At 43.4% G+C, this 51,267-nt stretch carries 40 protein-coding genes and 4 pseudogenes (1 of these 44 only partly in view); 28 read left to right on the top strand and 16 right to left on the bottom strand.

All coding sequences use genetic code 11. From position 1 onward, the window contains the following. A protein-coding gene (locus CSQ79_RS20660; RefSeq protein WP_099703022.1) for a heavy metal translocating P-type ATPase crosses the window boundary here: on the top strand, nt 1-552 show its end. Its footprint begins 1,530 nt before the window's first position; the window shows 552 of its 2,082 coding nt (coding positions 1,531-2,082); its start codon lies beyond the left edge, outside the window; it ends in the stop codon at nt 550-552. Nucleotides 553-611: 59 nt separating this feature from the next. On the opposite strand, the gene CSQ79_RS20665 is transcribed toward CSQ79_RS20660, so the two are convergent. The 13 genes from CSQ79_RS20665 to CSQ79_RS20725 all read right to left on the bottom strand — a co-directional run bounded on the left by CSQ79_RS20665 (nt 612) and on the right by CSQ79_RS20725 (nt 18,209). After that, a complete protein-coding gene (locus CSQ79_RS20665; protein WP_099703023.1) occupies nt 612-2,231 on the bottom strand; it encodes a TolC family protein in 1,620 nt (539 codons plus the stop codon). A 40-nt stretch (nt 2,232-2,271) separates the two neighbouring features. Further along, nucleotides 2,272-2,529, bottom strand: a complete 258-nt coding sequence (locus CSQ79_RS20670) for a DUF1830 domain-containing protein (protein ID WP_015328558.1) — start codon at nt 2,527-2,529, stop codon at nt 2,272-2,274. Between the two features lie 38 nt (nt 2,530-2,567). Beyond that, complete coding sequence (gene rppB / locus CSQ79_RS20675; protein WP_099703024.1) at nt 2,568-3,905, bottom strand: two-component system sensor histidine kinase RppB; 1,338 nt, start codon at nt 3,903-3,905, stop codon at nt 2,568-2,570. Continuing rightward, the gene (gene rppA, locus CSQ79_RS20680; RefSeq protein WP_099703025.1) at nt 3,892-4,596 is read right to left on the bottom strand and encodes a two-component system response regulator RppA; all 705 of its coding nucleotides are present in this window, start codon (nt 4,594-4,596) and stop codon (nt 3,892-3,894) included. The genes rppB and rppA overlap by 14 nt, the downstream gene beginning before the upstream one ends. A 348-nt stretch (nt 4,597-4,944) precedes the next feature. Further along, the gene (locus CSQ79_RS20685; RefSeq protein WP_099703026.1) at nt 4,945-5,238 is read right to left on the bottom strand and encodes a hypothetical protein; all 294 of its coding nucleotides are present in this window, start codon (nt 5,236-5,238) and stop codon (nt 4,945-4,947) included. Between the two features lie 241 nt (nt 5,239-5,479). Further along, nucleotides 5,480-5,959, bottom strand: a complete 480-nt coding sequence (locus CSQ79_RS20690; protein ID WP_015328554.1) for a DUF2808 domain-containing protein — start codon at nt 5,957-5,959, stop codon at nt 5,480-5,482. A gap of 852 nt (nt 5,960-6,811) precedes the next feature. After that, nucleotides 6,812-7,285, bottom strand: coding sequence for a DUF2808 domain-containing protein (locus CSQ79_RS20695; RefSeq protein ID WP_015328553.1), 474 nt, complete (start codon nt 7,283-7,285; stop codon nt 6,812-6,814). Between the two features lie 445 nt (nt 7,286-7,730). Beyond that, nucleotides 7,731-9,497, bottom strand: coding sequence for an iron uptake porin (locus CSQ79_RS20700; protein WP_099703027.1), 1,767 nt, complete (start codon nt 9,495-9,497; stop codon nt 7,731-7,733). Nucleotides 9,498-10,036: 539 nt separating this feature from the next. Continuing rightward, nucleotides 10,037-11,686: an iron uptake porin gene (locus tag CSQ79_RS20705; RefSeq protein ID WP_099703028.1), complete on the bottom strand. Its 1,650-nt coding sequence runs from the start codon at nt 11,684-11,686 to the stop codon at nt 10,037-10,039. A gap of 125 nt (nt 11,687-11,811) precedes the next feature. Continuing rightward, nucleotides 11,812-12,312 carry a hypothetical protein gene (locus tag CSQ79_RS20710; RefSeq protein WP_099703029.1) on the bottom strand — a complete coding sequence of 167 codons (501 nt, stop codon included), beginning with the start codon at nt 12,310-12,312 and terminating at the stop codon, nt 11,812-11,814. Nucleotides 12,313-12,336: 24 nt separating this feature from the next. Then, complete coding sequence (locus tag CSQ79_RS20715; protein ID WP_099703030.1) at nt 12,337-15,474, bottom strand: efflux RND transporter permease subunit; 3,138 nt, start codon at nt 15,472-15,474, stop codon at nt 12,337-12,339. 9 nt (nt 15,475-15,483) lie between these two features. Continuing rightward, nucleotides 15,484-17,214, bottom strand: coding sequence for an efflux RND transporter periplasmic adaptor subunit (locus CSQ79_RS20720; RefSeq protein ID WP_099703031.1), 1,731 nt, complete (start codon nt 17,212-17,214; stop codon nt 15,484-15,486). A gap of 248 nt (nt 17,215-17,462) precedes the next feature. Further along, nucleotides 17,463-18,209, bottom strand: a complete 747-nt coding sequence (locus tag CSQ79_RS20725) for a DUF305 domain-containing protein (RefSeq protein ID WP_099703055.1) — start codon at nt 18,207-18,209, stop codon at nt 17,463-17,465. Nucleotides 18,210-18,602: 393 nt separating this feature from the next. Here CSQ79_RS20725 and CSQ79_RS20730 point away from each other — a divergent pair, with 393 nt between their 5' ends. From CSQ79_RS20730 to lnt, 4 genes are all read left to right on the top strand, one after another. Beyond that, nucleotides 18,603-20,126 (top strand): multicopper oxidase family protein, encoded by a 1,524-nt coding sequence (locus tag CSQ79_RS20730; protein WP_099703032.1) that lies wholly within the window; start codon nt 18,603-18,605, stop codon nt 20,124-20,126. A 417-nt stretch (nt 20,127-20,543) separates the two neighbouring features. Then, on the top strand, nt 20,544-21,191 hold the full coding sequence (locus CSQ79_RS20735) for a DUF305 domain-containing protein (protein ID WP_289501383.1): 648 nt from the start codon (nt 20,544-20,546) through the stop codon (nt 21,189-21,191). Nucleotides 21,192-21,275: 84 nt separating this feature from the next. Continuing rightward, the gene (locus CSQ79_RS28240; RefSeq protein ID WP_289501384.1) at nt 21,276-21,398 is read left to right on the top strand and encodes a hypothetical protein; all 123 of its coding nucleotides are present in this window, start codon (nt 21,276-21,278) and stop codon (nt 21,396-21,398) included. A gap of 393 nt (nt 21,399-21,791) precedes the next feature. Further along, a complete protein-coding gene (gene lnt / locus CSQ79_RS20740) occupies nt 21,792-23,312 on the top strand; it encodes an apolipoprotein N-acyltransferase (protein ID WP_099703057.1) in 1,521 nt (506 codons plus the stop codon). A gap of 435 nt (nt 23,313-23,747) precedes the next feature. Here the strand turns inward: lnt and CSQ79_RS28245 are convergent, their stop codons facing one another. After that, a complete protein-coding gene (locus tag CSQ79_RS28245) occupies nt 23,748-23,897 on the bottom strand; it encodes a hypothetical protein (RefSeq protein ID WP_210404514.1) in 150 nt (49 codons plus the stop codon). Between the two features lie 400 nt (nt 23,898-24,297). Beyond that, nucleotides 24,298-25,224: pseudogene (purT, locus tag CSQ79_RS29020) on the bottom strand (formate-dependent phosphoribosylglycinamide formyltransferase); the annotation flags it as partial. 341 nt (nt 25,225-25,565) lie between these two features. On the opposite strand from purT, the gene CSQ79_RS20755 reads away from it, so the two are divergent. From CSQ79_RS20755 to CSQ79_RS20855, 21 genes and pseudogenes are all read left to right on the top strand, one after another. Continuing rightward, entirely contained in the window at nt 25,566-25,919 is a 354-nt protein-coding gene (locus CSQ79_RS20755; RefSeq protein WP_099703033.1) for a four-helix bundle copper-binding protein, read from the top strand. A 225-nt stretch (nt 25,920-26,144) separates the two neighbouring features. Next, nucleotides 26,145-26,261 (top strand): annotated as a pseudogene (locus CSQ79_RS29025) (copper chaperone); the annotation flags it as partial. A gap of 80 nt (nt 26,262-26,341) precedes the next feature. After that, nucleotides 26,342-27,312 (top strand): annotated as a pseudogene (locus CSQ79_RS20765) (transposase). 213 nt (nt 27,313-27,525) lie between these two features. Continuing rightward, nucleotides 27,526-29,541: a GAF domain-containing sensor histidine kinase gene (locus tag CSQ79_RS20770; protein WP_099703034.1), complete on the top strand. Its 2,016-nt coding sequence runs from the start codon at nt 27,526-27,528 to the stop codon at nt 29,539-29,541. Nucleotides 29,542-29,666: 125 nt separating this feature from the next. Next, nucleotides 29,667-30,476 (top strand): cyclase family protein, encoded by an 810-nt coding sequence (locus tag CSQ79_RS20775; protein ID WP_289501385.1) that lies wholly within the window; start codon nt 29,667-29,669, stop codon nt 30,474-30,476. 73 nt (nt 30,477-30,549) lie between these two features. Next, entirely contained in the window at nt 30,550-31,182 is a 633-nt protein-coding gene (locus tag CSQ79_RS20780; protein WP_099703036.1) for a response regulator, read from the top strand. Nucleotides 31,183-31,399: 217 nt separating this feature from the next. After that, nucleotides 31,400-31,948, top strand: coding sequence for a DsbA family protein (locus CSQ79_RS20785; RefSeq protein ID WP_099703058.1), 549 nt, complete (start codon nt 31,400-31,402; stop codon nt 31,946-31,948). Between the two features lie 24 nt (nt 31,949-31,972). After that, entirely contained in the window at nt 31,973-32,635 is a 663-nt protein-coding gene (locus tag CSQ79_RS20790; protein WP_015328531.1) for a DsbA family oxidoreductase, read from the top strand. 8 nt (nt 32,636-32,643) lie between these two features. After that, nucleotides 32,644-33,936 (top strand): FAD-dependent oxidoreductase, encoded by a 1,293-nt coding sequence (locus CSQ79_RS20795; protein WP_099703037.1) that lies wholly within the window; start codon nt 32,644-32,646, stop codon nt 33,934-33,936. 96 nt (nt 33,937-34,032) lie between these two features. After that, nucleotides 34,033-35,208, top strand: coding sequence for an FAD binding domain-containing protein (locus CSQ79_RS20800; protein WP_099703038.1), 1,176 nt, complete (start codon nt 34,033-34,035; stop codon nt 35,206-35,208). A 161-nt stretch (nt 35,209-35,369) separates the two neighbouring features. Beyond that, nucleotides 35,370-35,981 (top strand): TetR/AcrR family transcriptional regulator, encoded by a 612-nt coding sequence (locus CSQ79_RS20805; RefSeq protein ID WP_099703039.1) that lies wholly within the window; start codon nt 35,370-35,372, stop codon nt 35,979-35,981. 25 nt (nt 35,982-36,006) lie between these two features. Continuing rightward, nucleotides 36,007-36,366, top strand: a complete 360-nt coding sequence (locus CSQ79_RS20810) for a helix-turn-helix domain-containing protein (protein WP_041919564.1) — start codon at nt 36,007-36,009, stop codon at nt 36,364-36,366. Nucleotides 36,367-36,644: 278 nt separating this feature from the next. Continuing rightward, nucleotides 36,645-37,487, top strand: a complete 843-nt coding sequence (locus tag CSQ79_RS20815; protein WP_289501387.1) for a DUF8832 domain-containing protein — start codon at nt 36,645-36,647, stop codon at nt 37,485-37,487. Nucleotides 37,488-37,599: 112 nt separating this feature from the next. Continuing rightward, nucleotides 37,600-37,794, top strand: coding sequence for a heavy-metal-associated domain-containing protein (locus tag CSQ79_RS20820; RefSeq protein ID WP_015328527.1), 195 nt, complete (start codon nt 37,600-37,602; stop codon nt 37,792-37,794). Between the two features lie 31 nt (nt 37,795-37,825). After that, nucleotides 37,826-40,084, top strand: coding sequence for a heavy metal translocating P-type ATPase (locus CSQ79_RS20825; RefSeq protein WP_099703041.1), 2,259 nt, complete (start codon nt 37,826-37,828; stop codon nt 40,082-40,084). Nucleotides 40,085-40,220: 136 nt separating this feature from the next. After that, nucleotides 40,221-41,192 carry a cupredoxin domain-containing protein gene (locus CSQ79_RS20830; protein ID WP_289501388.1) on the top strand — a complete coding sequence of 324 codons (972 nt, stop codon included), beginning with the start codon at nt 40,221-40,223 and terminating at the stop codon, nt 41,190-41,192. Between the two features lie 104 nt (nt 41,193-41,296). Then, a complete protein-coding gene (locus tag CSQ79_RS20835) occupies nt 41,297-41,710 on the top strand; it encodes a heavy metal-responsive transcriptional regulator (protein WP_015328523.1) in 414 nt (137 codons plus the stop codon). 446 nt (nt 41,711-42,156) lie between these two features. Beyond that, a complete protein-coding gene (gene fldA, locus CSQ79_RS20840) occupies nt 42,157-42,672 on the top strand; it encodes a flavodoxin FldA (protein ID WP_015328522.1) in 516 nt (171 codons plus the stop codon). A 221-nt stretch (nt 42,673-42,893) separates the two neighbouring features. Next, nucleotides 42,894-43,718 (top strand): glutaredoxin family protein, encoded by an 825-nt coding sequence (locus CSQ79_RS20845; protein ID WP_099703042.1) that lies wholly within the window; start codon nt 42,894-42,896, stop codon nt 43,716-43,718. A gap of 22 nt (nt 43,719-43,740) precedes the next feature. Beyond that, entirely contained in the window at nt 43,741-45,027 is a 1,287-nt protein-coding gene (locus CSQ79_RS20850) for an efflux RND transporter periplasmic adaptor subunit (protein ID WP_099703043.1), read from the top strand. Nucleotides 45,028-45,059: 32 nt separating this feature from the next. Continuing rightward, nucleotides 45,060-48,209 carry an efflux RND transporter permease subunit gene (locus CSQ79_RS20855; RefSeq protein WP_099703044.1) on the top strand — a complete coding sequence of 1,050 codons (3,150 nt, stop codon included), beginning with the start codon at nt 45,060-45,062 and terminating at the stop codon, nt 48,207-48,209. A gap of 123 nt (nt 48,210-48,332) precedes the next feature. Here CSQ79_RS20855 and CSQ79_RS20860 read toward each other — a convergent pair. Beyond that, nucleotides 48,333-48,552: pseudogene (locus CSQ79_RS20860) on the bottom strand (transposase); the annotation flags it as partial. Between the two features lie 216 nt (nt 48,553-48,768). On the opposite strand from CSQ79_RS20860, the gene CSQ79_RS20865 reads away from it, so the two are divergent. Next, entirely contained in the window at nt 48,769-49,617 is an 849-nt protein-coding gene (locus CSQ79_RS20865) for a TnsB C-terminal domain-containing protein (protein WP_099703046.1), read from the top strand. A gap of 1,095 nt (nt 49,618-50,712) precedes the next feature. After that, the gene (locus CSQ79_RS28255; protein WP_099703047.1) at nt 50,713-50,928 is read left to right on the top strand and encodes a hypothetical protein; all 216 of its coding nucleotides are present in this window, start codon (nt 50,713-50,715) and stop codon (nt 50,926-50,928) included. Nucleotides 50,929-51,267 lie beyond the last annotated feature (339 nt).

A 51,267-nucleotide genomic window follows, 5' to 3' on the forward strand; every position in this document is an offset into this window, starting at 1 on the left:
GACAAGATTCGCGAACGCGCGCGCGAAGCTGTTCAACGGCTGCAAGTCATGGATGTTCAGGTCGTAATGATTACCGGAGATGCCGAAGCTGTGGCAAAAACTGTTGCAGCGGAACTGAACATCGAGCAATATTATGCGCGTGTTTTACCTCAAGATAAAGCAGCAATCATCCAGCGGTTAAAAGCAAAAAGCCCAACGGCATTTGTTGGTGATGGAATTAATGATGCTGCCGCTTTATTTAACGCAGATCTAGGAATTGCAATTGGTGCAGGGACAAATGTAGCAATAGAATCAGCTGACTTGGTGTTAGTTGAAAATGACCCGCTTGATGTAACGTATACACTTCAACTTGCTAAAGCAACTTACAACAAGATGATTCAGAATTTGTTTTGGGCTACTGGGTATAATGTAGTTGGAATTCCATTAGCGGCTGGAGTTGCTGCCCCTCTAGGTATTCTACTCTCACCGGCATTGGGAGCCGTGTTCATGAGCCTTTCTACTGTAATTGTGTCAATTAACGCGATGTTGTTGCGCCGAGTCCAGTTAACCTAATTCGACCGATGCTCTCGGTCAGTTACAAGCCCCATTCCCCTGTGGGTAGGGCGGTTGACTTACTCAAGTCCTCCAGATTGCGGATCTGAACTAGCTGCGCGCTGTAGTCTTGCCAACGCCCGATTGTAGTCTAAAATTGCCGTGACGCGATTGCCTTCGGCGTTGGTGAGGTCGTTTTCTGCATCGATGACTTCGGTTTGCGTCCCGACTCCGGCTTGGAAGCGTAAGCGAGCCAATCGCAAAGCTTCGCGTGCTTGTTCTAATGCGACCGATGCAGTTTGAATGTTGGCTAAATTTGATTGGAGAGTGTTGTAAGCTTCTTCTACTTCAAAACGGACTTGGTTGCGCGTGTCGGCAAAATTCGTCTCGGCGATCGCAATATTAGCTTCTTCTTGTCTTGCTCTAGCGCGGGCGGCTCCCCCATCATATAAATTTAACGACACGTTGGCTCCCAGCGAGTAACCATCAGCTAGACCAGCTCCATCATTAAACACATCTAGAACATTATAACTTGTAACCAAACTTACTCGTGGTCTTAATTGAGATAATGCCAAGCGTCGCTGTGCTTCGCTGATATTACGCTGCGCGAGTTGTTGTTCGAGTTCGGCACGATTGCGAAATGCTAGCACAATACTGTCTTCTAGAGGCAAATTCCACAACCCTGATAGTTGCACGGGGTCAGCCGCAGAAACATTTACCGATTGGGCGATACTCAGTCGCGATGCTAGCTGACGACGACTTGTTTGTTGTTGACCCAACGCATTAGTTAAATCTTGTGTAGCGTTTGCTAACTGTACTTCCGCTTGTAGTACAGCAAACCGAGTTCCTACTCCTGCTTGCTCTAACGCTTGGGCATCGCGTAAACTCGCTTGAGCATTGGTGACAGCAGATTGATTGATCCGGACTAGTTCATCAGCTGCTTGCAAATTGTAGTAATCATCTGCAACATTCAAACGCAACTCTTCTGTAGCTTGCTCTAATTGCAATTCACTCAAACGCACTTGTTCTTCGGCAGCACGAATTCGCGAACTTCTTTCGCCGGAAGTATAAAGGTTGTAACTCAGTTCTGCTGTTCCATTTAGCACGGTGCTGATTGAACCTTCGTCCGTTTGGGGAATGCCTTGATTTTCTTGAATACGTTGCTGCAACTCCGATTGGGCTGAGCGCGAGCGCGAAATTCCTGAATTTACACCAACACTAGGATACAATGCGGAACGTGCTTCGCGTAATACCTCACGACTGCGTTCAACTGTTAATCGAGCGACTTGTAGCTGTCGATTGTTTCGCTGTGCCAGTTCCAACGCTTGTTGTAGTGTAATTGGCTGCGTACCCTGAACGCGTACATCTTCCGGTCGTGTGGGAAATTGTAGTGGGTTGGGATTGGGATTGAGATAATTTGGAGCTTCTGTTGATAACCCTGGACTAGGGGAGCTACTGGGAGTAGAGTTTAAATTGTTTTGAACTGGAGTGCTTGTACGCACTGGTACTATTACATCTTGTAGTTGCTTAGAAAATTCGTTTGCCTGAGATTGAATACTCTTACTCGAACTATCAATGTTTTGCTGAGTAATTGATAAAATGTTTTGAGACCTACTTGGCTCAATGTTTCCTAAAGCCGTTACTGTACTTATACTTACAGCTATAAAGTAGCGAGTATAGCTCAAAATATTAATTCTCACTCCTTTTCATCCTACTTATTGATAGTTTTCGATCAGTTTTTTATGAATTAATACGCAAGCGATCGCATAGAATCTTGTCCATTAAGACTGTACTAGGTATTTCGCTACTGTAGATTTCTAAATAAGTAATTGGTAGTGCAAAGAACAAGATACGTTGTCCTGGAAAAATAACTCGTTCAAACCAGCTACTAATTGGGTTGGCAATCCGCAAAATTTGAACTTGTCTTGTAGTATTAACATAGCCACAAAGAATTTGTTCAAAGCGTTCATCAAATAGAGCAGCAGACATTTGAGCCATAATTGTTAGTATTAAATAATGGCTTTTTAGTAAAAATATTACTGTTTAGCCAGCTTAAGGTTTGAAGATTGATTGATTATTGAAGGCAACCGAATCGTAAAAGTGCTACCTCTACCTAGTTCACTCTGCACCTGTAAGCTACCTCCGTGTGTTTGGACGATTGCTTGCGCGATCGCCAACCCTAACCCTGAACCACCTGTATGACGAGCGCGATCGCTACTGACGCGATAGAAGCGGTCGAAAATCCGTTTTTGCTCTAAAGGTGCAATGCCAATACCTGTGTCTTGAACTTGAATAATTCCATGGTGATCGCTGTAATTCAACGTAACATTCACTTGACCATCTGTAGGGGTATATTGAATAGCATTAACAATAATATTAGAAACCAAGCGATACAACTGTTCCTCATCACCGATAACTTTTATCGGTCGATGTACCCTTGCCCCATAACTGATTGTTACTTTAGCTGCGATCGCTAAGGCTGCAAGTTCTTCGACTAAATCGCTAACAATATCATTCAGATAACAAACTTGGCGTCGTATTGGTATGGGTTGTCGCTCTATACGAGCAAGTAGTAGTAAATCAGCAACCAATGTCGTGAGCCGCCGATTCTGACGCTCAATTGTGCGTAAGATATTCCGTGCTTCTGATTCAGGTAAGTTAGGCATTCCCGATACTGATTCTACCGTTGCAGCAACTGCTGCTAAAGGCGTTCGCAGTTCGTGAGCAACATCTGCGGTAAACTGTTGAATTTGGCTGTATGATTCGTAAATGGGTTGCATTGCAAATCCTGCTAACCACCAACTCGCACCGCCTACTAAAACCATAGCAATTGGTAAACCCAGCAATAAAACTAGTTTCACATTAGCAAGGTAATTATCGACATCGTTGAGACTTCGTCCCATCTGCATATATCCCCAAGGGCGATTGTCTTGCGTGTGCAGTGGTAAGGAAATTTGATGATAGCGATTTCCTTTAGTATCTTGAACTGTTTGCCAAGTAATCTCTCCTGATGTAGTAGGTAATCCCTCTGGCTGAAACCCCGCCGTAGTAACCGTCTGTCCCGCCGTATTTAATAACCTTACAAAGTAATCGCCTTGGTGAATAGCTCCAAGGATATGTTGTTGCGGCTTCCGTTCTGGTAAGAGTTGCTGAGCAGTTGGTTCTACACGTCCAGGCTGCTTTAATACACTTTCAACACTATCATGTAATGTTCCAGCAACTGACTCTAGTTCTCGATCTAAAGTTTGCCAATGGGCATGAACAAGCGCTTGGTATAAACCCAGCGCACATATACTTAAGACTAAACCCATCGCAGCAGAGTAGCAACCTGCTAACTTCCAACGAGTCAGATAAAAAAGCTTATTTTGGTTCATGGGTTGCATTTAGTCGATATCCCATGCCGTGTAGAGTTTCAATCAAACCATCGTTTCCAAACTGACCTAATTTACGTCGCAATAAACGCATCTGAGCAGCTACTACATTGCTGGTTGGTTCGGCGCTTACTTCCCACAATTGATGACGAATTTGCTCACTGGTAACAATTTGGTTGGAATGCTTCATGAAATACTCTAGCAGTTGAAACTCCTTTGTTGTTAGAGGAACCACTTGTGCATTAGTTGACTGATTCTGAATACTAACTGTGCGCGTAGTGTAATCTAAGCTAAGGCTACCTACTTGAAGTTTTTGGGGTGAAAGTTGAGGTGATCGCCGCTGCAATGCTCGCAATCGTGCTAGCAATTCTGCCATACCAAATGGTTTGACGAGATAATCATCTGCTCCAGCGTCTAATCCTACAACCTTATCTTCCATGCGATCTTTAGCTGTAAGCATCAACACTGGTAAACAGCTACCCCGAAGTCGTAACCGCTTGCATAGTTCTAAACCAGATACTCCTGGAAGTAACCAATCAAAAATGGCTAGTGTATATTGTGTCCACTGACCATCTAAATAGTTCCACGCTTCAGTACCATTCAAAACTAAGTCAACTATGTATCTTTCCTGATTTAGAGTACGCTTGATTGCACATCCTAAATCTGGTTCATCCTCAACTAACAGCACTCTCATAACACTCAATCATTTTCAATAAGTATTACAGTATACAAATTTGTATCTGCTTAAGAATTGTAAGGTTTCTCCTTAAAGATAGATTGACACAAGATTATGAAATCAGAATGAAATATTAGTGGAGATGAGGATGTTAAGATGAATTAAGCGAGACAGCCTCAAGTAAATCGTTTTCAGAAAATTTGCGAAGTTCTCAAGGCTGTAGAAAATCATCTTAATAACAGCTAGTGAAGTTTATGCTTCTTCTCGGTGGTACTATTTTCATCTGCTACACACTCCATAATTTGTTGTTTGCTACAACTCTTTAATAGTGTCAAGCCTCAGAAAACATTGCTACAAAACATCTTATTAACAGTTATTCATGGCACGGACTCTTGCTCTAGTAGCACCTCCGCTAGGTTCAGCTATAGACGCGGATTGACACATTTTCCGACGATGAGTTTTTGTAATTTGCTGGGAGCCTTTGTTACATCGCTCTATGGCTTGAAGCCGAATTCTAGTAGCACCTCCGCTAGGTTCAGCTATAGGAATATTTTGGCATGTTCTTGCATGAGAACTACTTGTATTTGCAAAAGCAGTATGCTCAAAAGAAACTATACCTAGAAAAAGTGTAGTTCCGAATACTATCAACAGTTTATTCATGACAAACCTCTCTAATATATTGGTGTAAGTAGTGAAAACGCAACTTAATCTTTGGCTGGTTGAGTTGTAAGAGATAGTTTTACCAATCAGAAGTAACAACTAAGTAAAATCTGAAGAAAACTACTTCATGTAATTGAAAAATACATAAAATTTCATTAGAAATGTTTACTTTCTCTTTCTAAATTTTATGTAAATTGAGGTTCTTCACCTCTTACTTCTCTATCTTTTAAGCAGCAATCTACTACTCATAAGTTTGGATTTGAGCTGTACCAAATAAAACATCTTCTTCCATATTTTGATTTTTGCCACTTACCGAATAACGCCAAGTTTTTCTGTATCCAGGAAATGGAGTTTGGACTCCTTTCATCGAAACTGTAAGAATTGTTTCTGGAGATACTGGTCGAGAAAAAGCGACAGTAGCTTTTTTGTCATTGATAGAAACATCAGCATCTAATTTCTTGCCAGATTGATCCGTAACTTCAACTCCTCGCCTAATCTTAACGCCCTCTGGTAAATCTATTGAAATTTGTGATAAATCGCTCCCTTGAACGTGTAGTTTAAAATGATGCATAGCGCTTAAAGCGCGAGCATCATTGGGATGTGCATTGCTATGAAAGAGATGAGAAAAAGATGTTTCACCTGGAACTCCCTCCGCAAAAGCAGCTGGGACTGAATATATACTCAATAAAGTCAAAGTAGTAAGCGAAATTAGTTTTTTCATTGAAATTGCCCTTTGGAATTCAAGAGAGAAAATCATATTCTTCTTATTTACTATCCTGACAGGTAATAATGAAATTAGAATGAAATATATACACTAGATAAACAAAATGTTTATGCTTTATCAAAGCACTTTAAACTTATCGCATCAAAGCATTAATAATGATTGAATACATAATTTAAAGAATCTATACTTGAGAACCACTAGCTAAGCTAAATAAAGAAACTTTAATTCATTCTTATTAAGATAATATGTATCCCTCAAAATATTATGACTCTTGAGGTCTAATGAAGAAATAAGGGAAATGCTTTTCACTTATCTTATGATAGATTGTCTCTACTGAAAGAAAGTATTGCTCAAGACAGCAAAAAAATCAGTATTCTCAAAGTTTGAAAAATGCGAAGTTCCTATACGATTTTTGCTTCTGCACTTGGATTTAATGCCTATTAGAGCTTTAGAATGATATATTTTGATAGAAAAAAATAGGCTTTTCGCTTGTACTTGAGTAGCACAGTGGAAAAGCCCAATGTTGCATTAAGGGTGTAAGTGATTAAATACTATTATACGAACATGAAAATGAAATTAGTATGAAATACACTACACAACAGTCGTTTTTTTTGAATTCGTAACTATTAGTATAATAACCAACACATATCTACCTAAAAATTAGTAGTAACAAATTGATTATCATAGTCAAATTGATTTCAGGTTTATGTTAAGTTGGTTTTAGAAAAGCTGACAGTAAAATAAACTTCTCCTACTAAAAGGCTTTTTATGAGATAAGCATGACGGGTAACATTTACTTTTTTAGACCTGAGCATCACTTCAGGTCTAAAAAGTATAAGTGTAATGCCATCAATACGTTTGAATTCTAGCCATACCAATTCTTATGTCTTCGGTCATTCCTGTCTTCCTTGCGTAAACTGGGTAAAGCCATACACGACCAAGCAATGATAATTGCGATCTAACTCCTTTCATAGAGACTGATAGCGTTGTACCTGTACGTATAGGTTGTGAAAAAGCGATCGCAATCTTCCTATCGTTGACAGAAATCGTATTATCAATTTTTTTGCCAGATTCATCAGTAACAACAATGCGATCGCTTACTTTCATTCCCTTTGGTACATCAATAGTAAGTTGTGACAAATCACCACCCTGAACGTGTACTTCAAAATGATGTGTTGCAGATAAACGAGCATTGTTGGGATGTGCTCCACTATGAACAAGATGAGAAGCTTTCGCATCACGTAAAACTCCTCCTGCTAAAGCATCTGGAACTGAAGACGCGATCGCGATTGTAAAAACAGTAGAGAAGATTAATTTATTCATTGCAAAAGTCCTTAAGCAGTTATATTAGTAAACTCCTTATTTAATAGCTTGACATTACCAAGTGAAATTAAAGTGAAATATTAAACATTTAGAACTACAATATATTACTTATTTTGTATTCTGTTTATTTTCAAAGCAATTAATAATACCAATAATCTCTCGACTAAGTAGTATTTAATTGAGGTTTTATCATCAAAATAATTTGTTGTAGTCTACATTAATAATCTTTTTCTTTTATTATAGAAGAGAGAATTTTAAAAAAAATAAACCCAAGTGAATTAGGAAATATTATAGTTAAGTCTAATGCTTTATTTCAAGGAATATTAAGAACTCCTCTAATTTATTTTTCTTATTAATTTAATTCAGAATAATTTTAATAGTTTAGTTAGTGTCCTTGTCTGTTTTGTATCATTGATGGCAAGGACACATTTCAGTCTAATTGTGTTTAGAATTCAAAGGTAGTCCGAATTGTTCCAACATAGATTGTGTCATTATCATTGTTATGTTCTGGATTGAAAATTACAAATGCTCCTGGAGTAATTGAAACATTTTCTGTGAGTTTAAAACGGTAAAAACCTTCAAGATGATAAGAGGTATTTTGATCCTCTATCAGATCGCTATCGACTACCTTCGGTGGTTGACCAAAGATAATAGAAGCAAGATTACCTTCTTTGCCCAAATCTGGAAAAGAAACCGCCGCAGCCCAATTAAAAATCCTGGCTTCATTTCCCTCAATAACACCTAAACCACTAGCTTGTGCTTTAGCCCAGGTATAACCAGCCCAACCTGATAAAATCAAACCTTCACCTACTCCTAACTGTGCTTGTGCGCCAACAGAATCAGCTGAAGTTGCAACTCCTAATGGGTCTTGAGCAATGCCACTACCTGTACTGCCTGTGAGATTGACCTCACCCCCAGGCGCATAAGAACGGACATAAGATAAACCTAGTTTAAAATTATTGGTTGCATTAAAGACTACATTGGTGAAAGCTGCATATGCACCATCAGAAAGACCAGCCTTTTGACTAGGGTTACTAGCAAAATCAGTTGGGACTAAATATCCAGCAGCTAAAGTAAAGGTGTCATTTAGCTTAAAGTCAAACGCAAGCCCTGAACTGTCATCTGGTATTCGCAAAACTGGATTGAGACGACCAAAACGGGAAACAGCCCCATCACCACTACTATAGAAAGGGCTGACTACATCAATAAAATCTCTTGGTTCAAAACTGTTGAGTGCAAGAAAGACTCTAAACTGGTTGTTGAGTGGAAAACGGTAAAAGAAGTCATCAATAATAACATCATTACCTTCGTCACCATCAAATCCCAAGCGGGTCATTGAGGTACCAGTTTCTCCAGTGTTGTTATCAATATTACGAGCTTGTAAACGAGTTCTTAAAAGATCTCTACCAGTAAAGCTAGTATCAAAGTTTAATCGCGCGCGGACAGCAGCAATGGTATTGTACTCTAAGTCACTTCCACCAACAGCTGAATCACCAAAAACATCAGCTAAGCCAAATACAACTTCCCCACCTAACTTTGTAGTAGTAGAGAACTGATTAGCTTCTAGTTCGGCTGTTTGTGCTTCTAATGCATCCACGCGACCGCGCAATGTGGCTAGTTCTGCTGAAAATTCTTCTTGTAATCGCTGTAAAGTTGCTAGGTCTTCCCGATTCACTGCGTCTGCGGTTGCTGTGGTAATGAGTTCGTTTACTCGGTCTAAACAAGCATTTAAACCAGCAGCAAATTCATAGCGCGTCAAAGCCCGATTGCCCCTATAAGTACTATCAGGGTACCCAGCAATACAGCCATAACGTTCTACTAAAGATTGCAGTGCCTGGAATGCCCAATCGCTGGGTTGTACGTCAGATAATTGAGAAACTGATGTAACTTGAGCTAGTGCATCCAAAGCTGAGGGATTTTCGATAGTTTGATAAGTATTAGCTAGCTTTACATCTGGAGGTTGAGGTCTGGAAGAAGACAAGATATCTTCTGAAACACTTTTGATAGAAGAAGTAGTGCTTGCTACAAAAACTTGTGGATTGATGGAGTTTTGTTTTAGTGAAGTGCTATCTTGAGTTGTAACAATAGTAGAAGAGTTAGATACTAACGCCCTCACAGGTACTTCACTAGCTTGAGTGCGTTCAAGCAAAAGAAATATAGCACTTAAGAGTGTTGGGCTTAGTTTTAAAACACTCCAGAAAAGTTTCTGCATAATTTTGCTCACACCAAAGAATCTTTTAATATAAATAATGACAGTTAATTATGAAATTAAGATGAAATGATATTCTAAAAAAAATCATAAATATTTAGAGGATTTCATAAAGAGGAGTGAGGAAGACGTTATCGCTTTTGGCTATTTGGCACTTCGTTCACCAATACAATGCATCTTTTCTTTACTTGTTTAGCACTACCTACAAAGAATAAATACGAAATATATTATAAAATCTTAATGAGAATAAGACTTGATTTTTCAATTTATTAACGATTCAGTGACTAACATATTCTCTATTTTTTAATATTTATTGTTGAAAAACATAACTTACTCGAAAAACTTTACTAATTAAGCTAGCTTTCAAGTAAAGAAGAGTATATTTTATTTTAACAGTACAGTTAGACCCTATAGATTCTTAATATAAAAACAACAATCTTAAGTAGAATAGTAAAACAAAGGACAATCTTTTTAAATTAAATCTGTAGTTAAGTATATATCAGCGTATTACATATGGGATTTAATATATTTATTGATAAAACTTAAAAGGAAAAAGTAGTTCGGAGTGTTCCTATATAAATAGTATTATTAGCTTTGTTATGTTCTGGATTAGTGATAACTAGTATACCTGGAGTGATTCCAATATTTTTAGTGAGTTGAAACCGGTAAAAAGCTTCTAGATGCAAAGATGTATCTTTATCTTCACGTAAATTAATTTCATTACTTGTGACTTTGGGTGGTATACCAAGAACAATTCCTGCTAAGTTACCTTCTTGAAAAAGGTCTGGAAAAGCTAAAGTAATAGCATAGTTCAATATAGTTGCATTGGCTCCTTCGTTAGCTCCTGAAATAGCTTCAGTTTGAACATAACCAACCCATCCACCGACTGCCATCTGAGGACTAATCTGAAAGCTTGCTTCAAAACCATAAGAATTAGCTATATTGTCTGCTCCATCAAAAGGATCGTTAGCGTATATGCTTCCAACTCCTACATTACTGAAACCGTTGAAAGAGCGCACATAAGTTAAACCTAAATTGATAGCTTCAGCTGGTCGCAAGGTTAGCTGAGCGATCGCCCCATAAGAGCCGCCAGTTAGTCCGGAGTTAGGATTGCTAGCTTCGGTAGCAAGATAGCCTAGTGATAAACTAGCCGTGTTACTAAAATTATATGTTACGCCAACTCCTGCACCAAAACTACTTTGCCAGTAAATGGGGTTGCGGTTGCCGAAAGCAGAGATTGAACCATCTCCTGCACTTCCTAAAAAAGGATTTATTGTATCTACAAAATCACTTAAAACTCCACCGTATGGCTCAACCAAAACATTTAAACGTTCTCCAATAGGAAATTGATAGGAAAGATAAAACAACCCAAAATCATTTTCGGTAGATCCACCAGTATCTTGCTCGTAAACCAGTCGTGCCATTTTGCTTCCAGTAACGTCAAGAAAATCTGGAAAATTATTGCCGTAAACTGAAACAATGAGTGCGTCTTGTCCAGTAAAACTAGTTTCAAGATTCAAAATTGCTCGTTGGCTAAACGAGAGGTTACTATCAACATCGCTAACTGAACTAGTTGAGACATTAGAAGGAATAGCTTTGTTATTTCTAGACGCTGTACTAAGAGCAAATATAACTTCTCCATTAAGCTTAGTTGTAGTAGAAAATTGATCTGCTTTCAATTCTGCTGTAGCTACTTCTAGTGCATCTACTCGATTCCCTAAAACAGTAAGTTCATCTGCAAAATCTTCTTGTAACTTTTGTAAAGTGGCTAGATCTTCTTCAGGAAATAGCTCGGCTTTTGCAGTTGCAATCTGTTTATTGACTCGTTTTAAACAAGTATCTAAACTAGCAGCAAACTCATATCTGTTTAATACGCGATCGCCACGAAATAGATTATCTGAATACCCTGCAAGACAACTATACCGTTCGACTAATGTTCGCAAAGCTTGGAATGCCCAGTCACTTGGCTGTACGTCAGATAGTTGCGAGACTGAAGTGATGGGAGCTTTTTGAGCTACTAAATTCTCAGAAAAGCTATAAACTTTAGTATGGTAAATAGTGTCGGATTGAGCCATTAAAGTAGAAGCTTGTGCGACTTGTCCACCCAGATCGTTTGTTGCAAACGCAGGTAGAATTGGGGCAAGCGCTCCAATTACGCAAAATATCCCCAAGTTTATATAAGCTTTTTCCACTCTACTTTATGCCTCACTCCTAAAAATCAACTTTCAATTATTGCTATTGAGTAGCAAATTGAAAATTAAGACAAATAATCAACTAAAGCTCTAAACTTTGATCTCTATGTACTGCCAGTCAAGTTTTAGCGATTAAAGGTAAATCTACCGTTCACTTTCTCGCCCTTAATCTCAGAGAGAACGACAACTTGATGTTCTCCAGATGTCTGCCCAGGGAGCAAAGCAGCGTAGTGTTTTCCTTCAGCATCATAACTAAGAGGAAGCTCCTTCTGACTTCCGTCAGGAAGTTGAACTTGAGCAGTTACATTTGCATCGGATATTGCTTGATGATCGTCACCTGTTTGCAGATAGAAATCGATGTGGGTACCATTATTTTCGGGTACAGCTTCAAATTCTAAGTGATAAGGACCTGACTCTACAACTTGGCGACCTGTATTGCTACTATTACTGCCTGTATTTACTGTTGCTTCTGTAGAGGTTGTAGAAGGGTTTTGGGCAGGTGTTTCAGTAGGAGATGATGCCGTACTAGTTGGAGAATTTGTTGTTTGCGTACCGTTGCTGCAAGCTCCCAGAAAGATAAATCCTAAACTACTTATAATCAGTAAACTTGACTTGAATAACTTCATTTATTTTCCTCCTTGTTAATAAGATTAAATTTGTTGGTGGTGTGTTACATTTTGTGCGTCAAAGCTTTCATTTTGAATTGTTTGCTTTATTTGCTTCGGAACCAAAAGTCTACTAAATTGAGAATACAAAGCAGGTAAAACTAGTAAAGTTAATGCAGTAGAAGTAAACAATCCACCTAAGACAACAACAGCCAAAGGTTGTAAAATTTCTTTGCCTGCGCCACTACCAACGACAAGCGGAACCATACCCAAAGCTGAGGTAAAAGCAGTCATCAAAATTGCTACTAAGCGGTCTGTTGAACCTTCAAGTAATACCTTCTTCACTGGCATTCCTTGTGCTAACTTGGCGTTGTAATTTTCTACCAGTAATAGTCCATTACGTGTCGCTACTCCAAAGAGAGTAATAAAGCCCACCATTGATGCTACAGAGAGAATTCCACCACCCAACGCCACAGAAAAAATACCTCCAACTAAAGCTAGAGGTAAATTAATCATAATCATTAACATAGCTGGTATTGATTTGACAGCAAAGTACATAAGAACAGCTATGATGACAAGAGCCAGTGTGCCAAAGACAAGTAAGTTTTGGCTGGCTCGCTGTTCGGATTCAAATTGACCACCGTACTGGATAAAGTAGCTCGACGGTAGTTGTACTTGTTGTTTGATGTTTGCTTGAATATCTTCAATAACCGAACCTAAATCTCGCCCAGCTACGTTGGCAGAAACAACGATTAAGCGCGAAACATTTTCGCGATTGATTGTATTTGGACCAGTACCATAGTTAACTTGAGCTAATTGAGCGAGAGGAATTTTTGATCCTTCGGGAGTATCTACAAGTAAGTTACGAATCGTATCTAGGTTGTTACGCGAATCGGCTTGCAGCCACACCAACAGATCGAACAGTTGTTGTTCTTGCAACACTTGAGAAACAACTTTACCATTCAAGGCGGTTTCAATCATTTCTGAAAGGTTGCCAACAGTCAGACCATAGCGCGCAGCAGTAGCACGGTCAAATTGAATTTGTACTTGTTTAACAGGAACTTGCGGTTCTAGTTGCAAATCGACAACACCTGCAATGTTGCTCATCGCTGTTTGCACTTCAGCGCCAATGCTACGTAATTCATCGAGTTCGGGACCAAAGATTTTGACTGCGATCGCACTTCTTACGCCAGATAATACCTCATCCATGCGGTGCGAAATAAAACCTCCAATACTCGGTGCAACACCAGGTAATTTCGCAAATTCTGCTCTTACCTTCTCAACCGTCGTTTCCCGATCTTTCATTCCTTCGTCGCTGATTTCAATATCAACGTGTCCTAAGTTGACACCACCTGCATCAGCATCTCCTGGTGCGCGTCCAGCGCGTAACTGCACTGATTCAAATCGCGGGTCATCTTTAAGCGCATCTTGAATTGCTAAACCTGCTTGATTGGTAGCTTCTAAAGAAGTGCCAGGATAAAGCAACATGGCATTAACAAGCGATCGCTCCTGAAATTCTGGTAAAAATACCCGTCCCAAGGACGTTAAAATAATTAAAGAAGCAATAAACACCGCAACTGCGCTAACCAAAATAGTGCTGGGGAAATTTATCGAAAACCTTAGAAGTGGACGATACAATCTTTGGGAAAAGCGCGAAATCCAGGTGTCATCTTCTGGTAATTGCTGCTTAGTTAACAAAATGGCACACAAGGCTGGTGAAAGTGTCATTGCTACTAATGTAGAAGCAAAAATCGACACTAAATACGCCACACCCATCGGCGCAAAAATCCGACCTTCGACTCCTGTAAGAGTAAAAATTGGCGCAAATATCACGGCAATGATTACCGTAGAAAACAGTACGCTGACACGTACTTCTACTGAAGTGTCATAAACAACCTGAAACGGATGAACAGGAGTTCCTGCTAGTTGATTTTTCCGTAACCCTCGGTAAGCATTTTCCATATCTACAATTGAGTCATCTACCACTGAGCCAATTGCTACGACTAATCCTCCCAACGTCATTGTGTTGATGGCTTGACCAAACAAGTTGAGGATGATCATCCCGATCAGCACCGAGAGTGGAATAGCGCTAAGCGTGATCATGGCAGTGCGCCAATTCATCAAAAATAGCAGCAGGATAATGGAAACAATGATGATTCCATCTCGCAAAGAACTTTGAACGTTTTCAATCGCATCATCAATAAAATTTTGTTGCCGGAAAGTAACCGTAAACTTGACATCTGATGGTAAGCTGGTTTGAAGTTCTGCCATTGCGGCTTCAATTGCCTGCGTGACAGTTGGGGTATCAGCTTGGGGTTGTTTATTAATCATCACAACAACTGCCCGCTGACCGTTCAAACTACCATCACCGCGCTGCAAGGCGGCACCAATTTGCACCTCAGCCACATCACCTAACAAGACGGGCGTACCGTTGCGAGCAGTAACTACCGATCGCTGCAAGTCTTCGATTGTAGAAATTCGACCAATACCCCTAATTAATAATTCCTGGTCGGGACTGACGAGAAATCCTCCTGCGGCATTTGTATTCGCTGCTGCTGCCGCATCTGTAACTTCAGCTAAAGTGACATTAAAAGCTTTTAATTTAGCAGGGTCAACCAAAACTTGATACTGACGAACATCTCCGCCATACGCGATCACTTGAGAAATACCTGGAACTGCTAATAATCGATTTGTAATATCGCGATCAACTAATCGCCTTACTTCCATCAATGGTGTAGTTTCAGCAGTAAAAGCATACTGAAGGACTGTGCCAATGGGCGAGCTAATCGGAGAAATTTGGGGTGGTTCAATACCTTGCGGTAACTTACTCTGAGCTTGTTGCAATCGCTCAGTCACAAGCTGACGTGCTTGATAAATATCGGTTCCCCAGCTAAAAATGACTTTGACTACAGAGATGCCTACTGCGGAGGAAGAACGAACCGTTTCAACTCCAGGAGTACCATTGATTGCACTTTCGACGGGTAATGTAATTAAGGATTCAACTTCCTCAGGAGCTAGCCCTGGTGCTTCAGTCTGAATTTCAACCTGGGGTGGTGCAAAGTTAGGAAAAACATCCAACGGCATTTGTGTTAGGTTATAAATTCCCAACACCGTCACGATAATTGCTCCCAGCACAACCAGCCAACGTTGAACAATTGACCACTTGAGAATGGCATTGAGCATATTGATATTTCAGGAGTCAGAATATTTTTTAGTGCCGGATTCGAGTTGACTTACTTTAGGTGTCGGTTGGTGATTGTTATTTTCTACCCATATAGGAGCTTCGTAGATTTCAGGCTCATGGTGACTACTCTCCCTCGAAGCAACTTCTGATGAAGTAACGAAGCCATCATTTGGTACTCCTACATATGCTCCACTCAAATGGTGTTGGTTACGGCGATTAGACCACAGAGTACCTGCCACAAATGCTCCAGCCCCAATTGCAGTTCCTCCGATGGCTCCCACCACCCACCAAGGTAACGGAATACTGTTGCTAGTTGGCGTTGCGGGTATAGGTGCTTGCTGTTGTTCCCCTTCCTGAGTTGTACTACCACCACGTAAAGATTGCGCGTAAAGTTGCGGCGATCGCACAGTAACAATCAAATCTCCCTCGAATAGACCACTCTTGACCTCAACCAAATCTCCAAAGGTTTCACCTAGAGTAACTTCTGCCGCTACATAAGCATTGCCATTTTGCACGTAAACCAATTGTTTGCCATTTGCGTCTACCACTGCTGAACTCGGAATGGCGATTGTCTCTGCTGACGTTTGGTCAGTTAATACCTCTAATTCTGCAAACATCCCAGGCTTGAGTTGTCCATTCAGGTTATCTACTTCCGCCTGTACTGGCACTACCCGCGTTTCTCCTTCTACTACCGAGCCAATTCGCGTAATTCGTCCGCTGAAGGTGCGATTCGGGAGTGAAGCTACTTTGATATTTACACGTTGACCTGTCTTAACTTGAGCTAAATCTTTTTCGTAGATATTTGCTGTGGCAAATACGCGATTATCATTAACTATCGTCATCAGCTTACCACCAGCATCTTGGAATGATTGACCGAGGCTAGCTTCTCGGTCAGTAACTGTACCAGATATGGGTGCGGCTACAGTTACTAATCCTGCCGCATTCGCGCGAGTTCCCAGTTGTTGGAGCCGAGTTTGGTAATTAGCATTACTCAGGCTAATTCGAGATTGAGCTACCTCAACAGCTGATTGTGCGCGTTTGAGTTGTGCTTCTGCTTCTAGTACATCTCGGCGACTCGCAGCTTTAGTGAGTTCGGCTTGAGCTTGTGCCAGTTGAGTTTGTGATTCTAAGGCATTGCGACGCGGTAGTGCGCCTGCTGCTGCTAGTTCGCGATCGCGGTTATACTTTTCTTGTGCAAATGCCACTTGGCTGCGTGCTTGTGCGGTTTGGGCTGTTGCGATCTGCAAATATCGTTGATAGTTCTGACGAGCTAGGCTTAAATCGGCTTGTGCCTGTTGTAGATCTGCCAGTCCTTCTGCTTGCTTTTCCTGCGACTCAACTCTTAATTGAACTAATTCAGGACTGGAAATAACCGCCACCGCTTGTCCTTTTCTTACACTGTCTCCAGGGTTAGCGAGTAATTTGACTACCGTGCTATTTAAAGGAGCCGTTACCTCAACTTGTTGATTCGGTAATGTTTCAATTTGACCTGTAGTTTTAATTCCTACAGCTATTGGCTGACGAGTCACTGGCTCAACTTTTATTCCTAGTCGTTTAGCAGTTGTGGCATCAACTTGAATTGCGTCAGCAGCCTGATTTGCTCCGCCTTGAAACTCATTTCCATGTCCGCCATGAGCTAAAACTTTGTTAGGAGTAGCTAAGATCAACAAACTGAACATTGCTCCAGCAACACAGCGGCTTGCTGTACATTGTTTGGCATGATGGGAGACGTACTGCATTGATGACAAATATCCTTAAGTACAACAGGAAATGCTAAGGCTGGAGTTTAACAATGTGCTTGATGCACTCGCATCTGTTTAAAGTTGCTGGCATGGCAAAATCAAGGTTAGCTTTTCTGACCAAACAGATCGTTGCCTTAAATTCTACTTTCTCATCTAAAAATGAAAATAGAATGAAATTTTTGACTATGGCGAGTGTAAAACAATTCTCGCCATAATTTCTACAACTTTTAAGTTAGGTGCGATACTTACTGTTTGTACCAAGCTTGTTGCCACTGCTTCATTTGAGCAATCTCCGCTTGCTGCGAATCAATAATTTCTTGAGCCAATTTCTTAATTTCCGGACGCTGGGATTTTGCTAAAGCATCTTGTGCCATCATCAAAGCACCTTCATGGTGGGCAATCATTGCATTCATAAACCGCAAGTCAAACTCAGCATCAGCAGGTCCTAAGTCTTCAAGCATCGTCATGCTTTGCTGTTGTTGTTCCGACATCGGCACCAGTGGCTTGCTCTCATTACCGTAAGCTACAAATTCTTGAGGAGCATTGGGATACCAGTCTTGTCGCCACCGCCGCAACAGCTCATTTTCCTCTCTACTTTGAGCTTGAATAATATTTTCTGCTAGTTTTCTAATTTCTGGGCGTTGCGATTTTTGTTGAGCTTCTTGAGCCATGGCGATCGCGCCGCGATGATGTAGTCGCATTGCGTCAATAAACCGCAAGTCATAATTAGCATCAGCAGAACCTAAGTCCATAGCCATGTTATGGTTCATGCTACTGTGATCCATGCCCTGCATACCACCTGTATCCGTCATGGTGTTTGGCGATTGTTGCTTCTGAGAAGTAGTTGAACCTGCGTCAGTTGCAGATGTATTAGGGACTTGGCTTTGAGTTGTGTTTGCACAAGATGCAAGTAAGCCGCCTGTCGAGGCGATCGCTGCGAAGGTCAATGCTAATAACCCTGTTTTCAAAGAAATACTTTGTGTAAACTTCATACCTATATCATTGCTACTTAGAGGGGAGGCTTTTTCATTATGATCTCTCCAGTCAACTGGAGAGTCAAATGTCTCCATGTATACTGGCTAACTTTTCTAGAATTTTCAACAGCACACAATCCCAGCTTGTCATTTAAAAATGAAATCAAGATGAAATTTTGAGATTTAGAGAACTCAAAAGTACTGATTTTTCATTACGAAGGCGTATCAACAATTTCTGCCACACTTGATTTGTTACTTCAAGTAGAATAGCCAGAAGTCAAATATATAATGTCAATACCGTATTTTTACTTACTTCTTGACTCTCCAGCTAAATAGAGTCTTTAAAATATTGACTGAGATAGCCTAATTACTCAAAACCGCTACAAAGTTGGCTATAAACAGGAGTCACATATGAAAATTCATCGTCGTCAATTTTTTACGCTCAGTGCTGCCACTGTAGGAGCAATTCTTGTCAGTCGTTGGGTAAATCAACAAAATCAAAATCCGCTGCAATCGGCGATTTCTACGGAACGTTACGCGAACGCGCTCCCACAACTGCACAAAAGTAAGGATGGTTTGCTTGAACTCGATCTGGAAGCGAGTTATCGTCCGGTTCAATTGGGTAATCGACAAGCTTATCTTTTAAGCTACAACGGACAAGTTCCAGGTCCGCGACTGGAGGTCAAGCCAGGAGATACTATCCGCATTCACCTTACCAACAAACTTTCGCAACCTACAAACTTGCACTACCATGGATTGCACGTTACACCGCAGGGGAATGCTGACAACGTTTTCCTCAATATTCCATCACAAGAGCGCCTGACTTATGAATTTTTCCTGCCTCGTGACCATCCGGCAGGTACTTTCTGGTATCATCCCCACCTCCACGGCTCAGTGGCAGAGCAAGTGTTCGGCGGACTTGCAGGTCTTTTTATTGTACGCGGGGAACTAGATGAAATTCCAGAAATACAAGCAGCACAAGAAGAGTTCCTTGTTTTGCAGGATTTTGACCTTGACACCAATGGTCGCATCATTACCCCGAATCCTATGGCAATGATGATGGGACGTGAGGGACAACTCGTGACGGTAAACGGGCAAGTCAATCCTAGTCTAAAAATTGCTTCTGGTGGATTGCTACGCTTGCGCCTCCTTAATGCTTCCCCATCCCGCTTTTATCGATTAGCACTTGAAAATCATCCTCTCTATTTAATCGCCACAGATGGCGGTGCTCTAAGCGAGCCAGTCGAAGTCGCCGATTTACTGTTATCTCCTGGAGAACGGGCGGAAGTACTCGTCAAAGGCGATTCTCCTTCGGAGAGGCTTCGCCAACGCCAACCAGGACAATACCGCTTGCTTAATTTGCCTTATAACCGAGGCGGTATGAGCATGATGGGGCAAGGTATGAGTGAGATGATGGGGCGTGGAATGCGTCATGATATGGGAACTCAATCCCAAGCTCCACAACCTTTAGCAACTCTTACCTATCACGATTCCGTTACTTCTGTGCCACTACCGCAAAAGTTAATTAGTGTTGATTCTTTACCAAAGCCTGTACTCACCCGTCGAATTGAACTCTCAATGGCAATGGGAATGGGTAGAGGTATGACATTTCTCTTCAATGGTAAAGCTTACGATCCTAAGCGAATTGATACTGAAGTGCAATTGGGCACAACTGAGGAATGGGAATTAGTAAATGTTGACCCAGACCGCATGGATCACCCTTTTCATCTCCATATCAATCCATTTCAAGTTATTTCTCGCAATGGTCAACCTGAGCCTTATCAAGCTTGGAAAGATACAGTTCTAGTGCAGGGCGGTGAAACTGTCCGAATTCGCATTCCTTTCCGCGATTTTGCAGGTAAAACTGTGTACCACTGCCATATTCTCGACCACGAAGACTTGGGAATGATGGGGAATTTAGAGATTCGTAGTTGATTTTTCTGGCGATCGCCTTGCCTTACTGGCTTACTTTACCCAGGATTGAGCCAAAGCTGAAGCTAACACCAACAGAACTTATACACCAAGATATTGATTGTATGCAGAGAAATGTAGCTCTTCTCTGCATATAAAGATGAAATTAGAATGAAATCCTTTTACCTAATTAGTAATAAATCACTTTTACTCCATTTGAAAGATGTATTACTCTTATCAAGACTTTAATCTGAGTTTGTCTTTAGAGATTTAAATATACTATCAATAGCAGGTCTTGAAGTTTAGTCAATGTATGCAGAGATTGATATTGATTAAGCAATCAATACTTATCTTTACATACCAGTAAAAGCTTATTGAACTTTCTCTTAATCAATAAGTTTTATTTTCTCAATGCATACTAAAATCAATAAGACAAAAAATATGCACAAGCGTTGGACTGTAAAAATTACCTCTCAGCTAGCTCTAGCTTTAACACTAATAATTGGTACACTTGTTACTACAAGAATGCCTGTTAAAGCAGACGCGCCTGCACCAAGAAATAGGCTAACAATATTAGAGATTCGTCTTCTACGAGATTTAATTGACGGTCATAATTTTGCAGTCCAAATGGCACAAGTTTGCGTACAGAAAGCCAGTCGTCCACAACTAAAGTCTCTCTGCGAACAGGTAATTTCAACTCAGCAACAAGAGATACAAACTATGCGATCGTGGCTTTTTAATTGGTATGGCGTTAGCTATGCGCCGACAGCTAATAAATTTGCTACGAACGTAGTCAACGAACTTGCATCATTAAATGGCAGGCAATTTGAAATTGTCTTTATGAAGACATTAGCGTCACATCATTGGGGTGCTATCGAGTTTGCAGGAGAAATTATTGACCGTGCTTACCATCACCAATTTGTAGATCTTGCCGCAGATGTTGTTACTGCACAAGTAAGTGAGATTAATCAGCTACAAAATATGCTTCTGAATGTTTATGGTGTTGAATACAATGGTGCTGCTGCTGCTGGTTCGGCATCTGTTGATCCTGAACCTGGATTACTCGATCCAGGAGCACCTCGCCGATAATTGTATCTTTTAGCCTGGAGTTATGTTGCAAAAACGCTGTCGAGCTAGTGATGTATGCACTTTGAAGAGTTAAACACTATTTCAATGGAGTCTAAGCGTCCCTATCCTTGGAAAGACTTCGCCTATGAGTGGCAGCGCTTTTTGCCCCAATATATTTCCGTTGCATCCGCTGATACTTCTGTTAATCGCTCATCTATTGAGATGTAGAAAACATAAGAACTAGGATTGAGTGTGGGTCATCAACCGTTTACGGGTAGAATTTTACACCCCAGAATTAGACAAGTGCTATTCCACCACTTCGATTAATATTTTACTCTAGTGATACTTTAGTTATTCCTTGACTATGACTTCAAGTACAAGTGCTAAAGCAATATACTCAAATAGTGGTACTATAGCAAACCTTAAGACTGCAACTGCTGTAACTAGCAATTAATAGGTAAGTAATTCATTTTTAACTTGCGTTAGTTTTTTTGTTTAGCCAGTTTATTAGAACACTTAATAATAACAGTAAGTAACAGTATTTACTTCGTAAAATCTCATTCCAGCAGAATGCCAATTGTGAAAACGAGATTGGGTAAACAGTATCATCAGAGGTGGGCAATGCTTGCCTCTGGTTTTCTTGCTTTAGCTAGCGGTATGCTAATGGGGCTAACTGTTGCCCCTGTTGAAGCATGGTTTTTAGCATGGATCGCATTAGTACCTTTATGGGTATTAGTAGCATCTCCCGCACAACGAAAAACTAAATTACTCTCAGCTACACTGTGGGGAATTGGCTATCACGGTGTTGCTTTGTCTTGGATTACTGGTGTTCACCCTATGATGTGGATGGGAGTACCGTGGCTTGCGAGTATTGCGATCACACTATTTTGCTGGGCTGCTATTACACTTTGGGGTGCAGTCTTAGTCACAATTTGGGCAGTTTGTATGACTGTTCTGAGTCAAAGTGTAGGAACTTTCAGCCGCACTCTTGTTGGCGTTGCATTGTGGTGTGGTTTAGAAAGTTTATGGAGTTTAGGTCCTTTATATTGGACTTCACTTTCCTACACTCAGAGTCCTCATAACTTAGTTATTCTCCATCTAGGACAAATTTCCGGTTCTCTCACAGTCACAGCCGCAATTGTTGCAGTTAATGGCTTACTAGCTGAAGCATGGATGAAATATGAGGGGTCAGTGGTCAAGGATCAGAGGGCTGCAATAAAGGTCTTTGCCAGAAGCTGCATACTTTTTGTTATATTACATCTTATTGGGTTTAGTTTATATAGTCGCCCATTAATACAACCACCAGAGACTGCTTTAAGAGTAGGAATTATTCAAGGTAATATTCCCAATACAATCAAACTTTATCCTGAAGGATTGCGACGGGCGCTCGCCGATTACACCGAAGGATATATTACATTAGTCGAGCGAGGAGTTGAGGCAGTTCTGACACCCGAAGGGGCTTTACCTTTTATGTGGAGTGAGGTGCTGCGTACCTCTTTCTACTCTGCTGTACAAGAAAAAGGTGTCACCGCTTGGATTGGTACATTTGGCGAACAAGGACAAAGTTACACCAACAGCATATTTACTCTTACTGAAAAGGGCGAATTCAGTCGCTACGACAAAGTTAAATTAGTACCAATTGGTGAATATATTCCGTTTGAGCAAGTTTTAGGAGGATTAATTCAACGATTATCTCCATTAGAAGCCAAGCTAGTACCAGGTTTGCCAGATCAAGTATTTGACACACCTTTTGGACGTGCGATCGCTGCAATTTGTTACAGTTCCGCGTTTCCTGAACAGTTACGTTATCAAGCTGCAGCAGGTGGACAATTTATCCTCAGCGCTGCGAATAACGCACATTACAGCCCTTCAATGCCAGCACAACACCATGCTCAAGATACCATGCGAGCAATAGAAACAGATCGTTGGGCAGTACGCGCAACAAACACAGGTTACTCAGGTATTATCGATCCGCACGGTAGAACATTGTGGATATCCGGCTTAAACACTTACGAGTTACACGCAGAAACAGTCTACCGACGTATTACGCAAACTTTATACGTCCGTTGGGGGGATTGGCTCACACCCTTACTACTAGGATTAGCCGTAATCTCTAAATCAATATCAAGTCTGGCTAAATAAATAGGTACATTGCAGGGAATCGATAATTGGTAATTGGGAATTGTGTTGCTGAGTTATTAGCTACTTTATATTACGAGCGATTGACCAGATTTAATATAAACTCTTTGTGTACTGTGTGCCTTTATAGTTATTCTTAGTTTAAAAACTTTTAAATATAACTAACTAAAACTTTTGGTTGTTTTATTTGTGGAACATGACCGCAATTTTTCAACCAAACAAGTTGAGAATCTGCGATTGTCTAATGAAACTTCGTTGTATCATTTATACCCAAAGTATCGTTGCGATCACCCCACAAAATGAACGTTGGTTGAGTAATTTTATGAGTCTTATCTGCTAAATTATTATAGCTGTTACTTTTCATGAAATCGAGCATTGCCTCATACCAATTAGGCATATCTAAGTGCAGTAAAGCACAACTTATCGCTTCTACAGAATCTAATTTACTAAGATAACTCCACTACGTTGCCAATACTCTACTGCTACATAATGAAAAGGCGGAAAGAAAAACTTACCAAGTGGAAAATCACCACTAAAGCCTACACTATTAATCAAAACTAACTTCTCTACCGCTTGCGGATAATTCAACGCAAAATCGATTGCCGTTGCACCTCCATCGAAGTACCAACCAATTAATGGCTGATTGATCAGCTTCCAAAAGCTATAATGATGGGCTTTAATTGAGTCCGGACTATAGATAATTTCTGTTATTCTTTCAGTAAAACCAAATCTGAGTCAATCAACCGCCCATGTTTGACCAACTTTGGCTAGTAATAGTAGAAAATAGCGAAATTCTAGAACTGAACTGTCAAATCCATGCAATAGTAAAATTAGTTTACCTGTACCTTGACACACATAAGCTGTAGTGATCGCCTATTTGCTTAGCGGAGTTCAAATCAACTTACGTTGAATACTTTTAGCTAAAGCAATTGCTGCATTTTCCTTAAGTAACTGTACTTGAGATGGTAGAAATGCGGGAAACATATTTTTAAACAACTTTGATTTTGCTAGCAGCTTGTGTAGTGCTTTTTCTCTTGCCTCCTCTACATTGTTACCCTTAGCTAAAGCTACTCCCATTTGTCGTCCAGGACGTGTATCTGGCTTGCCAAATAACCGCAATTTGATGTCTTTTTGTCTTTTTCTGCTAAAGCCTCCGTTGCACTAATATAGGGGACTCGTCAGCCTATTTATGAGCTAAAATAACTGCACTGGCTGAAGGTGCGAATAACTCAATTTGCGGTATGGGTAATCCTAAAACAGCCTACAGGTGTAATTCAAATTCATTCAGATTTTGTGAAATCAATATCACCATACCTATATCGTGAGGTAGATGTGAAAGTTTTGAAAATATAAATTCATTTTTAGTAACAAAAAAATCTACTCCAAAAAAATCCTGCACCACTCAAAACATCAGTAACTTTTTGAATGATCGCTTGTGCTTCTATTAATAATTTATTTGAAATGTTAGCAGATTACCAAGACTCCTGATAGTTTCCATTTTCTTAATGGATCCAATTGCAGAATAAAAAAATGTTGGTGCATTCCACTGCTTAATGGTTAAGAGAGTTATTTCAGTTTAAATTGAATAAATTCTTCAACGATAGTTTTTTGACTATCTCCTCTAGAATTATGAATAGCATAATTTCAAGCAGTTTTCACCTCATCAGAATATGAACAACAGATTGCCCTTTTCCTGATGAAGACATAATTGGTTTAATTACATTTGGAAAACTAATATTTTGAGAAGCCGTCACTATTTCCTCTAAACTCGCTGCATAAGCATATTTAGCAGTCCGGATTCCAGTTGAGTATGTGCTAGTTCGCGCATGTGCTTACGATTCATTGTAAAGTTAGTTGCTTTAGCCGTTGGTATAACAGTGATTCCGTGTTGTTCAAACTCAAGTAATTTTTCAGTTTAAATCATGCTCTTGCTATTTCAATCTTATTTGGAGATTTTATATTCATTATTTAAAATTTTCTTTTCTTCTTGCTTTTACTAACATTGCTTACTATTGCATTTAGGTTCTTCGTAGAAAAATGAAGTTGCAACGAGTATCTCACGAGTTTAGTTTGTATCAGTTAGATTGTGTATAAAGCATATAAGAATGAAATTTAGATGAAATTCTTATATTTCTAAAGCAAGAAATTGCTCGCATACCATTAGAGAGACGCGATCGCCCGCGTTAACTTCTAACGTGAAATTGGAAAAGGCATACTACCGCCTTAGATTATGTTTCTCACTTTAGGAGTTAAACAATGACCACAACTCAATCTCACGATTCTTTGTTGGAAACTTGCATTCAAGCTTGTCTTGATTGTTTACGCGAGTGCGAAAACTGTGCTAATGCTTGCTTAGACAGCGATATGGTGCAGATGATGGCTGCATGTATCAAACGCTGCCGTGATTGTGCTGACACTTGCGACCTCTGTGCTCGTTTTATGGCTCGCAATTCAGATATTCACGGTCAGATGTGCAGCATCTGCGCCGAAGCCTGCGATCACTGCGCTGCAGAGTGCGAGAAGCACGACCACGACCACTGCAAGCAATGTGCTGAATCCTGTCGTCGTTGTGCAGAGTCTTGCCGTCAAATGGCAACTGCAATGGCATAAGGTAGCACCGTTCAGTCGTGGTTACGCAGCTGTAGCGTTGCATTTTTAGCCGATCGCAGCCCTGGTTTATCTAGCGATAGACCCAGGGTTTGTTCGTTTCAACATGAGTTGAGTAGACTCAATCATTTTTTCCACTTCCCCCCTTGACTCTCCCGTGAACTAGAGGCTCTAAGATAGAAGCAGTTACACATTTAGAGGTTTTTACACATTTAGAGGTTTAGATTCATGGCTCTTCAACTGACAGTTCCTAACATGGCTTGTTCTGCCTGTGGCGACACGATTACCAAAGCTATCAAGGTGATCGACCCCAATGCTATGGTTCAAGCTGATCCTAAAACCCAGAAGTGTTGAAAGTAAGATTAAGCAACGAAAAAAAGGGGGCAGAATGCAGTATTCTGTTCCCAACTCGAAAAAAATGATGCTTGACAGTAACCTCATTTCCAACACTTGTCAAATCGATTCTGAAGCAACCTCGCCCGCATGACTACCCTGTATTGAACTCGCGCTTATTCTTTGAAATCTGGTTGACCTTTTTACTCGACCGCAGTTTAACCAGCATCAGGGACTTGTTTTATCGGCTAAATCGGACGGGTATTTCAGTCGATATGTCCACGTTTTCTAAGGCTTGCAAAAATCGGCAAGACCAGCACTTTTTTCGGATTTATATCGAATTAATTCAGCAACTCAAGCGACGCAATCCAGCGATCGCATAAATGCTGTTTCCGATTGATTCAATGGTCATCACCTTAACCAGCAAAGTGTTTTGGATGCAAGGCTATCATCAAGTTAAATTGCTCAATGGCATCAACTTAGAGCAGGGTAATCCGAGTGAATGTCTGATTCATTTAGGACTGGGGCGCGATGCAAAATTTGCCGAGTCCGTGACAGGAATGATACCGGAAGGCGGCATCGGCATTATAGATAGAGGCTTTGCAGGTTGGGAGTTCCTCGACCAATTGAGTTTAACTGGAACACAATTTGTTGTGCGAATTAAGAACAATATGAAGACCGAACTGGATCACAATCGATATCGGGTCGTCTGGTTTTGCGATCAGGAGAGCCAAACCGAGTTTCGCCTAGCGACGAATGTGGATGAGATGAGCAATGAAGAGATTGGTGAAACGTATCGACATATCGCTGGCAGATTGAGGTGTTGTGGAAGTTTCTCAAGATGCACCTGAAATTGAACAAGTTGATCACGAAAAACGTGAACGGAGTGACGATACAGATTTACATGGTACTCATTGCGTATTTAATCTTGCAGTTAATCGAAATCTCAGCGTTCTATGGGCGTCAACTACTGGATAAGTTTCGCTACTTGCAATTAGAATTGAGTCGTCACGGTTCGATCGTGCATTGGAGCTACGATCTGCTTCCTGAGACCCTTGTATGAGTCTTGCAAGGTCAAATGTAAAGTTTTATGGCTGGATTCAACACTTCTGGTAGTAGGGGAAGTAGAAGAACATTGTAATTGCTCAAACTTAAACAAAGATAAGGGGAAGCAGGCGGCTTTGATCGGCTGAAATATACTAGGACAGTAAACAGTTACAGCAGCTATTCAACCAGATGTTTACCGTCCTGCTCCATATCCATTAAGGAAATGCCGATGAACTCATCTGATTCTCCTACAACGGCATCTCAATCTGTCCCTTTGACAAGGCTAGAACAACAAGTTCAACAATTACAAGAAGAGATCGCTCAACTGCGGCAAGAGAATGAGCAGTTACGTCAGCAGAAGGAGAGAGAATTTTCTATCGAGATCGTCAATCAACAACAAAAGATAACTCAGCAACAGACGCAAGCGCTAGAGAAAGCCAATCCGGAGTTGTGGCAACCCGATCGCCTGTTAGAAATTACAGCGATTGCTGCCAGCGCTCTACTGACGATCGAGAACTTTGATGAGGCGGTTAAGGCTGCTCTACAAACCATTGGCAAAGGTTTAGAAACCGATCGCGTGGGAGTGATTGAGAACTTTACTCTTCCATCTAAAGAATTACCTGGTTGGAGGGTGCTGTATGAGTGGAACTCACCCTATACAATCGCCCAGATTTCTGATTTGAATACGTCGCAGGGATGCTATGAGGAAATTCGAGATTGGCATGACTTGTTTTGCCAGGGGCAACCCGTTAGCTGCCAGATTGAGCAAATGCCAGAACCTTTTCGGGGCAAGCAAGCGGCGATCGGAGTCAAAGCGTTTTACCTCGTACCGATCTTTGTTGAGGGCAAATGGTGGGGGGTATTGGGACTGGACGACTGCCGTGAGGCAAAGCATCGTACTCTAGCAGAACTGGCAGTCTTGAAAATTGCTGCTAATTGTATTGGCAGTGCCATTCAGCGCGATCGCACCCAAAAAGCAATGTTGCAAGCTGAACAAGCCCGATCGGCTGGATTAGCTAAAGCGAATGAAGTGTTGCGGCGAACAGCCTCAAAGCTTGTTGGACAGGAAGACCTCGATCGCTTTCTCGAAAGTGTAATATTTGAAGTGGCTCAAGAAACTGAAGCCGTCAACAACTCAGTTTTTCTCTACAATTCCCAAACAAACACGCTTCTGATGCACAGTGCCATTCAGGAGGGTCAAGTCATCAATCTTGAAACCGATCCGCGATTTGAACTTTGGAGAACACCTGTTCCCGCAGATATAAACGAAGGATGGAAGCAAACACAAACACGCGGATATGTCTGGCACTCGTTAGAGAGCAGTGCCATGACGGGAGGTGAAATTTGGGACATCTCAGTGCCTTGGCATCGAATGATGGGGCATCGCTTTGTGTTATCGGTTCTGCTACAAGTTGGAGATGAGCCGCTGGGATTCATGGAATTATGCTTCTGTGAGCAGATGCATCTCTTCGCAGAGCGGATTGAGTTAGTGCAGACCCTCGCGCATCAGGCAGCTTTAGCCATTCAACTGACGCGACTGGCAGAAGAAGCCAAACAAGCGGCGATCCTTGAAGATCGTAATTGCATGGCGCGTGAAATTCACGATACGCTGGCTCAAAGCTTTGCCGGAATCCTCATGCAACTGCAAGCAGCCACTCTTAACCTGATCGATGACCCAGAACAAGTTATTGTTCACCTAAAACGAGCTAGCAATCTCACGCGAGAAGGATTGGCAGAAGCCCGCCGTTCAGTATCGCTGCTGCTGCAAGAAGACACGGCTTACAGCGATTTATTATCCTCTCTCCATCAACTGGTTGAGCAAATGGGGTGCAATACTGATGTCCCTATCTCAATTAACGTTGAAGGGACTCCTTACCCGCTAAATCCAGAAGTGGGAATGCACCTATTTCGCATGGTTCAAGAGTCTCTGAACAACGCGCTTCGTCATGCTGACCCATCTACGATTCAGATTAATCTCTCGTATATGGTTCAAGAGTCTCTGAACAACGCGCTTCGTCATGCTGACCCATCTACGATTCAGATTAATCTCTCGTATGCTACACAGAAAGTATCGCTGTGTATTCAAGATAATGGGCGTGGGTTTGACCTAGAGCAGCCGACCAACGGCTTTGGCTTAAAGGGAATGCAGCAACGGGCAGACCTACTGAATGCTCAATTGCAGATCAATAGCCAAATCGGTACAGGAACTGAAGTTCATATCACAGCCCTTGCTCCTCTAAGCTAAAGCGACAGTAAGGCAATGTTGTACTTGTTATCCTGCTGCACTCTTGGGTCAGAGCAGTCCTTAAGAGCCATCTGTGGGACGATAGAGAGTGAGGCTAATGTTATTTGTGCAAAGAGGAAAACACCTTGATTAATCAAGAGATTGTCGAACTCCTGGGACAGCGTGTCCAACTAATCGATCTCAGTCGTTCACTTGAACCCACAGTGAGTGAGCCAACTCCTCCCCGTATACAGCATATTTCACACAAAGACTGTGCTGAGATGTGGGAATTCATGTTTGGGATTCCATCAAATGCCCTTCCTAATGGATTGGGCTTTGCAGGTGAAATTGTTGAAGCTTCAACACACGCCAGTACTCACTTAGATGCACCGTGGCACTATGCTCCGACTTCAGAGGGACAGCCTGCTTGGACGATTGATGAAACTCCACTGCATTGGTTTGTGGGTCAAGCGGTTGTTTTAGACGTATCAGATCTACCTACAGGTTATTTGGTCACACCTGAAGAAATAGAAAAGTGTTTGAAGAAATTAAGCCACACCATCAAACCCGGTGAAATTGTTCTTTTTTGTACTGGAGCAGACGCAGTTTGGGGCACAGAAGAATTTTTTAGCTATGGGTGTGGATTAGGAGAGGAGGCGGTTCTTTATCTAGTCGATCAAGGCGTTCGAGTTATTGGCACTGATGCTTGGAGTTTGGATCGCCCCTACCCGATTATTGGTAACGAGTGGGCAATTTTTCAAGACTCAAAACGTCTGTGGTCGGCTCATTTTGCAGGAATAAAGCGGAAATATAGTCAAATCGAGAAATTAACCAATTTGAGTCAGCTTCCACCTGTTGGTAGCACTATTTTATGTTTTCCAATCAAAGTCAAGGGCGGTAGTGGGGCATGGTCACGAGTGATTGGGTTGGTGCCAACGGGAGAAAAAGTTGATTAATAAAAATGTCAGAGCATAAAATTTTAACCAGAATGAAGACAAAGACCTGCTAAATCCCGTTCTGCCTTCAATTATGAACCCTGAGCCTCAACCCCTTTGGATCTTAATCGCTGACGATCACCCTGTAGTCCGCGACGGGCTAGCGGCAATTCTTAACAAGCAGCCAGGTATGACCGTCATTGCTCAGGCGGGTAATGGGCTAGAAGCCGTCGAGCAATTTCGTTTACATCAGCCTGATGTAGCAATTGTAGACTTGCGGATGCCAGAAATGGGCGGGGCTGAGGTCGTTGCGACCGTCCGGGCTGAGTTTCCCAACGCCTGTTTTATTATGCTCACGGTCTACGATGGGGATGAGGACATTTACCAGGGATTTCGGGCTGGAGCCAAAGCCTATCTGCTCAAAGATACCCCCTGTCATGAGTTAGTTGAAGTGATTCGTGCCGTTTGTGCTGGAGCGCAGCATATTCCCAATTCACTCACCTCTAAACTGGCTTCTCGCCTCAGTATGTCAGAGTTGAGCGATCGCGAACGTCAGGTTTTAACGCTCATGACGGACGGTAAAAATAATCGCGAGATTGGTGAAGCCATTGGCATTTCGGAGAGTACTGTGCGATTTCATGTGTCTAATTTGATGAGTAAGTTGGGAGTGAGCGATCGCACTCATGCTGTCGTAACAGCTCTAAAACGCGGAATCATCAAGCTATAACAAGCAGATTCATTTGCCTAAACAAGACTAGATTTTTGGGATTTGCTGTAATTGATTAAACACCTAGCGTTTCGTCCAGGTCAAAGACTGGATGTTTGCATCGTGCCTAAAACATAGGTTTTACGGTAGCTTGACAGCAGGAGCAGAGTTAGATGTGCCAATTTTGCTTGTAAGGAAAGGTTTTTCAAGACTTAGCGATAGGTTGGGTAGAGTAGCCGTGAATTCAGCAAATGATTCTAATCAACTGGCAATTCCAGTAGGACAGCGTGACCACATCCAGGGAGGAGAGACCGCAGTGATAACCCTAGTGGAATATGGTAGTTATGCCTGTCCAAATTGTGCAGCGGCTCAAACCGTAATTCAACAGCTTCAGCAGCAGCTAGGAGAACAGCTACGGATTGTATTTCGCCATTTTCCACAAGTCAATCTTTACCCGGAAGCTCAACACGCATCTGAAGCGGCTGAAGCCGCCGCCGCCCAAGGTAAATTTTGGCAAATGCATGACTATTTATTGACTCATCAACATGCTTTGAATAACGGCAATTTAGTAAAGTATGCTTTGACAATAGGATTGGATGTTAATCATTTTCTACATCAAATGAGACGAGATGTTCATTTAGAGCGAGTGCATGAAGACATAGCGAGTGGAATACAAAGTGGAGTCAGTCGTACACCGACTTTCTTTATTAATGGGATTCGACTAAATGGTGAATGGAACCCAGAAACTTTAAAATCAGAAATTTCAAAAGTATTCTTGCAAGGATAAACATTTTGGAGCAAATGGAAAGCCATGACCTTAACGATCGAAATGACTTCAGATTTTATTTGTCCCTGGTGTTTAGTTGCAGACACCAACTTACAGAAAGCAATAACTTCGTTAAGCTCCGCTAACGCACAACTGGGTAATTCAGTTGAGATTCAGCGCATCTGGTATCCGTTTGAGCTAAACCCAGATATGCCAGAAGCGGGGATGGATCGCAAAACTTACCGCACCAATAAATTTGGCAGTTGGGAATATTCACAACAACTGGATGCCAAAACGGTACAGGCAGGGCAAGCCAACGGTATTGAATTTCGCTACGACTTGATGAAAGTTACTCCCAATACCCTCAAAGCCCACCGATTAACTTGGTTCGCAGGTAATGCGGGCAAAGCAACGGAGATGGCAGAACGGATTCTGAGAGCCTATTTCACAGAAGGTCAGGATATTGGTGATGTTGGTACGCTGGTAAATCTCGCTGCTGAAATTGGTTTAGATTCAGCGCACGTCAAAACATTTCTTCTTTCACAAGCAGGGATTCAAGAAATTGAAGCATTGAAACGTCAAGCGATCGCTCAAGGAATTCGGAGTGTTCCCACCATCTGCATTGGCAAGGAAGTGTTAGTGGGGGGGCAGCCTACCGAGATTTTTCTCGCTGCCCTGCGTGCTGCAACAGAATTAGAGAAGGTTTAAGTCCGATGATGACTAAATTAGATTACCTAGATTCAGCGGAACACCAAAACAAACCTCAAAACCAAGTGCGGCTGTATGGTCAACCCAATCTAGCAGAAGCTTACGAGATCCGCGATTTTCTCAATCGAAGTGTGGTTGAATTTGATTGGGTTGAACTTACAAGCGATGAGGATTGCCATCGAGAATTGGGATTTGCCGCCCTGAACGATCTGCGTTTACCAGTCGTTGAATTTCCAGATGGGATTCGTCTGTTTGCACCAACCATTCGTGACATTGCTCAAAGGTTGGGGTGGGTAGCCCAGCCTAAATTCAAAGAATATGATCTTTCGATCTATGGAGCAGGTCCGGCGGGGCTAAGTGCAGCAGTTTATGCGGCTTCTGAGGGATTGCGAACTGTCCTAATTGAGCGACAGGCAGTTGGGGGTCAAGCTGGAACCAGTTCGCTAATTGAAAATTATATGGGATTTCCTGAAGGAATTCGGGGTGCAGAATTAGCGGAACGAGCGCGTCAGCAGGCAGTCAAATTTGGCGTTGAACTCTTGCTATTGCGTGAAGGAATTAAGGCAGAATTTAGAAACAATCGCATTTATGTAGATATGGCAGACGGCAGCAAAATGATTGCCCGTACTAACATTTGTGCGACAGGTGTAGAGTATCGACGGTTAAATCTGCCCAACGAAGATCACTTTCTGAACCGGGGGCTGTTTTATGGCGCGGGTGTGAGTGAAGCGTCCATGTGCCGGAATCAGCAGGTTCTCGTGGTTGGTGGCGGTAATTCAGCAGGTCAAGCCGTTATGCACTTCTCACAGTATGCCAAGCAGGTGACGATGATTGTTCGTGGCAGCACTCTGGCATCTACATTGTCAAAATATTTGATCGATCGCATCCTGAATGCCGCTAATGTTGAGGTGCTTTTTAATGCTCAAGTCACGAGGCTAGATGGTGAGGGCAGCTTACAGCAAGTTGAAATTACAGACTGTAGCGAAAACTTGGTGCGAACCATTGATACTCAATATCTCTTTATCTGTATTGGTGGTGTGCCGAACACAGAGTGGGCAAAAGACACCAATATTGTGAGAGATGAAGCAGGTTATTTGATTACCGGCTCGGATTTGCTTAAGAATGGGCAGATGCCCGCTTGCTGGACACTCGATCGCGATCCTTATTTTCTTGAAACCAGTGTTCCGGGATCGTTTGCTGCGGGTGACGTGCGGCATGGATCAACCAAGCGAGTTGCTTCAGCAGTCGGAGAAGGGGCAATGGCAGTTACATTTGTCCACAAATTTCTAGCCGAAGCTTGAATTTATTGGCTATTTAGAAAAAGATGTCTCTTATGATTTCTTCAGGAATCAAATGCTACTCAATGTTTGAACTAGAAAGCGAATCGGAGTTGAACAATGAACTCTACAGAAAAATATGCCATTGTTATTGGTGGATCATTGGGTGGTTTATTCAGTGGAATCATGCTGCGATTGATCGGGTGGCAGGTCGATATTTATGAGCGATCGCAACATGCTCTTGATAGTCGCGGTGGTGGCATTGTCCTGCAACCCGATGTCATCGAAGCGTTCCAACGGGCAGGGATTCCAGTTGATTCGTTGGGTGTCATTGCACAGGAACGCTATTACCTCAACCGCGATGGCAGCATTAAAATGCGAATGCCCATGCGGCAAACCTTAACATCCTGGAATATGCTCTATGGTTCAATGCGGCGGCATTTTCCAGTCGAACACTACCATACTGGAAAGCGACTGACGGATATTCAGCAAACCAATGAAGAAGTTACTGCAATATTCGCAGATGGCACCTCTGTCACTGCTGCATTGCTGGTGGGTGCAGATGGTCCTGGTTCAACGGTGCGTCAACTGCTTTTGCCCACTTATCATTATCACTATGCAGGATACGTCGGTTATCGAGGATTAGTGGATGAAGCAGATCTTGATCCAGCGACAGCCGCTCTCTTTACAGAACGATTCGTCTTCTTCCAGTTTCCCAATTCCCACATTCTGCAATACCTGGTTCCCGGTGAGAATGAATCGCTTGTGCCCGGAGAACGCCGCTTTAACTGGGTTTGGTATGTCAACTATGACGAAACGACAGAACTGCCCCAAATTCTGATTGACAAAGAGGGAAGACGGCGAGATTATTCAGTTCCTCCAGGTTTTTTAGCTTTCACTGTTGAGCAAGAGATGCGATCCTATGCGGATGCGGTACTGGCTCCCCCCTTTCAAAAGCTAGTTGCTGCTACAAAAGAACCGTTTGTGCAAGCAATTTTAGACTTAGGAGTACCGCAAATGATCTTTGGACGAGTGGCCTTAGTTGGGGATGCTGCCTTCATTCCTCGTCCTCACACGGCTGCCAGCACCTCGAAAGCGGCAGCTAATGCGATCGCCCTCGCTGATGCTCTCCTGGAACAGAATCATCAAGTTCCTGAGGCGCTAAATGCTTGGGAACCCGATCAGCTTAAATTGGGAATGCATTTGTGGAAAACTGGGCAGGATCTCGGCGAACGTTCCCAGTTTGTGCATGGCACAAAGCGCTTTAACGGGGCTACGACTATGGGACAAGTCTGATATTGGTTTCATAGAGTAGTCCATTGAGCAGGGAAGGAGCATCACGCACAGTCGAACTAAGTAGAACGACTAGGGTTGGGTCGAAACCATAGTTGACATTGATGAATTTCCAAAGATTAGAACTATTTTAAATAGACAGACAGGTCTATATAAAAACGTTCATGAAATCAACTTCTCCTAAAAAATCTGTTCGCGATCGCATTCTGGATGCCGCCTTAGAATTGTTCTACCAGAAGGGCATTCAGCACGTTGGGGTCGATGAGATCGTGGCTCATTCGGGTGTTGCCAAAATGTCGCTTTATAATCACTTTCATTCAAAAGACCAATTAGTCGCAGAGTTTCTGCGGCGGCGGGATGAGAACTGGCGACGTTGGTTTGAAGCAACGGTTGAACAGTACGGGAAGACTCCGTTTGAACGCCTACTCGCTATGTTTGATGCGTTGAAAGACTGGTTTGAGCAGCCCAACTTTCGAGGGTGTGCATTCATCAACGCAACAGTTGAACTTGTGAATTCAGATCATCCGGGTTATCAAGTGGCACTGGAACACAAGCAAGCACTTTACCAATACATCCTCAAACTGACACAAGCGGCAGCAATAAAAAACGCAGAATCTTTAGCCCGTCAACTATTGCTGTTGATTGAAGGGGCAATTGTGCTTGCCTTAATGGAAAAGCGTTCAGATGCGGCAGGGCAAGCTCGTGCGGCTGCTTTAGCTTTATTAACTGCACAAAGCTACCAATACCGGACTTCAGGTTCAACCAAACGACGCTAGTAGGTGTTTTAAGGAGAGAATAACGATGGACATGGAGCGAGAGCCAACCTTTGAATGTAGAGGATTACCGAAACACAAACTGAATCAAGCGATCGCTTATATCAATGAACACTTAGATGAGAATCTGTCGTTAGAGGCAATTGCCACTCATCTCGGCATGAGCCAATACTACTTCTGCCGCCTATTTAGAGAATCCATTGGAGTCTCTCCTTACAAGTATTTGATGCAGCAACGCATGGAGCGAGCAAAGCAGCTATTAGAACAGAAGCAAACACTAATCATCGACATTGCTCTTCAGTGTGGCTACTCGGATCAAAGCACATTTGCAACCGCTTTTCGGAGAGCAGTAGGAATGTCTCCTAGAACCTATCAACAACAGTTCTGATATCGCCAAGAGACAACACTAAAAAACAGCAAGAATTCCAAACTTTCGCAAGAAATCTCAAGACAAGCTTTAATCATTTTTTTATAGTTACTTCCAGTACGCTGTAGTTTTCGCCAAAGAAACGGCATCGCATCTATCAAAAAAGTCCGAAAGATCAAGGATTCGGGATGCCTCAGTTTTGCTTTATTGACGTTACAAAAGATTTTTCCTAAATATTCTTGACTCTCTAGTGTACTGGAGACTTCAGGATAGAAGTAGTTTATTGCAGGAGGATTGAAATGATGACATCCACTGAAAATGTGATCGCAGGTCCGGCTCTATCTGCTTATCAAGTTGAGTTTGAATCAAAGCCTGCCGACGTTAAAGCGGGTGAGATGGTAGACCTTGTTTTTACCATTCGGAATGCCAATGGAGAAGTTGTGCACAATCTCCAAGTTGTGCATGAGCAAGCCATGCATCTGCTTGTCGTCTCTGAAGACCTGAGCGAGTTCCATCACTTGCATCCAGAACAACAAACCGATGGTCGTTTTCGTGTCACGCATACCTTTCCACAAGCTGGTAATTATCGGCTTTATGTCGATTACACGCCGATCGACACGTACCAAATTGTGAATCAACTGAGTCTGCAAGTTCTCGGAAAAGCACGTGAGTCGATCGCCCTGATTGAAGATGAACTCCCAACGAAAACAGTGAATGGCATACGAGTCACAATGAGGGCAAACCAACCCCTGCGTGCGGGTGAAGGCGTACTGCTCGATTTTGTTGTTGAAGATGAGCAGACCCATGAGCCAGTCACCGATCTTCAACCTTACCTGGGTGCGCTCGCCCACTTTGTCATCATCAGCGAAGATGGCGCGGAGTTTTTGCATGTTCATCCGATAGAGCATCACGGTGCATCGGCAGCCCATCACTCCGATCATGCAGTTTCATCCTCTACTCATCAACACACACACTCTGGTGAACTGCACTCAGTCGATACCATCACCCCTCAAATTAGCGCACATACAAGCTTTCCTCGTGCTGGACTTTACAAAACCTGGGCACAGTTACAGCGTGATGGACAGGTCATTACCGTCCCCTTCGTTGTACGGATTGCCGAGCAACAAACCTACTCAAGCTAAGTGGTTCTGTCTTTTGATAGGTTTTCAAAATTTGCTTGCCCCTCCCCCCTTGACTCTCCAGTGTACTGGATACTTCAAGATAAAGATAGTTCATAGCAGGAGGATGAAAATCATGACCTTACAGCTTACTGTTCCCAATATGGCTTGTTCCGCTTGTGGAGAAACCATCACGAACGCTGTCAAAGCCGTTGATCCGGTGGCAACGGTACAAGCTGATCCTAAAACCAAGTTGGTCAATATTGAAACGCAGCAGTCTGAAACGGCAATCAAACAAGCCATTACTGATGCGGGTTATACCGTCGCATAAGCAAAGCATCCAGAGAAATGGGGGGTAACACATGGAAAACGCAACCTTAAAACTGCGAGGCATGAGTTGTGCCTCCTGTGCCAACAACATTGAAGAAGCAATTCGATCGGTTCCCGGTGTTGAAGTATGCAGCGTCAACTTCGGAGCCGAGCAAGCATCTGTCACCTACGATCCGAGTAAAACGGACGTAGCGGCGATTCAGGAAGCGGTTGATGCAGCGGGGTATTCGGCTCAACCCATGCAAGATAATGTGCTTGCCCCCGAAGCTGATACCGAACGACGAGAACGACAAGCCGAGAACCGTAAGTTAACTCGTAAAGTCTGGGTCAGTGGTATTGTCAGCGCCATTCTGGTAATTGGCTCACTGCCCGCCATGACAGGCTTACCCATTCCCTTTATCCCCATGTGGCTGCACAATCCCTGGTTCCAGCTCGTCCTCACAACTCCCGTATTGTTTTGGGCAGGAAGTGAATTCTTCGTCAATGCTTGGAAAGCCTTAAAACGCCATACCGCAACGATGGATACGCTGGTGGCGATCGGCACCGGGACCGCTTATCTTTACTCGCTATTTCCGACATTTTTCCCTCAGTGGTTCGTGAACCAAGGGCTGAACCCGGATGTGTATTTTGAGGCAGCCGCCGTCATTATTGCCTTGATTCTGTTGGGAGGATTGTTACAGAACCGGGCAAAGGGGCAAACCTCTGAAGCCATTCGTAAGCTGATGGGGTTGCAGGCGAGAACCGCACGAGTGATTCGTAATGGTCAAGAAGTAGATGTGCCGATCGCACAAGTCGTTTTGGGGGATGTCGTCTTAGTGCGTCCGGGTGAAAAGATTCCGGTGGATGGCGAGATTATCGATGGCTCCTCCACCATTGATGAGGCAATGGTCACGGGAGAGAGTATTCCCGTTAAAAAACATCCGGGCGATGAAGTGATTGGCGCAACGATCAACAAAACAGGTAGCTTCAAATTCCGGGCAACGCGGGTGGGGAAAGATACTTTCTTAGCGCAAATTGTGAAGCTGGTGCAGCAAGCACAGGGTTCCAAAGCTCCGATTCAGCGACTTGCCGATCAGGTGACGGGATGGTTTGTGCCTGCGGTGATTGCGATTGCGATTCTCACGTTTATCCTCTGGTACAACATCATCGGTAACGTCACAATGGCATTGATTACCACCGTTGGTGTGCTGATTATTGCCTGTCCCTGTGCGCTGGGATTAGCAACACCCACCTCGATCATGGTGGGTACGGGAAAAGGAGCCGAGAACGGCATCTTGATCAAAGGAGCAGAAAGCCTGGAAATGGCGCATAAGCTCCAAACGATCGTCCTCGATAAAACAGGGACAATCACGCAAGGAAAACCCACCGTTACCGATTTTGTCACAGTGAATGGTACAGCCAATCGTAACGAATTAAAATTACTGCAATTAGCTGCATCAGTAGAACGCAATTCCGAACATCCGTTAGCAGAAGCTGTTGTGCAATATGCCCAAGCTCAAGGTGTGGAACTAGTAGATGCGCGAGAATTTGAGGCGATCGCTGGAAGCGGTGTACAAGGATACGTATCGGATCGATTGGTGCAAATTGGAACCCATCGTTGGATGAACGAATTGGGGATTGATACCAGCAGATTGCAACAACACTGGGATAAGCTGGAATACCTGGGCAAAACGGTGATCTGGATTGCGATCGATGGCAAAATCGAAGCAATCATGGGCATTGCCGATGCAGTAAAACCCTCTTCTGTCAACGCGATTCGTGCCTTGCAAAAGATGAGCTTAGAAGTGGTGATGCTGACCGGAGACAATCAGCGCACCGCTAATGTCATTGCCCGTGAAGTGGGAATTGAACGAGTGTTTGCAGAAGTGCGTCCCGATCAAAAAGCAGCAACCGTAGAAAAAATCCAATCAGAAGGCAGAATTGTGGCAATGGTGGGAGATGGCATTAACGATGCCCCTGCTCTCGCTCAAGCGGATGTCGGGATGGCAATTGGCACGGGAACGGATGTGGCGATCGCGGCTAGTGATATCACGCTGATCTCTGGGGATTTGCAAGGCATTGTGACGGCGATTCAACTCTCGCGCGCCACCATTCGCAACATTAAACAAAACCTATTCTTTGCCTTCATCTACAACGTGGCAGGCATTCCGATCGCGACTGGCATTCTCTACCCGATCTTCGGTTGGTTGCTCAGTCCAATTATTGCGGGTGCAGCAATGGCATTCAGTTCAGTGTCGGTTGTGACGAATGCGCTACGTCTGCGGAACTTTCAACCTAAAACACGGAGTTAGATGAAACGGACGAAAGCAGGAGGAAATGACAATGCTCAAGACAATAGCGTTTTTTGGAACACTCATAGGATTCGGTTTTCTGCTCGGTGTGATTTCCGGCTCAATCTTAGGGACACTTGGATAGGAGGATTTCTCGATGGTGAAGAAAACAACAATCATCAGTGGTATTGCAAGCTTGGGATTAGTGCTAGGAGTAGCATCTAGCAGAGCGGTTGCACAAATGCCTCACGACATGAGCGACATGCAGCCGACTGAACAAACCGGACAATTTCGCCGCATTGATCAACCTATTGCGAATAAAGTAGCGGTAACACTGGGTGGATTAGGGTTAATTGGGTTGGAACTGTGGTGGTTTCTGCTCAGTAAACCAAAGTCGCGTAAGGCAACCACTCAGGGCGGAGTTCAGGAGGTGACTGTCAGAGTCGATGGTGGATATGAACCGAGCCATATTGTGGTGCAAGCTGAGCAACCCGTGCGATTAAACTTCGATCGCAAAGATCCCAGCAGTTGCTTAGAGGAGGTACGTTTCCCTGATTTTCGTATCGCCCAAGAGCTACCACTCAACCAAATCACCCCAATCGAGTTTACGCCTGATAAACCTGGCAGATATCAGTTTACCTGCGGCATGAATATGTTTCGAGGTGTGGTGGAAGTGCAGTCTGCAAACGGAGGTATGGCAATGGCGATCGCCTCTGTTCCTCAACCCACTCATCACTCTGATCACACTCATCACGCGGATCAGTCTACGGTTTCAGCCTCTGGTGTTGAAGCGATAATGACACCAGCAGGAATCCAACAGGCAACCATAACCGTTGCGAAAGGGTATCAACCAAAGCGAGTCATCGTCGAAGCTGGAAACCCCGTTCGTTTGCATTTTGATCGCCAAAATCCCAGTAGTTGCTATGACCAATTACTGATTCCAGACTTTGCGATCACGGTGAACCTTCCACTCGATCAAACAACAACGGTGGAATTTACACCAGAACAAGCAGGCGAGTATGAGTTCATGTGTGGCATGAAGATGAATCGTGGTGTGATTGAAGTGCGAGCTTCTAATAGCACTAGTGATGGGAAGGTTATTGCTCAAACTTCAATACAGGTGAGGTAGGCGATGTTTGTTCAGTGACAATTGCCCTGCAACGCCCCTTGACTCTCTAGTCAACTAGAGAGTTTAGGATAGAAGAAAGAACACTAGAGGATGGTGTAGTCGGTATGTTAGTTCAACACTCTCCTAAATTGATTGGTTCAGTTGCAAAAACAAGTGGTATGCCGATCAAAACGATTCGATACTACGAAGAGCTAGGTTTACTGAAGACAACTGGGAGAACTGAAGGTGGATATCGCTTGTTTAACTCAGATGTGTTCTCTCGGTTGAGCTTCATCAAGCGTGCTCAAGGATTAGGATTAAGTCTGTCGGAGATTAAGGAATTTCTAGATGTTTACGACCAGGGCGACCTACCGTGCGATCACATCAAGGTAAAGTTGGAAGATAAGCTGGAGGCGATCGAACAACAAATCCAGCAACTGCAAATTCTCAAACAGGAATTAAGAGGATTACTATCAGGTTGGGAAACCATTCCTGAACATCCTGAAGATACCATTTGTCCAATTATTGAACGGGTTTAATCAGTGTGTTTCATGCCTAAGTCCCACTAAACCGAACACCTTTAGGGCTGGCAGGAGGTTATGATTTTCATGATTAGAGCGGATCAACTGATTAAGGCGAACCCGTTCAATAACAACATTTTAAAACCCAAACAAAAATAGAATTTTTTTGAGTTTTTTGTGAGATCATCGTGACTCTTTAGCTAACTAGAGACTGAAAGTGAATTTATCTCAGCAAGCAAGTTATAAATTGATCCAAAAGCTGTTCGACTGAGCTAAAAACCAAGTTGACTCAGACAAAATTAGCTATCTGGTACCGAAATTACATTAGCGATCGCCTCAATCAAGCTATGCATTTATCTAATCTTTTAGAACATTTACTCTCAGCTAACAGCACTGATAGATCCTGTTAGTTGCCTTTCATTCGATGATTTTGTTCCTAATCGTTATTTTCCTTAGAGGTAATTATGGCTAAGATTGCTTTGTTTTATGGAACTCAAACAAGCAACACGCAAACCGCAGCAGAATTGATTCAAAAAGAGTTTGGTAGTGACGCTGTTGTAACACTACAGGATATCTCGCAAACTGAACCTAACGACTTTAATGAATATCAGTACATCATCATTGCATGTCCGACCTGGAACGTAGGAGAGCTACAGAGCGACTGGGAAAGTTTCTACGACGATCAGCTAGATAACATCGATTTTAGCGGAAAGAAAGTTGCATACTTTGGAGAAGGCGATCAAATTGGCTATCCCGATACTTTCCAGGATGCAATGGGAATATTGGAGGAAAAAATTTCTGAACTTGGTGGCGAAACGGTTGGCTACTGGTCTACTGAAGGATATGAGTTCAGTGATTCTAAAGCACTCCGAGACGGTAAGTTTGTGGGGCTAGCCCTAGATGAAGACAACCAGTCTGAACTAACAGAAGAACGCATCAAGGCTTGGGTTGCTCAACTCAAGACTGAGTTTGGGCTGTAGCTTGCTGATTATAAATGATGAGAAAAAAGCTTGACTCTCCAGTTTACTGTACAGTTTACAGTGATGAACAGTTGAGCCAGGATCATTGCTCTGGCTGCAATGCCTTTAAAAAGATTGTGCCTCCTCGTGCATCAGGATTGCAGCATTTGTGCTAGCTGGCAGATCGAGTATCACAATTGTGGCAGCCTTCAACACAATTTTTAACCTCCAGGAGGTAAATTATGACTGTTATGAATCGAAAAACTAAAAATACGACTGCTACATCCGTTACTGTTTATCGGATGTCTATGCCTGAGCATGAGTGCCCTTGGGGACTTCGTGCGATCAAATTGCTTCAGGAGCAAGGTATGGAATTCGAGGATGTTAAACTCCGATCGCGCCAAGAAGTCGATCAGTTCAAAGCAAAATACGGTGTTGCCACTACCCCTCAGATTTTCTTTGGTAAAGAACGAGTCGGAGGTTACACAGATTTGGCAGAACGGCTAAAGGTAGAAGCAGAAAAAGCTGAGTATTCCTATACTCCAGTCGCTGCGGTCTTCTCGACGGCCGGACTAATGGCGCTTGCCACATCGCTTGGAATTCCTGGCTTCATGGGATTTTCGCTCTCAATGCTGGCTTCGCTCAAATTGATGGATATTAACGCTTTTGCCGAGAGCTTTGAAAAATATGACCTCGTCACCAAGCGCTTCAAGCCCTATGGAAAAATCTATCCCTTTGCTGAGTTACTAATTGGGCTTGGGTTTCTCTCTGGCGTTGCCCCGCTTGCTACTGGAATTGGGTCATTGATTGTTGGTGTGAGTGGTGCAATTTCGGTCTTCAAAGCGGTCTACATTGATAAGCTGGCGTTAAATTGCGCTTGTGTGGGCGGTAACTCTAAAGCACCACTGGGTGTCGTCAGTTTTGCTGAGAACGCAATCATGGCAGTGATGGGTGGAGTGCTAACCTTTTCTGCATTGTCAGAGGCAAATATTCAGTCGATGCGAAGTCTAGAAGCATTGCCTCCAGCGGTGGTGCAGCTACAAGAAGGAAACTACGAAGCTAAATGAGCAGGATGATTAGGGTTGAATTATGGAATCATCTGATTTTTCTGCAACGAATTCATCTTCTCAAAGGGCTTCAGCCCCTCCTCGTCACTTTCGCCTGGGGTGGTTGCTAGGGCTGCTGTTGCTAGGGGGCGGTGGGTTGGGAGTTTGGTGGGTTTTGGCTCCGGGGCGTGAGCCAGTTCCTGCAACTGCCCAGCAACCAGCGATGCCCGTCAAAACCTTGACCCTACAGCCGCGCCTCATTCAGGAGCGATCCGAGTTCATTGCTAATGTGCGATCGCGCCGTTCCGTGACGCTACGACCCAGAATTCAGGGTCAAATTACTCAGATTCTGGTGACACCCGGAGAACGGGTTACTACCAGAACCGTACTCATTCAAATTGATCCAGATGAACAACAAGCGGCTGTCAGCAGTACCAGTGCAGCAGTAGAATCGGCTCAAGCGAATGTGGAGAATGCCAGAGCCATATTGCGATCGCTCGAAGCCGAACGGGTATCTAAATTATCGGATGTCGAACTTAATCAACAAGAGTACGAGCGCTATGCAGCACTGGCTGAAGTGGGAGCTGTTTCGCAACAGACACGAGACCAGTATGCTAACCGCATTGAAGTCGCGCGGGCTAACCTCAATGCGATTGCAGAACAAATTCAAGCGCAACAAGCCGCCGTTGTTCGGGCTGAGAAGGCAGTACAGGAAGCTCAAGCACGGATTCAAGAACAACAGGTGCAGCTTCAGTATTTTCAAATTGCGGCTCCGTTTGCGGGTGTTGTAGGCGATATTCCTGTGAAAGTGGGTGACTTCGTGGATACCTCTACCGAGCTGATCAGCGTTTCAGAGAACGATTTGCTAGAGGTGAATTTTTCAATCCCGGCTGAGCAGGCAACTCAACTGCGAGTAGGCAGCCCAGTTGAGTTATTCGACAGCCAGGGGCGCAAATTGGGAACTAGCCAAGTTTTTTTCATTGCTCCTAACACAGCTAACACAACGCAATCTGTTCTTGTCAAAGCCTCGCTTGACAATTCTGACGGGCAATTGCGAACGGATCAATTTGTGCGGGCAAGCGTGATTTGGAATCAGCAACCCGGTGTACTTATTCCCACAACTGCTGTGACGCGCTTAGGTGGAGAAGCCTTCGTTTATGTGATTGAACCCTCAGAGTCAGGATTCGTAGCTCGACAGCGCTTAGTTGAACTCGGCAGCGTGGAGGGCAATGATTATCAAGTTCTTGATGGATTAGAGCCAGGAGAAAGCATTGTTACCTCAGGAGTCCTGGCTCTAAGGGATGGTGTACCGATTACCCCCGAATCCTAGCATCGGAATTTCTAGTATTACAGAGTTAGCTTATGTTCGCTGATTTCTTCATCAAACGACCTGTTTTTGCGATCGTTTGTGCTTTGGTTATTCTAGTGGCGGGATTAGTTAGTCTGCCTACTTTACCCGTCGAGCAGTATCCTGACATCAGCCCAGTGCAAATCACGGTGACTGCAAACTATGTCGGTGCCAATGCTCAAGTCGTCGAAGACACTGTCACTACTGTGTTGGAACGGCAGATTAATGGGGTCGAAGGCATGCGGTATATGAGTTCGACCAGTAGTAACGATGGCACGAGTACAATCGTCGTCACCTTTGAGCAGGGATATGACATTGATGTCGCTGCATCTGATGTGCAAAATCGGGTACTGCAAGTGGAACCGCGCTTACCAGAAGCTGTGCAACAAACGGGCGTATCGGTATCAAAGCAGTCTAGCGGTATTGTCTTAGCAATGGCAATCTATAGCGAAGACGATCGCTATGATGATATTTTTATCAGCAATTATGTGGATCTCTATGTACTAGATCCGCTCCGGCGCATTGAGGGCGTTGGCAACATTCTTGCGTTTGGTGAACGTCGTTACGCCATGCGAGTTTGGCTAGACCCGAATCGGCTTGCCAGCCGTAACCTTACGGCCCAGGACGTAATTAACGCCCTCAATCAACAAAATGTGCAGCTAGGGATTGGTAGTATTGGACAACCGCCTGTATCTGATGAGCAACTCTATCAAATTGACTTGCAGACGATCGGTAGGCTGAGAGACGCAAACGAGTTTGAGGAGATTGTGCTGAAAGCCGAAACTGATGGCACGCTGGTGAAATTGAAAGATGTGGGTCGGGTTGAGTTAGGGGCTGAAAACTATAGCTCGTTCGCCAGCTATAGAGGACATGTTTCAGTGGGCTATCAGGTGATTCAGATTCCAGGCAGCAATGCTTTGAACATTGCAAAAGCGGTCAAGACTGAAATGCAACGATTGGCAGAGAGCTTTCCTGCCGGCTTGACCTACGACATTCCCTATGATTCTTCATTGTTTGTAGAGGCATCTTTCAAGGAAGTCGTCATCACTCTGGTTCAAGCAGTATTGCTAGTTGTGCTGGTAATTTTCATCTTTTTGCAAGATTGGCGCACCACGATCATTCCAGCCATCACGATTCCCATTTCTTTGATTGGCACTTTTGTATTCGTAAAACTATTCGACTTTTCACTCAATAGCCTGACGTTATTTGGTTTGACATTAGCAACCGGAGTGGTTGTGGATGATGCGATCGTTATCGTAGAAGATATTTCCCGTTTAATTCAAGAAAAAGGGCTGAGTCCAGCTCGAGCTGCAATTGAAGCCATGCACGAACTGTTTGGGGCAGTCATCGCCACATCGTTAGTGCTGATGGCAGTGTTTATTCCGGTGGGTTTTTTCCCTGGAACTACTGGGCAACTCTATAAGCAGTTTGCTCTAACAATTGCCTTTGCCATTGCTATTTCTACCTTTAATGCGCTGACATTGACTCCCGCCCTTTCTGCTCTATTGCTACGTCAACAGCCTCAATCACGAGGCTGGTTAGGTTGGAGCTTTAATCGCATCAATGGGTTTCTCAATTGGCTGCGTCGTGTTTATAATCGTGCCCTTCATTTCATCATTCGGTTTAAGGGAGCCGTGCTCATCCTGTTTATCGCGTCCTTAGGGTTAACGGGTTGGCTTTACCTGCGCGTCCCACAAGCCTTTTTACCCGATGAAGATCAAGGATATTTCATCAATTTGATTCAAGGACCCGATGGCACATCCTTAAATTACACCAAACAGATTGTGGAGCAAGCGGAACAACAGTTGCTCGACGTGCCCGAAATCCGAGCAACCTTTGCCGTTGGTGGTGTAGGATTTAGCGGCAATGCTCCTAATCGAGGATTTATGTTTGCGCCCCTCCAGCCTTGGACTGAACGAACCAATCCGGAACAGACGGTATCAGGCATTCTGAATCGGGTACGAGGATCACTGATGGCGATTCCGCAAGCTCCGGTGCTGGCAATCAATCCACCGACGATTCAAAGTTTGGGCAGTGTAGGTGGTTTTGTATTTCAACTGCAAGATCGAAGCGATCGTACCACCAGTGATATTAGCACGCTCGATCAGATGAAGGGTGAACTGCTCAATCGTGCTAATCAAACCCCAGGATTGCAGGCTGTTTTTAGCACCTATACGGCAAACGCACCACAACTGTTGCTTGAAGTTGATCGCGATAAAGCGGAGGCATTGCAAGTTTCAGTCGATGAAATTTACAGTACACTGCAAACCTATCTCGGTTCGCGCTACGTCAATGATTTCAATGCATTTGGTCGCACCTATCGTGTTTATATCCAGGCAGATCAACAATTTCGTTCTAATCCAGAACATATTAGTCAGTTGTACGTGCGTTCCAGACAGGGTGAAATGATTCCTTTGAGTAACCTCATGACCATGACTCAAACAACTGGTCCGCAAACGATTAATCACTATAACCTGTATCGATCAATTGAAATTAATGGGACAGCCGCGCCTGGGTTTAGTTCTGGACAAGCTATTCAAGCCATGGAAAGATTGGCGGCTGAGGTGTTACCTCCCAACATGGGATTTGAGTGGTCAGGAATTTCTCTGGAAGAACTAGAATCTGGAGGGCAGGCTCCCATCATTTTTGGGTTAGGTGTTTTCTTTGTACTCCTGGTTCTGGCAGCTCAGTACAACAATTTTGTTGATCCACTCATTATCGTGTTGTCTGTTCCTTTGGCGGTTCTAGGAGCGTTATCAGCTCAATCTCTGCGAGAGTTATATAACGATGTATATTGTCAAGTTGGACTCGTCATGTTGATTGGTTTAGCTAGCAAGAACTCAATTTTGATTGTAGAGTTTGCCAATCAATTACGCGATCAGGGACTTTCAATTACTAAAGCAGCTATACAAGGCTCACAGGAGCGATTACGCCCAATTTTGATGACAGCCATCTCTACCCTGTTAGGCATTTATCCGTTGGTTATGGCAACTGGAGCCGGATCAGCTAGTCGCCAATCCTTAGGAACGGCAGTTTTTGGTGGAATGTTAGTTTCAACACTTTTGAGTTTATTCGTGGTGCCCATGCTCTACATCATGATTAGCAAGATTCGAGAACGATTGATACGCTCGCCATCCATCCACATCTTTGATGAACAGGCTTGATTCAACAGTCAGAAAAGTTTTAATTGAGAGCTAGATTCTTTAGTTTACTAGAGAATCTAAGAAGCAATCTTTGAAGATTACACAATGAATCGTTTTTATAGCCGTATTCATGGTTGTTCAGCACTTCTCAATCCGATTAAGGTCAGGTAAGTAGGGGGGTAGATAAACGACTCGGCACCCTGTGACTTCAATCAGTTGAGCAATACGACCGCCGTGATGAAACGTGGCGTTATCGATAATCATCCACTGTCCAGGACGCAGTTGCTGCACTAAGTACTTCTCTAGCCAAGTCAAATACTGTCCGTTTACACGCCCCTGTGACGGTAAACGGAGCAATCAGTTGATCATTCGCTTGCTGTCGCGAAACAGGGTATTTATCCTCGTTAACAAAATAAATATCCGCCGTAGGAATGGCGAGAATGCTTGTACAGTAGGAGTTATAGCTTCTTTGAGCGAACAGATTAGTTGTCCGAAAATCAGTGCAACAAATTAACACAATATTTGCCCAGTGGATGAGATAAAGTGATGGAAACTGTTGATAGCAGGCTCGACAGTGACAATGACCCAAATGGGCGAATTCGAGATGAGTGCGGCTGATGATAGCTCGTTGGCGAGCGAACGAGCACAAGAGAAGGATGACTCTAGGAAGGGCGAACGAATGCGCTTATTAAGTGAGTCCGAGCGTAAGCGGTTGTCAGTATTACAAGAATTGTTAGCGACGGCAGGGCAGCCAGGATATGGGCAACGGCAAGCAGCAGCGGCACAAAAGTTAGGGATGACGGTTCGGAGCGTGCGCCGACTGATGCGGCAATTACGCGAGGAGGGAGTGGAGAGTATCATCCGGCGATCGCGCTCGGATCGAGGAGAAGCGCGCATCAGCTCTCAGTGGCAGCAGTTTATTGTGAAAACTTATCGCTCTGGGAATCGAGGCGGTCGGAGAATGAACCCGGCACAAGTGGCAGTGCGGGTGAAGGTACGGGCACAAGAACTAGGGACACAAGAGTATCCGAGCCACATGACGGTCTACCGCATCTTGAAGCCGTTAATCGAGCAGGGGCAACCGCAAAAGCGCTCTTTAGGGTGGCGCAGCGATTGTCTGAGCCTGAAAACTCGTGAAGGGTTAGAAATCCCCATTGAATGGTCAAATCAAGTCTGGCAATGCGATCACACACGAGTCGATGTGTTGGTCGTGGATGCTGCTGGCGAGATTTTAGGGCGACCTACCTTATCGATAGTAGTAGATACTTATTCGCGCTGCATCATGGGCATCCATTTGGGATTCGACGCACCCAGTGCGGCTGTAGTGTGTCTGGCGCTGCGTCATGCTATTCTACCCAAGCACTACGAAAGCTGGGTATTTCGAGTCATTTCTTATCCTGGTGAAAGCTTATGTCGAATAACAAATTAACAGAGTCGTTAACAAATTAACTGTGTGGGAGGAGAATTTGCTGTAACGCTTTTGGAGCAGCGATTTCAGCAACGGGACTAACGTGAGACAAGCCAAAACAGGCTTAACAAATTAAGCGCATCAATTTAGCGTAGAATTAACAGATTAACTGCGCGATTGAGAAGGAGGCTAATTGTGTGGATCAAGATGAGGTCAACCCAGCAATTTAGCCTGAAATCGTGACGCAACTGAGTGAGCGCCAACACCAACGCTGGGAAGTAATTCAGGACTTAATTGCTGCTCCAGAGCAAGCAACTTATCATCAACGCCAGCAGGCAGGTGCGAAGCGATTGTGAACTTAAGTATCAGTAGCATTCAGCGACTGGTGCGCGAGTTGTCATCTTGGGGATGCGATCGCACGCCTTTTGGGCAGAGAGTGGGCGTACAACAGAAAGCAAATCAATAAATCTCAGCTTGTACAGTTCTACGAGGGTGTTGTAGTTGTACAAGTATAGGAGACCGATATACAGACAAATGTACAGATAAGCTCAGGACTGGGACTAGATGAGATACATCTAGCGAGCAATGATACCAAGCCAAGCAAGAAGCTCGTGCCAGTGAATTGCCATCCTCTAAAGCCGATAGGCTAATGGTGCAACCAGCATGTTGCTATGTAGACTCAGAGTGAGGTTGAGTTTTTAGATTTAGTTTAGTTTTTTAGGGGCGAAGACAGTTGAGCCGTAGCAGGCAGGAGTAGCGGACAGGTAAGTACTCAGGGCTGCGATTGCAGAGATAGCACCACAAATACTGGTTTATTTAGGCGTACGGTTAGTCAGCAGGAATTTAGCTGTATAATAATAGCGCTCAGTGGAGCCAGACAATTTTATACGCTTAAATAAGATAGGACTAATGCTTGAGTTCAAAGTGAGCGATGTGAGCGATCGCCCTTCAATATCAGCAAGGTTACGAGCTAAACCCGGAATTCATCCAGGTCAGGCGAGGCATAGTAGCGGAGCTTGAGCTAGCAAGCGAGGACAGGCAAGGGAAAGGCGCATGATACTGAGTGCAACAGGGCAGGCAATAGCAGAACACAGTAAGAGGCAAGGCTAGCCTTGATTGCACTGTTTAACTCAGCAAGGACGAAGGCACAAGAAGCAAGCGATCACGTTGCTAGCTAGAAACAAAGCTAAACAATCGCAGTATGCCACACCAGCAATCAACAGAGGCTATGATGGGGATGCGATCGCACTGCTTTGGGCATACAGAGAGCCAGCCAACAATCAACAAAGCAGAGGCACTCCTACGAGCGTTCAATTACTGAAACGCGAATAAATTAAAAGTGTATATGTACAGCAATTCCTACAATCTTACAGACATATTTGTACACTTGTACAGTTATGTGAGAAAACTGTATAGGTGCATTTATACAGTACAGTGTAAGTGTAAATGTAAAAGCCTTGCTAGATAAGCACTCTAGACTAGCATGTTCATGCCCTAAAATATCTGTATAGATCTGGTAAGGGCGGATAAGCGGATAATCTGGCTCTGTACAGCCAAAAATTTGACTGTATATACAGGTAAATATGAGCGTACATTGTTATATTGGAATTCCAATATAACAATGTACGCTCATATTTACCTGTATATACAGTCAAATTTTTGGCTGTACAG

Source organism: Gloeocapsopsis sp. IPPAS B-1203 (genome assembly GCF_002749975.1).
GTDB lineage: Bacteria > Cyanobacteriota > Cyanobacteriia > Cyanobacteriales > Chroococcidiopsidaceae > Gloeocapsopsis.

Bases quoted from the DNA above. Each gene is read 5' to 3' on its own strand.
- CSQ79_RS20855 (WP_099703044.1), top strand. From the start codon at position 45,060: ATGTTCGCTGATTTCTTCATCAAACGACCTGTTTTTGCGATCGTTTGT.
- CSQ79_RS20795 (WP_099703037.1), top strand. From the start codon at position 32,644: ATGACTAAATTAGATTACCTAGATTCAGCGGAACACCAAAACAAACCT.
- CSQ79_RS20780 (WP_099703036.1), top strand. From the start codon at position 30,550: ATGAACCCTGAGCCTCAACCCCTTTGGATCTTAATCGCTGACGATCAC.
- CSQ79_RS20800 (WP_099703038.1), top strand. From the start codon at position 34,033: ATGAACTCTACAGAAAAATATGCCATTGTTATTGGTGGATCATTGGGT.
- CSQ79_RS20710 (WP_099703029.1), bottom strand. From the start codon at position 12,312: ATGAAGTTATTCAAGTCAAGTTTACTGATTATAAGTAGTTTAGGATTT.
- CSQ79_RS20700 (WP_099703027.1), bottom strand. From the start codon at position 9,497: ATGCAGAAACTTTTCTGGAGTGTTTTAAAACTAAGCCCAACACTCTTA.
- CSQ79_RS20735 (WP_289501383.1), top strand. From the start codon at position 20,544: ATGCACAAGCGTTGGACTGTAAAAATTACCTCTCAGCTAGCTCTAGCT.
- rppA (WP_099703025.1), bottom strand. From the start codon at position 4,596: ATGAGAGTGCTGTTAGTTGAGGATGAACCAGATTTAGGATGTGCAATC.
- CSQ79_RS20720 (WP_099703031.1), bottom strand. From the start codon at position 17,214: ATGCAGTACGTCTCCCATCATGCCAAACAATGTACAGCAAGCCGCTGT.
- CSQ79_RS20805 (WP_099703039.1), top strand. From the start codon at position 35,370: ATGAAATCAACTTCTCCTAAAAAATCTGTTCGCGATCGCATTCTGGAT.
- CSQ79_RS20835 (WP_015328523.1), top strand. From the start codon at position 41,297: ATGTTAGTTCAACACTCTCCTAAATTGATTGGTTCAGTTGCAAAAACA.
- CSQ79_RS20715 (WP_099703030.1), bottom strand. From the start codon at position 15,474: ATGCTCAATGCCATTCTCAAGTGGTCAATTGTTCAACGTTGGCTGGTT.
- CSQ79_RS20685 (WP_099703026.1), bottom strand. From the start codon at position 5,238: ATGAATAAACTGTTGATAGTATTCGGAACTACACTTTTTCTAGGTATA.
- CSQ79_RS20670 (WP_015328558.1), bottom strand. From the start codon at position 2,529: ATGGCTCAAATGTCTGCTGCTCTATTTGATGAACGCTTTGAACAAATT.
- CSQ79_RS20730 (WP_099703032.1), top strand. From the start codon at position 18,603: ATGAAAATTCATCGTCGTCAATTTTTTACGCTCAGTGCTGCCACTGTA.
- CSQ79_RS20695 (WP_015328553.1), bottom strand. From the start codon at position 7,285: ATGAATAAATTAATCTTCTCTACTGTTTTTACAATCGCGATCGCGTCT.
- CSQ79_RS20820 (WP_015328527.1), top strand. From the start codon at position 37,600: ATGACCTTACAGCTTACTGTTCCCAATATGGCTTGTTCCGCTTGTGGA.
- CSQ79_RS20690 (WP_015328554.1), bottom strand. From the start codon at position 5,959: ATGAAAAAACTAATTTCGCTTACTACTTTGACTTTATTGAGTATATAT.
- CSQ79_RS20810 (WP_041919564.1), top strand. From the start codon at position 36,007: ATGGACATGGAGCGAGAGCCAACCTTTGAATGTAGAGGATTACCGAAA.
- CSQ79_RS20790 (WP_015328531.1), top strand. From the start codon at position 31,973: ATGACCTTAACGATCGAAATGACTTCAGATTTTATTTGTCCCTGGTGT.
- CSQ79_RS20755 (WP_099703033.1), top strand. From the start codon at position 25,566: ATGACCACAACTCAATCTCACGATTCTTTGTTGGAAACTTGCATTCAA.
- CSQ79_RS20845 (WP_099703042.1), top strand. From the start codon at position 42,894: ATGACTGTTATGAATCGAAAAACTAAAAATACGACTGCTACATCCGTT.
- CSQ79_RS20770 (WP_099703034.1), top strand. From the start codon at position 27,526: ATGAACTCATCTGATTCTCCTACAACGGCATCTCAATCTGTCCCTTTG.
- CSQ79_RS20725 (WP_099703055.1), bottom strand. From the start codon at position 18,209: ATGAAGTTTACACAAAGTATTTCTTTGAAAACAGGGTTATTAGCATTG.
- lnt (WP_099703057.1), top strand. From the start codon at position 21,792: ATGCTTGCCTCTGGTTTTCTTGCTTTAGCTAGCGGTATGCTAATGGGG.
- rppB (WP_099703024.1), bottom strand. From the start codon at position 3,905: ATGAACCAAAATAAGCTTTTTTATCTGACTCGTTGGAAGTTAGCAGGT.
- CSQ79_RS20830 (WP_289501388.1), top strand. From the start codon at position 40,221: ATGGTGAAGAAAACAACAATCATCAGTGGTATTGCAAGCTTGGGATTA.
- CSQ79_RS28240 (WP_289501384.1), top strand. From the start codon at position 21,276: ATGGAGTCTAAGCGTCCCTATCCTTGGAAAGACTTCGCCTATGAGTGG.
- fldA (WP_015328522.1), top strand. From the start codon at position 42,157: ATGGCTAAGATTGCTTTGTTTTATGGAACTCAAACAAGCAACACGCAA.
- CSQ79_RS20815 (WP_289501387.1), top strand. From the start codon at position 36,645: ATGATGACATCCACTGAAAATGTGATCGCAGGTCCGGCTCTATCTGCT.
- CSQ79_RS20825 (WP_099703041.1), top strand. From the start codon at position 37,826: ATGGAAAACGCAACCTTAAAACTGCGAGGCATGAGTTGTGCCTCCTGT.
- CSQ79_RS20865 (WP_099703046.1), top strand. From the start codon at position 48,769: ATGACCCAAATGGGCGAATTCGAGATGAGTGCGGCTGATGATAGCTCG.
- CSQ79_RS20850 (WP_099703043.1), top strand. From the start codon at position 43,741: ATGGAATCATCTGATTTTTCTGCAACGAATTCATCTTCTCAAAGGGCT.